We start from the raw sequence: 57,671 nt of genomic DNA, 5'->3' as shown, positions 1-57,671 counted from the left end.
ATATCTTTGATGGGTCGAGAGGTAGATGTTTTTTCTTTTTGTCCAAAAATAGCATCTAGCTTCATTTTAAATTTTGCTCCTTGTTCGGGTTTTATCATACTTACAAAGTTGACATATCCTCTCATAGAAGCTTCTAGGTTTTTACTATTATTCCAAGTTTTACCTTGTACGCCTGATTGCTCAATATGATGAATGAGTGCGCGGAATTTACGTAACATTTGTCGATCTATACCCACTTTCTCATTTACAATAATGCCTGTTACTCGTTGTTGAGTACCTTTACGCATGACTGCTATTTTTTCAGGATGAACGACAAAACCCTCATCTTTGACAATTTTATGAATACTCCACAGTAATTGCCCTACTAACTTTGAGCCTTCACTAGCCCCCGAAAAAGATAGGTCATCGGCGTAGCGGCTGTAATTAAAGCCTAACTTTTGGGCTAATCCTTGAAAACGAAGGTCGAGTCGGTGACAGATAAGATTCGTAATAGCCGGGCTGGTAGGGGCTCCTTGCGGAAGTTTTCGGATACTTTTGGCGGTATAATAAATTTGGCTATCAATCTTTACAATATCGACTTCAGGCTCTGTACAAATTAATGCCAGAATGGTAGCTATTTGTTCGGAATAGCCTAATTTATGGTACAAACCTTTGACACGATGATAGGTAATAGTGGGAAAAAAATCTTTTAAATCGATATTGACCACTATATCTTGGCCAGTGTGGTTTTGGGCATTAGAAAGAATAGATTTTTTAGGTACAAACCCGTGAGCCGCTTCTGAGGAAGGTATTTTATAGAGTATATTTTCTAATATCCAGTATTGCGCCTTTTTCAGTAAAGGCATTGGGGCAGATATTAATCGCTTTCCGCCAGACTTCTTGGGAAGATAAAAACGCTTATAATGAGAAATTTTAGAGACGGTCCTGTTGAAAGCCAAAAATCGAAGGTGACCTAGAGAAACTCCCATAGCTTGAGCTAGTTGAAAAGGACTCCTAAAATCGGGTAAGCCTAGGAGTGCAAGCTGTTGGGGATTGCTTTGTGTTTGATTCAAGCCTCCAGAGACCCCTTCACCCAAATAACCAATAGAATATTGTTGGTGAACTTTCCACGCCTCGGCTTTTTGTTGGCGGCGCTGCTCATTTTTAGCTTTTGTTTCCTGTCTTCTTTTTTTTGAAGCTTCTAAACGAGACTTGCGCATTTCGGCAAGCATCGCCTGTTTATTAGCATAGCGGCGCTGTTTCTGAGACAGCTCATTTAGTTCTTGATAGAGCTCTCTTTCTTTGTCGATAAGTGCTTCAGAGAGTTTGGGTTGATTGGCGTCAGTTTGCCAGAATCCGAGCCGCTTCATCTCCGATAAAATGAATTCATCGCGTGAGGTTTGGCGAATGCGGTCGTAGATTTGTTGACGGGTGAGGCGTTCGGACATAGTGCTTATTTAAATAAAACCCCTTTCTTTCAGTTAAGATAAGAAAGGGGGAGCAAATTCAAGAAATTTTCTTCGATCATACTCAGGACTAAATCAATCAACTCCAAGAGGGCGCACCCCCATAGGGGCTTTTGCTTCAAGGAAGCCATACTGTAAAAGCCCTATGGGGGTGCAGCCCTCACAGTAAAGATTGTATTTAGTGACGCATGTAAAGTCATATTTCACGAACGACGAAACATCGTTCTTTCCTTTCGGAATGCAAGATTTTGAATTTCTTGATTTGCTTCTGCAAATTAGAAGCTTGATTTGATTTTGCCAATCTTTTTTACAGATTTTTCTAGTCTTCACGAAAAAAGATTTTGTAAATCTTTATTGGTTTTAATGCCACGCAAATAATTCCAAGGAGTAGCGCTCATATGGCCTTTAAACTTTTCAAACTCTTTTTTTGCCAGTGCCTTTTCTTTCATCAAGTACAGTAAAAAGCAAAATTTGTTTTGAATGGGATAGATTATTTCTTTGGGTTCTTGAGTAGGAGAAAATTCGTTGTATAACTTGAAAAAATCAGCTCTGAAATCTTCATTTTTAAGGAAATTATCCAATTTTTCGCGTCCGTTTTCTTCTCGTAAGTACCCCAACGCATCTTCTATAAAGCATTCTAGCATTAGAGTTTTAAAGAAAGGATTTGGATTGGTGGTAATGATTTGATCCACAAATTCGTACATTTCTTGTTTTGACCCTAGCCATTTATCTTTTAGGGCATTGAGGGTAGCCGAATGCGCATAGAAATGATTAGGATCTAGCTGAATCGCATTTTGGAAATGACTTAAAACTGCTTCTTTGTCACTTAATCCCATGTACATCGGAATCGTACGGGCGTGAGTTTCAGCTTCATAAGGATTTAATTCGAGAGAGGTTTGAAAGTGTTCATCTGCTTTGTATAAATAGTTTAAAAAACCTTCCCATTGCTCTTCAGTGACATCTTCCGCCCATTTAGCGGTGCGGCTTTCCCAAGCTAAATGCACACAGTTTGCTCCTCTAAATAAATGAGATATGTACGAATCAGGTTGGGCAGATACCCACTCTAATATTTTAGTAGTGTACTGATCCTCAAAGGCTAGGTTTGCTACCAATAAACTTTTTTCCCAAGATTTGCTTCGCTGATACTGTTCGGTAAGATTGTCAAAGTCGCCCCTTAATAACAATGATGCTCCTTGGCTGACGTAAGGGCTACCAAAGGAGGGGTCAGGATCCCGAGAAGGAGGGGCTTGTGTGTTTGATTCTTTAGATTTTCCGAAGCCGAAAAGTTTTTTGAACATCTTAAAGTAAGCTTAAAATTGTGAGGGTGTTTTTTTTTCTATATATGCGATTCGAGTTGCTAAAACATGCTCGCAGGGGCCTTTGTAGAGTTTGTTGCTAATATAGAAGTCACAATCGCAACGAGCTTGTACGAGTCGTTCGTCATTGTCGATGAAGAGTGATGGTTTAAAAGTACGCCCTCCCGATTTAATTGTTGCCGACATTGATAATCCATCCGAAGAAGACTGGGCGTTTATGTGAATATTATTATTTTTTATCAGTAATCTTGCCGCCTCTTCGCGTGGATTGTCGAATCGTAACTTGTGAATGGGTAAAGGGTCGCGCGAAAGCTCCCGAATCCTGTATACCCCGAGGTTTAAATCAAAGATAGTTTTACCTGCTTGGGTAAATGTTCCTAAAGCGCCTAATACTGTTTTGGTATCAATATTAAGTCTTTTAGCCAAACTATCAGGTTTTTCGTACCAGTTTTCACGCAAAGCATTGTAAATAGTCTGAGAGAGAAAACCATCGACTTCTGCTCGCGGAGCCATTAAGTCAAAATTACCTACTCTTGACCAATCGTTGGCTGACCATCCCGAAAGACCCAATGTGAAAGTCATATCGCCCAAATCAGCTATAAAAAAAGAAGGAAGTCCGGAGCCGAGTAAGTGTACCGTAAATCTTTTAGTGATAGCAATTAATCTTTCTAAGATTAAGAGTCGTCGTCTTCCCCAGACTCTTATAGTTTGAGGGGTTGAGCCTTTAAAAATGGATCTATTGCATACGATTTCTTTATTGAATGGCTCAAAAAGCAATACAATAGGCTCGCCAGGCTTTAAAATAAATTTAATAGACCTGGGTCCTGTTTTTTCTTTAAATCGCCTCAATAATAAGCAAATATTATAAACATCCATCGGATGTAATTCAAAACTCGTAGTAGGTAGGGTCATGGCTGAACTGACTTGCAAAAAACCCCGCACCCAACTATCAGGGACATCAATTTTTACCTCTTTGAATTCGGTTTCGTTGGTGGTTTTGACAGCAAATCCGGTCGGGTCTATTTTAAAATCAGTTTCTTTATAGTCTCTTATTTTCTGGAACTCATTATACAGCCCCGACGAATAATCAATGTTAGTAGTGCCACATTGAAATTCGTTGATTTCTTTGAAAACGTTATAACTTGATTCAAGTTTTCCGTAAGTAGACTCATCTTGGCTGAAACATTCAAAAAATACTTCATCGGGATGTACCGTAATGACAGGATCAAGCACCAGCCAAGTATCCCGATCTCGTTGATAAAGATAGTCAAAATAGCGGCGTTGAGCTCTGTAAAAAGGACTTAGAATTCTGTCTCGCTCTTGGCTTAAACCTCGCAATTCTTGGCGGATTGCTTCTATGCGTGCCTTGACAGCTTCGACATCATAGGTTTCTAAAAATTCGGCTAAAAATATGCCTTCTTGTTGAGCTACCCATTCTTTATAGGCAGTTTTGTCTTTGGGTTTAAATCTCATGTCAGACACTACCACGTCATGTAAAGCAGAAATAGCTTCCCGAAACGCTATTTTTTTGTTGAGTTTACCCACAAAATAGGTAGGCTCTCTTAAAGTATCAGGGGCAAAAGATACCCCTACCGAGCTGGTATTGCTCACTATTGAGCTGCTTCCGCCATATTTATAATTAAAAAGCATATAGATGTCTCATTTAGAATGTTTTCTAATATACAATTCAAATCCCAACCCTAACAAAAACATAGATAGAAATTGACCCGCTAAAATTAGAAGTAGGGTTGTTAGAAAATTTTCGAGGGCCCATAACATTCGAAGTACAAAAAACAAACTACCTAAATATTTTATGAAAGCATATAGCATGTAAAAAAAACCTCCAACAGTCAGTAAATGAGTAATGAAATTGGCGGGCGTTTTGTCGGAACTGAGTATCTCTACAAAATGTACCGCAAAAGTCGGAGCCGCTACTAAGAGAACTAGATTGGTAGCAATGATTCCGCAAACATTTATATTAGTTCCTAGCTTATTGATTAGATTTAATATATCTGTAGGTGGGGCATCAAAAAAAATAACATCGTGAAATAGATTTGATAAACGACTATAATCAGGCTTGTTGTCTGTAAAAAAATGTAAAAATATTAGAGGAATAATTAACTTTAAGGATACTAAAAGCAACCTTCTAAAAAGAGGTAGGCTACTAAATGTTGAAGCAGTTTCTTTTCTCTCCTCTCCCAAATAATAAACCCCCTCTACTTTTAATCCCATCCAGTAAGGAATCAAATTTAGAAAAATGGGCACCTGATTAAAGACTTTGAAATAGAGTGTATAACCCCAGCCCGCCTTAAATCTTATAAAGTCACAATTGTTGCTTCGATACAACAAAAACTCAAATAGGCATTTGAGTGACAATACCAAGTTGAATAGGATGATAACCCAAAACGCCATCTGATGCTAGTTTTGTAGTTTTAGAATATTTCCAAAAACACGGTAAAAACCTCCCTGTGAAGCTTCCCTTACTTCATCCACTACATATATGGCCCCTTCTTGCCGTAGGTTTTTGGGAAACTGCACATGCCAATTTTTATTATAACCCTCCGAAAGCACTTTTACTCGTAGCTGCCCATTTTCTAGCTGACATTGGAGTTGTACGCCGGCATTTGGGTTTTGAGTGGTTTCTAATACCAATGTATCATTGATGGTAATAGAGGGTGAAAGCTGGGAGGCTACAACTTTGATGTCTTTATAAACAGGCACAATGCCAGCTTGTGCATTGAGGATAGCATCTTCGGAGGCATCAATGCACAATAATGCTCCATCGGTGGTGACTGTATAAAGTTTTTCTTGAAAATACTGCATTGATAGAGCCGAACCACAGCCAGTAGCTAATTTCCAGAGACGTTGGCCACTGGCGTTGAAACAGTAGATAGAAGAATAGTTGTCGCCAGCAAAAACATATTCACCATCTTTTGAAGCTGCGCAAGAATACACAGTGGCATCGGTTTTGTAATCTCTTAAATGTATGCCATTTTTTGAGAAAACTTGTACCAAAGAATGGCTAGTGGCAACATAGAGGGCATTGTCTTCCATCCATCCAAACAATACCGCTCCGGTAGAATAGTGCTCCCATTCAAATCTACCATCGGGGCCATTAAAGGCCGTAATACCGGCGGAGTCTCCATAAAAAACTTTCCCTCGGTCATCACAACGCATCATCCACGCAGCACGACCTCTTTGCTGTTTGCTCCATTGCTCTTCATCTTCGTAGTTGATAATAGTGGCGCGGCCACTAGCATCCGACACCCCAAGCAAGCCATCGTTGATGTCAAGCCAATAGATGTCGATTTTTTCGTTTATTTCATATGACAAACGAGGTCTTTTACCTGTTAGGTCATACACATTGCCGTCGTCGCATCCCACATAAATCCAATCACTATCTGCCACAATACACTTTACACTGTCAGGTAAGCGTTGATGTAAAGTAAGCTCCCCTTGGTGATTAAGTCTAAAAACGTCACCTTTTTCATTGCCTACCCAGCAGTTGTTATCGTCAATATATATCCCAAATGCAGCCGCCTCAGTTTGAAATTTCCAAAGAATAGGGAGTTTTTGTTTGATAAGTGAAGGCTTACTTTCGGTGGTTCTGCGGGTGATTGCTCTTTTTGAACGAACCCCCATCACGGCGGGAGCATATCCTTTTTTTACTTTTTCTTGAACTTTCTTATTCGCAAATTTGAGGGCTTCTTCGGGTGTACTATGAGTGGCAATTTGGGTTTGGCCTTTGTCGCCGATGCGCCCATATCGAATCGTGACGGTTGTCAAATCAATGGTGACTTCATAAAATTTATGTGAAGCCCCTTGCTCCTCCGAAAGCTCTAAATAATGTTTAATCATGGCTTAATGTTGTGTTTAAATTCTATCTTCAAAATCTAGTACTGTTATGGGGAGACATAATTGGTCAAATTTAGCTTGTAAATCTCGCATGATGCGAATGCACGTTGCTTTGTCTTCAATAGACGCTGTCGCAGAAATATCTCTAAAAATATCGGAAATTATGATAGCGGCATCTTCTGATTTTAAAGCTTCTTGATGCAAAAACCGAAACACTCTAGCCTTAGAACTTCGGCCTTTGTTGACTCTCGTAAGAACAGATTTAAAATAAAAATTCAAATTTTGGAGTTTATTAATATCATCAGCTGCAAAACGTTCTAAATAGTTAGTAGCAAATAATTGGACATTTATGCTGGGGTGCTGGCTCAATTTAAGCAAATATTCTGTGCCTTGTTCTTCTTCAAAAAAATGGCTAATAAGCTCTTTTCCCAAAGCTTCTATGTCTGACTTTGTAGAATCAGTGATGCCTATCAATACTTCAGGAGACCAGTCGTCTGCTTCAAATTTCTGACGGAAAAACTGAATCGCAAAAAGCCTGGTATCTTCCCACTTAGAATCTAAAAGTTGGATGGCTTCATCGCGTTCAAATTTTATTCGATTGAGATTTTGCTCGTAATATTGGCAGCACCATTTCCGAAAAACCACTAGCTCATGATTACCCAAATCGACGATTTGCTTCATTCTTAGCTGATTTGGATTGACATATTTTTCTAGCAATAGCGCGCCTAATTCTTGGGCAGGACGATAGTTAGAATGAATCAATCGAAGAGTTGAAACTAAATTTACTTCGCCAAGATATCGGACTAGTTGAGTGCTCAATATCGTATAAATATCGTGGTGAAGAGCTTCGTCCGATTGTTTACTCATCAGTATAGGAACTAGGTAATTGACCAAAGAAGAGCTATAAGCTGGGGCAGCTTGTAGATGGGGTTCTAATTGGGGCAATAGCTCGACACCTACTTTACGAACGGAAGGATAAGGACTTATCAACAATGAACAAAGAATAACAGCAGAAGGATAAGTATTTTTAAGAATGATAGTTTTGACCACAAAGAGTTGAGTGGCTTCTACTTTGATTGCCAATAAATCACCCAGAATTTGATTATTTAGTTCGATAAGGGCTTCTCTACAAATTTGTAATAAAATAGAAGAGGCATCTTTGATAATGCTGTTGTTTTTGTCGTTTTGCTCTGTCAGCTCAGATAATTCTGCAATGGCTCTACCTAGCAATAGTTGTTGTTTTGATATATCAATGGGTGTTTGGATGAGTATCTTTTTAATCCAAATTCTAACGTCAACGTATTTAGAAAACAATAAGTTTTTAACAAAAATACTTTCTTCAAAATAATGATCAAGGTCTTTTTCGATGATTTTGAATCCTAATTCTCTGGCTTCAGACAAGGGACTTTCGACTAAAGAAAGAACAAGAGAACGATCTGGATCGATACCTAAATGTTGAGTGGCTAGCCCTAACCCAAACCGAGCAGGTATTAAATACTCAGAAGCTAAAAATAATCGTATCAATTTTAAGTCAATTTTCTTTCTTATGTTTTCATAATCTGGATGTTGTGAAAGATTTTGGAGGGCAAATTGATGGATTTTGTCCACTTTGGCTTGTAGCAATAGCTGAATATAAGCTTGGGGAGTCTTGTCCCATAGTTCGGGATATAGTTCCTCTCTAATTATAGCTATTTTTTGAGGACTAATATTTGGGGGCTCACTTGAGGGTGTCGAAGTAGCGTTTGGTATAGAAAAGGGTTTTTGAGCAAACAACCCAAAAATAGACTCAAAAACGCGATTTAAAATACCTCCTGAATCTGCGGAGGGTGATGGCGGTGATGCTTTTGTACTCGGTGAAGGCTCATATCGATTCCAATTCTGTTGCCGATTTATGGTTTCTACTTGTGTATTTACCCACACTTTGCCTGTAAAAGTGAGTCGATTTCCGCCGCCGTACAAAATTAAATTCATCAAAACAGCGTCATAATAATCAGGATAATTTTTATGGAGGGTCTCCCACCTCTGAAGTTTGTTAGAATATTGGCTCATTGTATTTGAATAAGCCGCTTTATAATCGATTTTTGGGTCGTAGGAAACCAAAATGGAGATAGCAAGCTTGATATATTCTGCTTGTTTTCCCTCTCCGAATTCTTTTAACTGCCGCAGGGATTTACGAATTAAATAAGCTTTGGTTTTATCTGAATAAGCGAGTTTGCTTTCTTTTTTTTGTAATTCGGCTTTTACTCGATAAATTTCTTCATAGCCATGAGCAGCACTTACACTTGGACTTTTATAAATATAAGCTGAACGCTCGAATCTGTATGAAAGTAATCCTAATATTTCAAAATCATCCCTTAATTCAGCAATTTTTAGAATATGACGCACCGCTCGGAAATAACCGCTCTCTAAAGGTATTTTTTGTAAAATAGAAACTATGAGTTTTTTTAATAATTTATCTTCAATGGATAATAAATACAAAGTTTCTAAAAAATCATAGTTTGTATGCTTTTTATCGGATAGTTTTTCTTCCAATAAATTACTCAAATCTGTGTAAGAAGTTAATAAATTTCTTACATCTTCTGGCAGCTGTTGAATATAATGGTTGAGATGTTCTTCGCGCTCTTTCCCTTCCAATAGTTGTAATAATCCCGCTCCAGCAATACGTCTTATTTTTGTAGAAGATTTTGGATGATGGAAATAAGTGGTAAGGGATGCCAATGCTACTTTTTCACCACATCGGCCTAATGCCCATAGCGCTGAATAAAGCTGCATTTCGTCGCCTTTGTCCAATAATCTCAAAACAAAAGGAACCGTTTTTTTGAGGCGCAACTCACCTGCTCTCCAAATAACACGCGCGGGTTTCCATTGTGTTTTGTATGGATTTTGATTTTCAATAAATCCTTTTAGACGCTTCAAAATAGCTGCTTCAAGAGGATTTTTGGAATAGGTATTATAGGGTAAGTCGGGAAGGGAAGCTGTAGCAATAGAAATTGACTCAAATTGGGATAATTCTTGTTGAGTTTGGTAGCCTTTACGTTTTTTTTCTGATTCCAGAGATAAAAAAACTTGCTCAGCGGAATTCAAACTTATTGGTGCATCGGTTTTGGTTCCTTCTTTTAAAGGATTACCTCGGCGCCCAAAACGAAAATTAACCACATATAAACCATTGCTGATTTCACATAAGTCTATTTCGTAAATTTTGTCAGAATTACCTTCTTTAAAAAAGAGTTTTGATTGTTTGATAAGCTTCATGCGCTGTGAACACTGGGTGTAAGGATTTGAAATGGCAAAATATCAAATCAATTTATAATCGACAAGAGTCTTTATTGTTGTATTTTAAAAAAAAAAAAAGAAAATAATGAGCTCTTATCTACTTCAAATCTTTTTTTGGGCGGCTTATGGGGTGTTGCATAGTGTATTGGCAGGCACTAGGACAAAGCACTTCTTTCAGCAAAAAATGGGGAAGAGCTTCCGTTATTATCGCCTTATTTACAACGGAATCGCTTTTACATTGCTCGGTGCTTTGTGGTGGTATCAGCGTAGTCTTCCCGCTGAAAGGCTTTGGAGTGGGTATTTTTGGGTGGATGTATTGGGCAATTTCAGTCTTTTTGTAGGGTTGATAGTGGCCTTCTTGGCCCTCAAAGAATATGACTTGGGCGAATTTTTGGGGTTGTTATTTTTGAAAAAACAAGCCCCCAATCAATTAAAAACCTCAGGGATGCTGCATTATGTAAGGCATCCACTTTATACAGGTACGTTTCTGGTAGTGTGGGGATTGTTTTTAAAGGATGCTACTTTAAAAACCCTCATTATGGCTATCTGCCTAACCATTTATACCCTCATAGGCATCTATTTTGAAGAAAAAAAACTCATCAGCAGCTTTGGCGACGACTATCTTGCGTATCGTCGCCGTGTGCCAATGCTGTTTCCTAAGATTTTTTAGAGCCAACTTAGTCCAGGCCAGTTAGCTACTTGGGTATAGGGTTGGGGGCGGCCTTTGGTACTACGTCCTTCTTGGATATATTTTTTGAGAAGCGTTTTGAGTTGTGTCACTTTTTCGGGGTGTTGGGCATAAATATTGTTTTTTTCTTGCGGGTCTTTTTCCAAATCATATAGCTGAATGGCAGGAAGACCCTCGTAGTCTTTACCCGGTTTGGGAAAACTCCAACCACCCGAACCCGGCTCTAAAATAAGTTTCCATTGGCCTTGTCTAATCGCAAAGGCTCCTTCTACTGCGTGGTGGACGGTAGCTTCGCGGAGATTTTTGACTGAAGTTTTTCCGTACAAAATAGGCGTCAGATCATAGCTATCTTCGGCGGTATTATCGGCCAATTTTTGACCTTGAATACTAGCACAAGTAGCAAAAAAATCGGTGAGGCAGATGGTTTCTTCGCTTTTGGTGTTGGCTTTGATGCGAGAGGGCCATTTCGCAATAAAAGGTACTCGATGACCTCCTTCGTAGATGTCGGCTTTGTAGCCTCGGCGGCCATTGCTCGAAAAATGCCCCGCTTTTTCCATAAAAGTTGTACCAGCATAGGGGGCGCATCCATTGTCGGCAGTAAAGATGATGAGTGTGTTTTGGTCTAAGCCATTGTCGATGAGTGCTTTTTGGATTTGTCCTACGGCATGGTCTACCATCAATACAAAGTCGCCATATTCGTTGAGTCCCGACTTGCCACGCCATTCCTCAGTAGGCAATATAGGGGTGTGTGGAGCTGCCAAAGGAAGATATAAGAAAAAAGGCTTTGATTGGTGGGTTTGGATATATTGGATTGATTTCTGAATAAAAGTCCCCAGCACTTCTTCATGTTTGAAATCGGCACCAGTGGGGCCTTTGCGCCACCATCCAAATTCGGTTTTGCTTTCTGTGTCACGATTGGGCTGGGCGGTGACGTGGTCGTTTTCTACATATACATAAGGAGGAATATCTAAAGAAGCTGGAATGATAAACGAATAGTCAAAACCATAATAATTGGGCGTTTTTTTGACGGGCTTAGTGAAATCTACGGGTACGGTGGCATCGTCTTTTCGAGCCCAATTGAGGCCTAAATGCCATTTGCCGATACAAGCGGTTTGATAACCATTCTGTTTTAAAAAAGAGGCTACTGTAGGGCGTTTGTCTTCTATAATGGCCGAGTCGTAGCTCCACGTAACGCCCTTTTTGAGGGTACTACGCCACGAGTATCGGCCTGTTAAAATCCCGTATCTTGTAGGTGTACATACTGCGGAGCCAGAGTGAGCATCCGTAAAACGGATTCCTTCCGTGGCTAATTTGTCCAAATGAGGCGTTTTAAATTTTGAGTTGGGATTGTAAGCCGATACATCGCCTGCTCCCATATCATCTGCCAAAATATAAATGATGTTAGGTTTTGTAGGTGCTTTTTGAATAAACCACTGAGGTAATGTGCCTACTACTAACGCTAAAATTATGATGTATCGGGATTTCATTTGGGTTGGGGTTTGTTGTACTACCAAAATATTTATTACACAATCTTAAAAGAATAAATCATGTCAGAAATACTAAAAACGGCTCTTATCACGGGTGGTACAAAGGGGATTGGCTACGGAATCGCAGAAATGCTTATCAAAGATGGTATCAGAGTAGCCATAACAGGCCGAAATGAGGAATCAGTGCAAGAAGCTATAGGGGCATTAAATCAAATCAAAGAGGGATACGCTTTGGGAGTAGTGGCCGATGTACGTAGTCTGGAATCTCAACAAGAGGCTGTAAATCAAGTGCTTGTACAGTGGGGGCGATTGGACGTATTGGTGGCTAATGCGGGCGTGGGGCATTTTGCATCTATCGACTCTATGACCCTTGAGCAGTGGCACGAAACTATTGACATCAATTTGACAGGCGTGTTTTATAGTGTTAAAGCTGCTTTGGCTGCTTTAAAAGAATCCAAAGGCTATCTGATTACGATAGCAAGCTTGGCGGGCGCCAACTTTTTTGCCAATGGCGCTGCTTATAATGCTAGCAAATTTGGTTTGGTAGGATTTACGCAGGCGGTCATGCTTGATGTGCGAAATGAAGGTATCAAAGCCACTACTATCATGCCTGGGTCGGTGGCTACACATTTTAATAATCATCAGCCTTCTGAAAAAGATGCATGGAAGATTCAGCCCGAAGATATTGGACAAATGGTGGTTGATTTATTAAAAATGAACCCTCGCACTCTCCCTAGCAAAATTGAAGTTCGGCCTACAAGTCCACAATGATAGCTGGCAATTTGCCTAAAACCCACAAGGTGTGGGGAATTTTTTGCCCAAAAAGGGTGAATTTTCTATGAGTTGTGAAAGGAATAACTTTTTTGGTATATCTACTACCATCTCAATTGTTTCACTTTCTATCACATATGAAAAAGGTTCTTTTAGGCTTATCAATCGTGTGTGCGGCTGTGTATAGCCGCCAAGCCCAAGCGCAAGAAAATGTATCTATCGGTCCTGTAGTAGGGGTTAATTTTTCTCGGCTTACCGGAAACGTACTCTATAATGATTGGAAAACAGGCAATAACGCGGGGATTTTTATCAATTACAGTGGCGAAAGTCGGCTCGGTGTAAACGGACAAATCCTTTATTCTAGACTGGGTGGGCAATCTTCTACGGGAGTGTCAAAAGCTCACTTAGACTATATTAGTATTCCAATCATGGGGACTTATTACTTGAATGGCCGTGGCAACAAACTACGTCCTAAGTTGATGCTAGGGCCCTATGTGGGTTTTTTGGTAAAAGCAGTCAATGAAAGCAACGTCAGCATCAACCCTGAGGGTAATCCTCGCGCCTACAAAGGTGTAGATGCAGGTGCGGCTATGGGCGCAGGACTCAACTACTCAATAGGTAGAAAAGTATGGCTCAATCTTGATGCTCGTTACAACCTTGGTTTGACCCAAGTAATGAACACCATACCCGATGTCCGTAATCGCTCATGGGGCATCAATCTTGGTGTTAGTTTTCCGTTGGGAATCTATAGCCCGAGTACAGGTACATTAAGATAATACAGTGCTGATTCACCCAAATAGGGGGAGTTGTCCACATGTCAATGTGGATAACTCCCTTTTTAGTTGATAGGATGCTCAATCTTCTTTTTTAGCGAGGTTAGTATCCAAGGATTGAGAGAGTTTGACCAGTCTAACAAATTCAGCACGATAACCTTCTCCGTCATGTGAAAGAGCTTTTTGGGCTATCTCAATGATTTGTTCGTGATTGGCATTTCCTTTAAAGTCTGAGTTTCGTAGGAGTAAGCCCCATTCGGCTACTGCCGCTGCAAAACGAAAATCGGCAGAAGCTTTTTGAAAAGCGATGGGTCTGTTTGAGACACCAGTTTGGAACAGCCGACTCACTTCGCTTTCGGGTTTTTTGTAGCGGAGTTTTATCGTTAGTACTTCGTCCGAATTGTTTTGGGTTGGACTGGTTTTTTGGTATTTCAATTCATCTACTTGTTTCAAATATTTACTTTCTACTCCATTGGGAATGATTTCGTAGAGTGCTGTTACACTATGCCCGCTGCCCATTTCGCCCGCGTCTTTTTTATCGTCATGAAAATCTTCGTTTTGAAGCATTCGATTTTCATAGCCGATGAGGCGATAGCCTTTTACAAATTTTGGATTAAACTCTAATTGCAATTTTACGTCTTTGGCAACGGTAAACAAAGTCCCGCCAAACTCATGTACAAATACCTTTTGAGCTTCTTGTAGATTGTCGATATAGGCGTAGTTTCCATTTCCTTTATCGGCTAGGGTTTCCATTTTGTTGTCTTTATAATTGCCCATTCCAAAGCCCAGTACGCTCAAAAATATACCACTTTTTCGCTTTTCTTCGATGAGTTTTTGAAGCTCTCCTTCGCTTGATACGCCTACGTTAAAATCGCCGTCGGTGGCTAAAATCACTCGATTGTTTCCGTCTTTGATAAAATGCTCTTGAGCTATCTGATAGGCTAGTTTGATACCTTCTCCACCTGCCGTAGAGCCGCCCGCCGATAGCTTGTCGAGGGCATCTTTGATTGTGGCTTTTTGCTGACCTGAAGTGGAAGGCAACACCGCGCCTGCCGCTCCCGCATATACCACAATCGCCACATGGTCTTGAGGGCGAAGTTGATTGACCAACAATTTAAAGGCTTCTTTGACCAGTGGAAGTTTGTTGGCGGTATTCATAGAACCCGAAACATCAATTAAGAATACCAGATTAGATGCCGGAAGATTATCGGCGGGAATTGTTTGGGCTTGAAGACCAATCTGCAAAAGTTGCAAGCCAGGGTTCCAAGGCGACTCGGAGAGTTCGGTTTTGAGAGCCACGGGATGCTCTCCCTTAGGTTGAGGGTATTGATAATCGAAATAATTAATCATTTCTTCGATACGCACAGCATCTCTTTGGGGAAATTGGCCAAGGTTGAGCATACGACGCACATTGCTGTAGGAAGCCCTATCTACATCAATAGAGAAGGTGGTAAGGGGATTTTGTTGGGTATTATGAAATACATTTTCACCGATAGAGCGATACTCTTCGGCAGAAGGCTCCGAACTAAGCCTCATAAGTGGGGCGGCATAAGCGGCTCTATCTATCGACATATTGGGAGCGGGATAGCCTTGGGGGCGCGTCGCTATTTCCTCGTGTTTTGTAAACGCTCGATTGAGTTGGACATTGACGATAGAATCCTTAGTGATGGTTTTTGCTAATACCTGATAATTTTTCAATGAAAAAATCAATTTGTCTCCTACGTGGGCATTGATTTTATAAACGCCTTGGAGGTCGGTGTAAGCAAAGGTAGATTTACCTTTGATAGCGACCTTCACTCCCAACAAAGGAGTATGAGTGCTCACTTCTGATACAGTACCTGTGATAGTGATAGGGCTACGCTGCGCACAAGCATACACTGAGGAAAGACTAACTAGGAAGATAAAAAGCGATGGTTTCATGGTTGTAAAGATTTAGTTACAAGCATGAGATGCATTGATACAGGAAATTCCATAAAATATTTTTAAAAACTTTTGAATCAGGTATGCCAAATCGTTTTTTAAGAGAAAAAAAATGGCACAATATTTGTCTTATAAGTTTCATATTCCTTCTTTTTGAGGTAAAATCATTCCTATAAGGTTAAAATGTACCTTTAAATAGTATTGTAATGGTTTTGTTGGCGAAACGGTATAGTTTTTGCTAGTCTTCATCTTGATCCCCTACTTCGAAGCCGGTTTTTCCAAAACCACACTGTTAAGATTTTTTTCTCACGGTATCGAATAACTTTTTTTATTCATTATGAAGCTATATTTTACTTGGCTAAACTTCCTTTGTTTGCTGTTGGGGATGTACGGCGTGACTCAAGGACAAGTATCGGGAGTGGTCTTTCGGGATTTTAATGCTAACGGAACACGCGATAGCAGTGCTACTTTCTACGAAGTAGGGGTAGCCAATATTACCGTCAAAGCCTTCAATACCTTGGGAGTACAAATAGGTGGGACTCAAACCACCGATGCTAATGGAGCGTATGCTTTTAGTGGTCTTACTTTTCCGGTAAAAATAGAATTTTCGGGCTTACAAGAAGGGGATAGCCCGGGCCCGCAAGGAAGCAGTAATGCGACAAGTGTACAATTCCTGACCGCTCCTTCGTCTACTTCAAATTTAGGTATTAATTATGCGGGGGATTATTGCGAAACTTCAAGCCCACGCGTTGCGATTCCGTGCTATATCAATGGAGATGGACAAGCTCCCGGAAATTCTGGAGTGTTGGAGACGTTGGTAAGTTTTCCTTATGAAAATGGTACTATCAACAAACTCGGCAACGGAGGTAATACGGGGTCGTTATGGAGTGTATCTTTTCATCGCCAATCGGGAAACTTGTTTTCGGCGGCTTTCGGAAAAAGACACGTCAACTGGGGACCCCTAGGGCCTAATGGGTTGTATGTGACCTCCAATGCCAAAACGGCAAATGATGCAAATTCTAGTGCCAATTTTGTGAATCTCAATGCCGTCAATCCTGCTTTTGATGCAGGGTCTGTTATTCGAAATTTCAACGCAGGTCAAGGAAATCCCCTTTTACCAAGCTATGATGAAAACATGTTTGAGGCGATAGGCAAAGTGGGGCTTGGAGGGATAGAGTGCTCCGACGATGGGCAGTATTTGTATGTTGTCAATCTAAACGACCGTCAGCTTTGGAGGGTAGAAGTAGGAAAAGACGCTATCCCTCCTTCTACGGCAGCTCAAATTCAAAGTTATCCGGCTTTCCCAACGACCTGCAACAATAGCACCTTTCGGCCTTTTGCGGTAAAAGTATATAAAGGTTTTGTGTACGTAGGAGGGATATGTGACGCGGTAAATGGCTCAACCGTTGACCGTAACAATTTAAGTGCTACTATTTATCGGGCTAGTATTAATGATGCTCCTGGACTAGCTAGTTGGACAAATGTGTTGTCATTTCCTCTGACATTCAACCGAAAGGCAAACATGAATGTAGGTGAAGGTGTAACAGATAGCACTCCTTATGTAGATCAAAATGGCACAGATATTAATTTGATACAAGGCTCTTGGCACCCTTGGGTGAGCAACTTTGGCGATTTGTACGGTACAAATCACAAATCACATCCCCAACCTATGCTATCTGACATTGAATTTGATGTAGATGGTAGCATGATTATGGGCTTTATGGATCGCACAGGGCATCAAGTGGGCGTTCAAAACTACAGTACCGATACTACAGATAATATATCGCTTTTTACCGCTACGGGCAATGGTGACATCATGCGGGCCTATAACAACAATGGAGTCTTTGAATTAGAGGACAATGGGAAAGAAGGGGTCAGTAGTCCCAAAGTAGCTACGGCAGGAGCAGGGAATGAAGACGGCCCTGGCGGTGGCGAGTTTTATCATGAAGACCGCTATGCTGCGCCTATTGACCCAAACACCGACCCATTGGGACTGCTTGCTAATCCCGGGATTCATGATGAAACCAGCATTGGGGGGATTTCCCTACTGGCAGGAAAGGGGACTGTCCTGAATTCTGTATTTGACCCTCGGCACAGTTTCGACGCTGCGGGCTATTCAAGTGGAGGGGCAAGATGGTATAGCAACAATACCGGAAATGCTACAGATGCTATCACGCTTTATACTGCTAGCTCACAAGGAGGATTTGGAAAAGCATCGGGATTGGGGGATGTAGAGGTAATGTGCGACGCTGCTCCTATCGAAATCGGAAACCGAGTATGGTTGGATACCAACAACAACGGAATTCAGGAGGCAGGAGAGCCTGCTTTGGCCGGGGTTACGGTTTCTTTGTTCAAAAATTGTACAGGTACGGCGATTGCTACCGCTACTACAGATGCCAACGGCAGTTTCTATTTTTCGTCGGCAGTGGGTACTTCATCTGGGAGCGTGATTTATAATTTAAGCCTCGAAAATGACAGTACATATTGTCTCAAAATTACGAGTTTGGGCAATGACCCCTCGGTCGCAGGTTTGGTGTTGACTAATATTCCTCCTGCTCCCGGAGAAACAAACGGAAATCTTAATACAGGGACTACTATTAGTAACAACGACGCTTTTATTGAGTCGGGGCTGCCTACTATTTCGTTCCAACTAGGGGGCGTGGGGCAAAACAACCATACCTATGATTTTGGAATAAGCCCTTGCATTAGCCCTATTCTGACCCCTTTAGTGGCCAATAACAGTCTATGTGAAGGAGATACTATCGCACCTTTAGAAGTAAATACTACCACCGGAGGCTTGACCTATCAGTGGTATGGGCCATTGGCCGATACTACTACCGATTTTAGTAGTGGGCTTATTGTAGGTGCAGATTCATCAGTATATGCCTTAGCCTCCAATCAACTGGCAGTAGGTACCTATTATTATGCAGTAGTTGCACAAAATGGCGTATCTACTTGTGCTGATACGGCATTTGTTCAAGTTGTCGTTAATCTAAAGCCCAATGCTGGAAATGACGTAAGTGTGTGTCTGCCCGCTACTACCGCCCAATTAACGGCAGTCACTCCTAGTGGCACTTGGGCTCCTGAGGCTGCAAATCCTACTGCGGCGACTATCGACAATGCGGGCAATGTGTCGGGACTTACTGTGGCGGGTACTTACAAATTTATTTATACACTCAATAGTTGTTCTGATACGGCTCAAGTAATAGTAAAAACCAAGCCCAATGCAGGGGCAGACATCATAGGTGCCAATGCCCTTTGTATTTCTACTGATACTACCACACTTGCAGGCTTGCCCTCCGGGGGTAGTTGGAGTTTAGGTAATGCACCCTTGGGAAATACAGCTATAGTTACTACCAATGGCGCGGTCAGTGGGCTTAATATAGCCGGAATCTATGAATTGATTTATGAAGTTGATGGCTGTACGGATACCCTTCAGCTCGAAGTAAAAGATTGCTGTGTGAAGCCTCAGTTTGTGGTATCAGCCGAACCTGTATGTGCTATCGACAATCTTACATACTCGGTCAGTTTTACGGTAGTAGGACAGCTTGGTACGGTGAAAGTCAGCGCGGGTACCTTGTCTGGAAATAATCCCTATACAGTGTCTGGTGTGCCAAATGGCGTATCTATCACATTAATAGACAGTTTGAGTGCTATTTGTAAATTTGATACGTTGATTTCAGGCCCCAATTGCAACTGCTCGCCCCGTTTACCCATTGCCCTTACGCCAAGCCAGATAGTATGTATAGGAGATACTTTCCCTACACTACAGACTACTATAGTAGGATTGGCCACGGCTGAGTGGTTTGATACCCCTACGGGCGGTAGCCCCTTATTTACTGGACTTAATTATAAGCCCAACGGCACAGTAGCCGCTTCGGATACCTTCTACGTACAAGCGAGAAGTCTTGATGCTGCATGTCCAGTAGCCATAAGTAGCGAACGCTTAGCCGTATATATTGTGGCCCAAGATTGTAGAATCGATTTGGCGTTGAACAAACTAATTGATAAAAAAATAGCTCGCATCGGCGATACCCTTACGTATACAGTAAAGCTATGGAATGAAAGCTTAAATCTCGCTACCGGAGTGGAAGTGACTGATTCGATACCCAATACAGTAGAGCTACAAACCGCAAGTATATCGGTGAGTAGGGGAGGCGTGACGTTGGTCGGAAATACCATAAAATGGAATATAGACTCAGTAGCCGCTAGTGGAGATACGGTCATACTGACCTACAAAGTGAGAGCTATTAGTCAAGGCTTGCATTTTAACAAAGTAGAAATCACCAAAACCAACGAGCAAGATGTTGATTCTACTCCCAACAACAATGACAACACGGAGGATGATTTAGATGTTCAGTGCTTTACGGTTCCGTTTACGCTCTGTACAGGTGAGGCTGTTGAGGTCAACGTGCCAGCCCAATACACCAACGTACAATGGTTCAAAGATGGAAATTTAGTGAATTCGGGCAATGTTATTTTACTTACTGATTCTGGCGAATACACCTTTACGGCCAGCAACAATGCTTGCCCCACCGAAGGCTGTTGTCCTGTTATCATCGAAGCGGGCCAAAATTGCTGTCCCACTGATGTATGTATCCCTGTGACGCTCACTCGTACCAAAAAAGGCTTTAATTAGACATTACCCCATAAACCAAAAGAGAGATGTCCCATTCATTTTGGGTTCATCTCTTTTTTTGTATATAAGCAATCACAAATGACGCTTTTAAGGAAGCTACAGCTGAGGTGAGAGGTGGATTTTTAGAAAAAATAAAATAAATTTATGGAAATCTTGCCTTGTTAGCATCTATTATTCAAAAGCTAAAGACTAATCATTTACAAAGGTTGTTTCTGAAATTATTTCGTCGTAAAGAAGCCCAAACTGATGCTGATTTTGTGTCAGATTATCGCCGCACGGGTGAGGTAGCGGGGCTGGGTGAACTCTATGAACGGCATATTGATATGGTGTTTGCGGTGAGTTTCAAATATTTGAGAGATGAAGAGGATGCCAAAGATGCGGTGATGCAAATATTTGAACAGTTGATAGAAGACTTAAAAACCCATGAAGTACACAATTTTAAGGCTTGGCTTCATACCCTTACTCGGAATTATTGCTTGATGCAGCTCCGTAACAAACGCCTGATAGTCGGTGATGAAAATATTTTTGAAAACGAATCTTATGAAAGTTTTGTGGCCGATACTACCATAAATGAGGCTTGGGAAGTAGAAAGTCGATGGAATGATTTAGGCGATTGCTTGGAAAATCTTGCGCTCGAACAACGTCGAAGTGTAGAGCTTTTTTATTATCAAAAGCTTTGCTATCAGCAGATTGCCGAACAGACAGGTTATGCAATCCAAAAAGTTAAGAGCTATCTCCAAAACGGAAAAAGAAACCTAAAACTGTGTATGGAGGGCAAACAACATGGCTAGGCAAAAAAAACAAATACAACCGTCTGTGGAGCAGTTACAAAAATATGTGGCTGGAAAGATGTCGTTTGAAGAGGAACATGAGATTGAAAAAGCTGCCTTACAAAATCAACAGGTAGACGATACGCTTGAGGGATTTTTGCTTCTTAAAAAAGCTAATATTGATAGTGAAGCAGTAGTAAATGAACTAAAAAAGGCCGTCAAACAGCGAACCCAAAAACGTAGCTCCAAAATAGTACCCTTTTATTATGTTTCGGCGGCAGCAGTAGTAGTAGCAATAGGGTTAGGATGGTGGTGGACTTTACGGCTCAATGAATCAGAGAATGCTATAAATTATGAAAAAATAGTAGCAGCTCCGCCTGAATCCAAAGCACAGCCTCTTCCCCAAACTTCTAAGTCCGAAGAAGAATTGGCGGCTGTGCCGCCTCCTGCGCCTTCTAAATCTGCACCAATACCACCTCGCTTACCTAAAATCTCGTCAAAAAAGGAAAGAATTGCGGACGCACATCAGTCGCTTAGTAGTGAGCCAGACGACCCCGTGGCACTTCCACAGGCAGCGCCTCCTATACCTTCGGCAGCAGCGCCTGCTCAGAGTCGTTTGTTGGCGGAAGAGTCGGTATCATTTACTCTAAAAGGAAATATCATAGATGCAGAGACCCAACAAAAAATAGCAGGCGCAATCATTACTCTGGGAGTGGCGGATACGTCCGTAAAAAGTAATAATCAAGGAGAATTTATCTTGTCAAATGTTCATAAAAATCAAAAGATAGAAGTTGCTTTTCCAGGATTTGAACCTCAACAATATGTGGTAGGAGATACGGAAGAGGTCACTGTTGCATTGTCTAAATCCAATTCGTTGGCAAAACGCTCTCTGCCAGCTGCTAGAGCGCAAGCGATGCAGCGTTCGCAAGAACCTATCCCGCCAAAACCTTGGAAAGAATATAAGGCTGATTTGAAAAAAGCAACGGAGACATTTATCCAACAAAACCCCCACCTCAAAGGAGGAAAAGTACTGGTAGGTTTTGTGGTTGAAAAGGATGGTAAACTGAGTCGATTTGAAAACCGTAATCAAGCTGATACAAGGCTTTTTGAGGAGGCAGTGCGGATTTTGGAAGCAGGTGGGCCATGGAAATCTACTGCGGCATTTGCATATAAGACGCAAATAGAAATTGATTTTGACTAAAACAAGTAGAAACACCTAGTAGTAACCCGTATTATTGCGGTAAAAAAATCTTAGTAAAGAATCGAATTTTGTATTCAAAATCTCGTTCTTTACAAAAGCTACTCTAAAACTTGTCAATAATTATGAATAAATTCTTTTCTCTAACAGCCCTTGTTACTGTGTGTTTAGTGAGTGTAAGTCAGGCGCAAAATACGCCTCAACCTACCCAAAGTATGCAGGAGCAGTATGATAAGCTTCATGGTAATACACCTAAAAAGACAACAACACAACCTGCTAAATCAAAAACCGAAACGCCGCAAAAGCCCATTTCTAAATCAGCTCCCCAAAAAGAAGTAGCTCAAAAACCCAAGGCGTCGAGTAGTGGTGAAAGTGGAGGATTTAAGTTTAGTGTAGGAGTGAGAGGAGGGGCCAATTACTCTACCATAAGTGATGTAGCAGGTATAAATCCCAAATCCATCATTGGATACCACGGAGGGCTTATTTTTAATTTAGGAACAGAAACTTTTTCTGTTCAGCCAGAGGTATTGTACTCACAAGTCGGCTTTAAGTCTGAAACCAATAATTTAGGAGTCTCGGCTTCTGGTACTACTACTTTCAACACAATTACCGTCCCAGTGCTTTTGAAAGTTGGTTTTGGCCCCGAAAACCTAAAAGTGTTTGTCAATGCAGGGGGATATGGAAGCTATGCGTTGAATGCCAATGCCAAAATTAAGATTGGCGCAAACACAATCAACGAAAAAATAGACTTTGCCAACAATGAGGGAGGCCGTATCGAATACGGTGCTGTAGGTGGCTTAGGTGTGTCATTTGGCTTGGGTGCCGCTAAGTTACTTATTGAAGGGCGGTATTTTTATGGTTTGGGCAACAATTCAAAAAGTATCCCTGGCGTAGACAAGTCGTATTTTAGAAATATTCAAGGATCAGTAGGACTTTTATTCCCTTTAGGAGGAAAATAAATTTATCTCATTATCTTTTTACAAATGCTTGATGCTGTTGGGTATCAAGCATTTGTTTTATTGTACTAGGGAGGTGTCGTGGATTGCTTACGGTCACATTGATTAAATAAAACGCTCGCCCACCACTCAACATGCGCCATCGAAAATCTAATTGGCTACTTGTGTGGGTATCGCCGTCCGAAAACCACCATGCGCTATAAAGTACGTTTTGGCCCTTCGTCATTTTTGCCTCATAGCAGCGGATACCTGCAATGTTTGTTTCTTTGATCATTATAATTTTATACCCACTACCGCGCCAACATATATAAGGGCTATGCTCTACACTATAAAAACTAGGAATAGATTTGAGGTATATCAGTGATGTGGAGTTGCGTAGCTGCGTGATACCATGCTGAAGTGGGGTGTGGGTGTATCCTACAGGAGCCGAAAAAGTAGGATAAAAAACGGAAGAGGCTGAATAAGGTTTCCACAAAAGGTAGATGACCCACGACAAACTGCCGATATATACCAACCCTTTTTTCCAAGAAATACTGATTTTTCCCCAAGAAATTGTAGAAGAAAGGGAGGTTGAGGGGGAAGGGTGTAAATGATAGAAGCCCTTAATAATGAGTGCCAACGGAAGCCAAACATATACTAAAACGCACACCAGACCTGCCAGTTCGTGCAATGGGTGCTCAGGAGGCCAACCTCCCAAAACTAGCACAATAATACGAACCAAATTGGCCGCAATATTAAGCCCTAATATGAGCATTAATAGCGCTAATATCGCCCCCCAGGGAAGTCTGTAGTTGTGCTTTTTTGAGGCTTGGCTTATCAAAAATACCCCTGCCAAATAAGAAAACCCCAATAAATGCAAACCTATACAAGCCGCATCGACGCTGAAGTCATGCCCGTCTAGAGTGAGCAGGTTGCCAGATATTTTGACTTGGTAGCCTATTAGCTTAAGAAGATACCCAGCCCAATAGCTGATTTGAAGTCGAATCGGAAAACTAAAAACCTCAGACAAGTATCTAAACAGAGGGGATATTACGATGCCAATTACTGCCCAAAGCCATAGCCTTTGGCGCGATATACTACTTTCGACTATCCAAAGCAAGGTTAGAAATACCAACAGAAACTTAATGGTTTGCATAGGCACTAGCCATGCCCATACCGATACCAATACCACAAAGCCTGTAAGTCGCCAACTAATCGGACGACGCTGACGAGTGAGACTTGCCACTAATACCACTCCTCCCGCCGCGAAAGTAAGAGGCTCAGAAAAGATTGCCATTGGGTCGAATCCAAGCATAAACAATCAGACAAATCAACAAAATCACCAGAGCCCACTCATGAGGCTCTGGTATAGCCCCCGATTTTTTGAGGGCGGCGTTATCGAGGCTGTTAATTGATTTTTTAAGGTCAAATCGCGCATAATCGGCTTGCGTTTCTAACACCACCAAGCTTGAAATAGGAGATACGATATGAGCCTGTGCAGCTTCCGCAATCAAGGTATCTGCTAAATTTTCTTTTTGGAAATATTTGCCTCCAATCTGCTGTAAAAGATGATTATAAGCGTATAAGCGCAGTAAATGGTCGGGTGCTTGCAGTGTTTTAGAAGCGCTGCTGTGGGCTAGATACGGTTCTTCTTTAATAATCATCTGCGCCGATTCGACCAGTGCCACCAATGGAGTTTCGGATGTTTTTGGTATCCTAAATTGACGTTTTTTTATCAAAACCTCTAGCTTGTTTGTTGAAGAATGTACGACTGTTAATAAGCGCAATTCATGTAATGTCTTTACGTAAGGCGAGAGAATATTGTTCAAACAAACCGTCGGGATTGAGGGCAAATGAGCTGCTTTTTTAGTAAGATTTTGGGCAAATACACTTCCCTTTATATCTTGTAAAGTCGGAGCATTGGGTGTGCCCGCAGTAATTAGCAACGATTGGGTGGGATTAGTGATTCGGTAAATAGGAAATAGACTGAAGCGGTACTGGGATAGCCTCTTAAAAACCTCTCCGGCGTTTTGCGGGCTAATGCTTATCATTTCGTTGTCATACACCCACAGGTTTTTATAATTGAAAAGCTGACATATCTTTTCAAAGTCTGATTGTTGCCATGCTTCATTAATGTCTAGATAAATATTGTTTGGTAAAAAAAGAGCTAGACTAGGACGATAAGGCGCTAATTGATAGGCTTTTTGTTGGAAAATAAACTTGTTGGGTGAAAGCGAGGGAGCAATAAATTTCAAGACCCAAGCAGGGGTATAATTGCCTTGGTACGATACCATAAGATGCTGATTTAAGGGCCAAAGGCCCTGCCATCCTTCTACTTTTTCGGTTAATTCTACCCTTATGGTTTCGGTAGTATGGAGCGTAGACGGGCCTTTGAAATGGATATTATGGTATACCAAATTGTTTCCTTCTATTTTTAGAGGAGACGTAATCCCAATCTTAAAGCGTCTATTTTCACGAGGAGTACATGGAAAAACCCTTACTTTGACCGTATTTCCTTCCTGCCAATGCACCACCGAGGGGTCGCGACGCTCCACTCCAACGACAGTTTTATAAGCCGAATCTGCCTTAGTGGTGGTGGTAAGATAGCCTTTCTCTTCACGTTCGCCAATCCACAAAGATAAGGCACTCACCACAGAGCCTTCTGGTAAATAAAAAGTATAAATAGCTTCTTCTTGTTGCCAAGAGTTAGGCGATACATTCTGGATAGACAGGGTTTTTTCGGTATAAGCCAGCCGATATGAAGGATAGATTCGTGTATTCGTGATCACTTGATTAGTTTGGAGGTCAGAACCGGTCCAGATTCGCTCTTGAGCATCATGCCGCGCATCGTAAAGCGTTTCCAAAATCTTAATTCGTTCGTTTGAAGAAACTTCTAACGACGTCCACCATGCTCCCAATACTACGATAGGGTCATGATAGCGAATGCCTTCAAATCGATTGGAAGAAGGTGTAAAGTCAAAATTGTTGGTAGGAGTATGATACACTAGGCCACTTTTGAGGATGCGCTCAGTGATCCAGCTCTTATCGATTTGCTGCGCCAATTTTGTCCAATTAGGGAGTTCATCCGAGGTGTTTAATTCAGTAGTGGTGTAGAGATTGTTGAGACGATAGGTCGTCAAACTCCATTGAAAAATCATTAGCCCTATGCAAAAAATCGGAGCCATAAGTCCCCATACAATAGGCTGAGGCCGGTAGCTGAGAAAACCTTGGTAGATGATTTTGAGATGGGAAGCCAGTAAAAACAAAGGGACAAAAGAGTGGAAGCCCAAGCCTAAAAAAAGAATTCCTAAGGTACTAAGAGGGTATGTTGGTAATAAATACACCGCAAAGTATAACCACAGGAAAAACGAACTACCCCAACCTACATAAAATGCCCATTTGAGACGATTGGGTAGCAAAGGTAAAGTACTATAAACAATAGAAAGAGCCGCCGAAGCCACTAAAACTATTTCTAGCCAAGTTGTTGCTTGCTGAAAAGCAGGCAAATAACGATTAAGTGCAAAGCAGCTTATGATCCAAAGCCACCAATTCAGAAGGCGATGGGGGATTGAATGAGAAGGTTGTCGCTTCCAAAAGACCTTCATGTCTTTAACGCTGAAGAGGTAAAAGCTGTAAGAAATGGCAATGGCATAATTAAGGAAAAACGCTGAAAAGTACCCTTCTTTGTTAGTTTTCCAGCTATCTACTATCAAAAACCATCCTGTACTGACGCATAGGCAAGCGAGTCCTAGGAGATAATTAGGCCCTACCAAAGACCACCATTTTTGCAAGCATTGAAGCAATGAGGGCTTTTCTTCAAGGCTAAAAGAATTCGAAAAGAGTTTCATTTTTTTAAAAGTACTTTGTTTTTCAAAGTTAAATACCAAAAAATAAAAGGCAATCAATATTGCCCTGTACGGATAAATGCTTCTAAGGCATTGAGGTGATTGGTGAATGCCTGTTTGCCTTCAGGTGTAGCGCCATAGGTAGTGTTTGGCTTACGTCCTATAAATTGCTTCTGGACAATCAAATAGCCTTGTTCTTCGAGAGCACGCAAATGAGTAGCAAGATTGCCATCGGTTAGGTTGAGAAGTTCTTTAAGAGAATTGAAACTCAACGACTCATTGACCATCAAAACTGACATAATACCAAGTCGCGCTTTACTTTCAAAGGCTTTGTTGAAATGTTCGAGCATTCGTTTAAATTAGTCTTTCTTTATGAGCAGTTGTAGACTGCAAGTTGATTATATAAATAAAAGATTAAAAATAAAATTTTAGATATGTATAGTCCAATGTAGGGTTTTTGGGAACGAACATGAAAACTATACAAAAAATAAAAAATTGAGGTTAAAACTTTTACACTTTTTGTACTAGCAAATGTAAGCTTATGGATGAGAAGAAGAGCGATCGTATTTAAAATACATCACTGCTCCGTATATAATATGCAATACGCCAAACCCAAAAGCCCATATCAATAAGTTATATCCTGTTAGGAATAGTGAAAAGAGCCCCAAAACTACTTCTGATATTCCTAAATATTCTAAATCGCGTACGGTATATTTACTAGCATTGAGTAAAGCAAGTCCATAAAAAATCAACGTAGCTGGAAAACTTACCCATAAAATACCCCGATAAAACATCGCCAAACAGAAAATTCCGCCTGTTACGAGGGGAATCAGTAAACTAATAACGACGCGTTTAGAGGTACTGTTCCATATGGGTTGTCCTGCTTTTTTTGCTTTACGTACCGTAAAAAATATACCAAATCCTATAGCTAAAATCAAGACGATGGCACCATCCAATAGCACAAACTCCATCATTTGGCGACGTGTGAAACCCGCTAACTGAGCGCTTTGTTCGTCATAAAGGGTATCGGTTTTGAGGCGTAGATACGCAACAGTCGCCCCAATAAGAGCCACTATTCCGGCCGAAATCCCCGATAGTCCACTTAAAGAAAGGAACTTAGAGGAACGCTGCATCAAATCCCGGATTTCGTTAAGGGTTTCTAGAGGTTGGTTTGAAGAGTTCATGCTTTGATTTAATGATTGAGCGAATTGACGGTTAGATAAATTTTAGGCCCAAAAACAGCTATTCCGACTACCACAGCGGCTAAAGTCATGATTAAAACTCCCGCAGCGGCAAGGTCTTTGATTGCCTTAATTTGTGGATGTATCTCAGGAGACACCATATCGCACAATTTTTCTAGCGAAGTATTAAAAGCTTCAGCAGAGCATACTCCTCCAATAGCAAACGCCACACATGCCCATTCTATATTATTAATCCGAAACCATACACCCGCCCAAACCACCACTATAGCGGCTATGAGATGAAAGCGAGCGTTGTTTTCATATTGAAATAGAGCTTTGGTCCCTTCTATAGCGAAGCCGAAGCTTCGAAACATTTTGCGTAAATTGACCATTGGTTTTACAAAAAATAACGGCTAATTTTTAACTTCCTTAGGTTTGTAGGTGTACAACCAAAAAGCAGAGTATATAATTAGCATAGCAAACGAAAATGCTACAGTTAATTTGATCGCAACAGGATTTTGTAAACTACTTGCGGTATACCTTACCAGTGAAAAAGGGTTTGTAATAATATCCCAACTATTCCAACGCCCAAAACGCCCTAAATAAACGCCATAACTTGATACAATGAGGCTGCCTACCATTATCGTCCACGCCCAAATTCGATTGCTTACTTGATCGATAAGACGATGAATAAGCAGGGCAGAGTATAAGCCCGCAAGAAGCCCTGCTAATGCAAAAGAGAAACTTAGTAGCGAATCATACCATAGCAAATAATCAGGCACTTCTTTGAGGTGAATAAGGTCGGTAATAAGATAGGGTGCATTGGGGAAAAACAATAACCACAACATCACTCCCATGCCAATCCCTACACGAGAAATTATTTTTTGTTGCCAAAGTACTCGCGTCAAATAAGCCACTAGCAAAGGAATCCATGCTAAAAACAAATTCCAAAATAAACCAAAGTGCCCTAAAGAATCCGTAATAAGGATTCTCCCGGTAAGCATAGCTACGCCAACCCCCGAAATCAGTGCCAATTGTAGTAATTTGTTTTGCATTTTACGGAAAGAACTTTGTTTTGCAAAGTAATAAAAAAATAAACTCACTATCTAATTAAATGAAGAGAAATTTTAGTTGGGGCCTAAGTATATGTCAAGACCTATAAGAGAAAAGAAGTCCAAAAGCCAACAAAATCTTACTTTGAGCTGATTAAGGTCATTTTTAATCCATTTTTAACCTTCAAAATTGCCGTTTTAAGGAGGATAAAGTTTTATTGCTTCTTAAGCTAAGTAGAAACATAATTTGGCATATTGTTATGCAAGCAGCATAATTTTAATGTAACTTTTGTTTTGACAATTAATTTATTTGTTATTTTTGGCACAGTTATCTTAATCTAAACTAAATTTTAAAGGATGAAAAACAGGTTTACACTGCTAGCTGCAGTAGCTATGCTATTGTGCAGCTTATCGATGTTTGCCCAAGATCGCACCATTACGGGTAAAGTAACCGCCGACGATGGTTCGGTGTTGCCAGGTGTAAGTGTGACGGTACGCGGTACGACCCGCGGAGCTACTACCGACGCAGACGGAAGCTACAAAGTATCAGTTCCAAACGGTGCTCAATTGGTATTTAGCTTTATTGGTTTTGCCAATCAAGAAGTGACGGTAGGTAGTCAGAGTGTGATTGACATTAAGCTTATTCCTGATGTTTCGCAGCTTCAAGAGGTGGTGGTAACTGCCTTGGGTATTTCTCGTGACAAACGAGCAATCAACACCTCCGTCCAAGAAATCAAGGCTGATAAACTGACCGCTGCTCGTGATGCAAACGTAGCAAACGCCCTTGCTGGTAAAATCGCTGGGGTACAAGTACTTGGGCAGTCGGGGGCTAAGTTTGGTACGCCTGATATTCGAGTGCGCGGGGTCAATACCCTCACAGGTGGTAGCCCTCTTTACATTGTTGATGGAACTCCTACCGACATCAACGCTGTAAACATGGACGATGTAGAAAACCTTTCGGTATTGAAAGGACCTGCGGCAACGGCTCTATATGGAAACCGTGCTGCGGGCGGAGTGATTTTGATTACCACAAAGCGCGCCAAATCTGGTGAATCTCGCTTAGATATCAATCACAGTACTACATTGGATATGGTAGGTCTTCTTCCTAAGTATCAAAATGAGTATGGTGGTGGATATTCGCAAGATTGGGAAATTTTTAAGTTTAACCCTGCCATTCACCCTGCTTCTTGGTCGTCATTTGACGGGCATAAGATGCTAGATTATTCAGCTGATGAAAGCTGGGGACCCAAAATAGACGGTTCTCTGCACCGTTCGGCGTGGTCGTGGCAGTCTGGTCCTGAGTTTGGACAACTCACTCCTTTTGTAGCTAATCCTAACAATGTTCGGGATTTCTTCGAAAAGCCAATAAGTCATAACTCTAACATTTCCTTTTCAAAAGGAGGTGACAATTACCAAACGCGCATCTCTTATACCCACATTATTAATAACGGTATTGTCCCTAATAGTAGTCAAACACGTGACTTTGTGAGTGCTAAAAACTCGCTAAATGTATTTAAAGGGCTAACGGCTGATTTGAACATCAATTATTCTGCTACTAGAGGGGTAAACATCCCTGCCGATAACTATGGGTCAAGTGGGGGTAGTAACTCAACAGGATTGGGAGGCGCTATTTTGAATGGATTTAACCAGACAATCGGTTCATTTAATCAATGGTTCCAACGCCAATTGAGCATTGAAGATTTGAAAAACTATAAGAATGCTGACGGAACTTTTCGGAGTTGGAATATCGGTGGACCATTAGACGCTAAGCCTAAATATTGGGATAGCCCTTATACTCAAGTGTATGAAAATACCAATAGCCGTCGTGATACTCGTATTTTTGGTGATTTTGGTCTTAACTACAAATTTACAGATTACTTAAAACTAGCTTTAGTGGCTCGTCGCGACCAACGTCAATACTTCCAAGAGGGACGTATTGCGGCAGGTACTTTGAACGAAGGGGGTAAAGGTGGATACTCAAACTTAGTACTTAATTCTCGCGAAAATAACTATGAGGCTCTTTTAAGCTTTAACAAAAATTATGGAAAACTTTCGGTAGTTGCCAATGCGGGTGGTAATATTCGTTATAACCTTTCTGAATATTTTATTCAAGCAACCGTGGGTGGACTTACTACGCCAGGTTTCTATAACATTGCAGCTTCTAAAGATCGCCCAAGCGTATCTAATGTAAAAGGAGAACGTCGTATCAACAGCTTGTACGGAAATGTGAGCTTAGGATACAATAACATTTTCTTCTTAGAAGGTTCGTTGCGTAACGACTGGTCATCTACATTACCTAAAAACAATAACTCGTATTTATACCCCTCACTCTCTGGAAGTATTGTTTTCTCGGATTTGTTGCCTCATAGCGGTTTCTTGTCCTATGGTAAGATTCGTGGAGGTTATGCACAAGTGGGTACAGATATTGGACCTTACAACACTATGTTGACCTATGGTACTGGAAACCCTTTTGGTTCAAATCCTACCATGTATCTACCAACTACGTTGCCTAACGAAAACTTGAAACCAGGCTTGTCTTCTTCGTATGAAGGAGGTATTGACTTGAAGTTTTTCCGTAATCGTGTTGGTTTAGAGTTTACTATGTATCAAAACAACAACAAAGATCAGATCATTCCTTTGGCAGTAGCCCCTACGAGCGGTTATAGCAATGCCATTATCAACGCAGGTTTGATTCGTACTAAAGGTTGGGAGGTGCATATCAATGCCGTTCCAGTAAAAGGAACTAAATTCCAGTGGGAAACTGATTTGAACTTTGATCGTAGTACTTCAAAAGTAATAGAGTTGGCTCCTGGTTTGACGAATTACCAACTAGGCTCTACATGGAGAGGTCTTACGATCAACGCGCGTGAAGGCGAAGAATGGGGATTGTTCTCCGGAAGTAAAATACGCCGTAACGAAGCAGGTCAGCCTATTTTGGATGCAAAAGGGCTTTATCAATTTGATTTGAATCAACCTCTGGGATCTGTGTTGCCGAAATTTAAGGGTGGTTTCTTAAATAACTTTACGTACGGAAACTGGAACATGAGAGTCAATACTGACTTTATTGTAGGTGGTAAATTCTTCTCTGTTACCAAAATGTTTAATGCGTATGCCGGCTTGGCTGCCGAAACGGCTGGACTTAACGAATTGGGTAAACCAAAGCGCGATCCTGCGTCTGAAGGAGGTGGTATTTTGATTGATGGAGTAGGGCCTGACGGAAAAACGCCTAATACTGTTCGTGCAGAGACGCAAACACTGTACGAAGACCGTTTGTTTGCATTACATGACTATTGGATTTTTGATCAAACATTCGTGAAGTTGCGTGAAGTATCAATTGGTTACAACTTCCCTAAAGCTATTTTGGGAAAAGTGATTAAGTCTGCTAATGTGTCGCTGATTGCGCGTAACCCTCTATTGATTTACAGTGCTGTAGGTGGTGGTATTGATATTTCAGAAGCAGAGAGCTACTGGACTGAAGGTGGTCAGTTGCCTCCTGTACGTTCATTTGGTATCAATCTCCGTTTGGGCTTGTAATACCCCGGAGTAGTTTGAACTTCAGTACAATTTTCAAAAAGAAACATTTTATGAAAAATACAATTTTAAAATCAATTCTTGGGGTGGGGTTGCTATTCTCGGTGACTTCATGTAGTGATTTTGGGGACATGAATGTGAGTCCCAATAGTCCCGCCAATCCAAATACGGCTAGTTTGTTGACGGGTGTTTTACGAAATGTAGGAAGCACCAGTACAAATATTATGCCTGCCTTGTATGCACAGCAGTTTGGCGATGTCACTTACATTGAAGAGTCACGTTATAAAACTGTACAGGTAGATTATAATGCATTGTACACAGGACCCCTAAGCAACTTGCAGTATATCATCAAACTCAATACCGATGAAGCTACCAAAAGTACTGCAGCTGCCAATGGCTCTAACGCCAACCAAATTGCAACGGCTCGTATTTTGAAAGCTTACTTTTTACAGTACATCACTGACCGCTGGGGCGATATTCCTTACTCTGAGGCATTGAAAGGAGTTGATAATTTTAGTCCTGCTTTTGATACACAGCAAGCTATTTACAATGATTTGTTTAAGGAACTAAAAGAAGCACAATCGCAATTTGATGCTGGTAAAACTGTAGTGGGAGATATCCTGTTGAGTGGAAATGTAACCAAGTGGAAAAAGTTTGCTAACTCTTTACGTCTTATTGCTGCTCTTCGCTTGTCAAAAGTAGACCCTGCAAAAGGTAAAACGGAATTTGCCGCAGCCTTGGCAGATGGGGTTATTGCTGCCAATGCTGATAACATAAAATATACGTATTTGTCGGAAGCAAATAATGAACATCCACTTTACAATAATTACATCACCACCAATCGTAAGGATTATGCGGTGAGTAGTACTTTTGTGAATACCTTAGTAAAGCTGAAAGACCCTCGCCTACCAGCAATGGCCGAGAAAAACATTAACGGCGAATATCGCGGTGTGCCTTATGGGGTGTTTCCAGTGACTTGGAAAGCGCAAGATGTATCTTTAGCGGCGCCTTCTATGCGTCAACAAAACTCCTCTGTCAACGTAATTACGTATGCGCAAGTGTTGTTGGCTCAGGCCGAAGCGGCAGCTTTAGGGTGGACTTCTGGAAACGCCAAAGACTTGTATGAAGCAGCCATTAAGGCTTCTTTAGAACAATGGGGCGTGTACAATGAAGCAGATTATAAGGCTTACATTGCACAGCCTGACGTAGCTTTTACTTCTGCTAAGGCAATTGAGCAAATCAGCGTACAGCGTTGGATTGCATTGTTTTATCAAGGAAGTGAAGCGTGGGCAGAATGGCGTCGTACTGGCTTTCCAGTATTAACTCCAGCGGCTAACCCATTAAATGGAGGAAAAGATATTCCGCGTAGAATGGCCTATCCTGCTACGGAGTCAAACCTTAATAAAACCAACTACAATGCAGTAGTAACCAGGCAAGGTAAAGATGACCAATATACTCGTGTATGGTGGGATAAATAAATTTTTAAAATTAGTACCATAGAAAAAGGGAGCCGAGAGGCTCCCTTTTTCTATGGTACTATTACTAGTTTGCCCATTGCTCGTCTTTGGGTCAAATCATACAAAGCTTGAGATGCTTCCGACAAGGCGTAGGTTTTTTGGATATGAGGTTTTAGAATTCCTCTCTGATAAAAATCAAATAATTCTTGAATATTTTGAAAGTTGGCTTTGGGTTCTTTTTCTACAAACGCTCCCCAAAAAACACCCATAATAGAGCAACCTTTTAGCAAGGCTAAATTGAGAGCAATAGAAGGGATTGGGCCGGCCGCAAAACCTACTACTAAGTGGCGGCCTTTCCAGTTGAGTGATCGAAGGGCCGGTTCAGTAAACGCTCCTCCTACGGGATCATAGACTACATCTACTCCGCTACTTTCTGGCAGATTTTTAAGGGCTTCTCTCAAATCTTGCGTTTGATAGTTGATACATTCATCTGCCCCATAAGCTTTACAGAGGGCAAGCTTTTCATCACTTGAAGCAGCAGCTATTACTTTTGCGCCCATGATTTTGCCGAGATTGACCGCCGCCAATCCGACACCCCCTGCTGCGCCCAATACGAGCAATGTTTCGCCCGCTTGGAGCTGTGCACGATTCTTAAGCGCATGGTACGAGGTGCCGTAGGTGTACATAAACGACGCTGCTACGGTATAATCCATGCCCGCAGGCATCCGAAAAACCCGATTCGCATCTACTGCTGTTTCTTCGGCAAAGCCTCCCCAGCCTGGCATTGCAAATACACTATCTCCTATCTTTAAGTGAGATACTTCTTCGCCTAGTGCTTTGACGATTCCTGCAAGCTCTCCGCCTGGCGAAAAAGGAAACGCTGGTTTAAATTGATATTTTCCTTGGATAATCAGAGTATCGGGAAAGTTGACGCCACAGGCTTTTATTGAAATCAAGACTTGCTTGTTGGAGATAGAAGGCGTAGGCACGTCATCCAACACTAAGCTTTCAGGAGAACCATATTGCTTACACAAAAGCGCTTTCATAGAGGATTACTTTAAAATTTCAACTTCGATTCCACTGGCAGAGTTGGCTTGATGATATACTCGATGAGTTGCTTTAATAAAATCCTTTTCATCAGCTAAGTATATATTAGGAACATACTTCTGCGGATTGCGGTCAAACAGCGGAAACGCAGTGCTTTGTACTTGAACTTGGATACGATGCCCTTTTTTGAAAGTATGCAGTACATCTTGCAAACGGAATTGGATGTCTGTGACTTTATTGGAGGTAAGTGGTTCGGGTTTTTCAAATGAATTACGAAAACGCGCCCGCATGATTTCGCTTCTTACCATTTGATGATAATTGCTCAAAATCACGTTTTTGTGAGGCATATAGGCATGATTGGGTTCCTCGCCAGGATATACATCAATAAGCTTTACAAAAAAATCGGCATCGCTACCGGTAGTGCTGGCTTTGAGTTTGACGGTTATTTCGCCCCCCAGTGTCATGTCTTCTGTCAAAGGTTCCGTCTCAAACACAAGTACATCCGTACGTCGGGCCGCAAATCGTTGGTCGTCCGACATATAATTGAACGGGGTGAATCCCAAGGTTTGGGTATTGTCTTCTACGTAAGGGACTGGCTTGAGAGGATCGCTGATGTATTCGCTAAAAGAAGCATTGGCTTTGGGAGCTTCGAAAGCTAATTTTCTATTAGGCTGAAAATAAAGCGTCTTTTTCGCACTTTTGTTGGTAGGCCACTGCTCAAATTTTTCCCATACTTTTTTGCCAGTATCAAATAGGTATGCATCCGGCAGGCCCGTTTTGCCATCAGCAGCTCCTTTTAAGAAATGATGAAAAAAAGTAGTTTCTATTTCGCGCTGATAAAAAGTAGCGACACTATCCCCAAAATAAACGTTGCTGTGGAGGGTATGCCCTGTTTCTTGTGACCAACGACCGTGTCCGAAAGGCCCCATCACAAGGGTATTGTAAGTGCCGGGATTGTTGCGCTCAAGGGTTTTGTAAACAGTGAGTGGGCCATACAAATCTTCCGCATCAAACCACCCACCCACAGTCATGATAGCATGTTTGACATTTTTGAGATGAGGGACAATGCTTCTTTTTTGCCAGAATTCATCATAGTTTGGATGGTCTTTGTGTTCTTGCCAAAAAAAATTGTCTTTATAATACTTGTCAAAATTTTTGAGAGGCCCTAAGTCTAGGTTAAATTGGTAACCGTCCTTGGTTTTGGGCTGTATCATTCCTGAGAGCCACCAATTGTCGGTCGTGGGCTTGGGATGTTGGATACCAAAAACCGGAAATGTCATAAAATAACCTTGCGTAAAAGCACCATTGTGGTGAAAATCGTCAAAAAAGAAATCAGAAACAGGCGCTTGCGGAGAAGACGCCTTCAAGGCGGGGTGTTGACTTAATGCTCCTGCTACTGTATAAAAACCAGGGTAACTAATGCCCCATTGACCTACTCTTCCGTTGTTGTTAGGGATATTTTTCAACAGCCACTCAATCGTATCGTAGGTATCAGACGATTCGTCTACTTGTGTTTTGCTAGTTTTGTTAGGGATTTGGGGCGTCATATTGGTCCAAGTACCCTCACTCATGTAGCGGCCTCGCACATCTTGATACACAAAAATGTATTTGTCTTCCATCAAAAATTTGTTGGGGCCTAGTCTGCCTGCATATTTATCTACTCCATAAGGTGCCACGCTGTAGCAAGTGCGTTGCATCAAAAAAGGATAAGATTTGGAAGCGTCTTTGGGCGAATACACAATCGTATGAAGCTTAACGCCATCACGCATCGGAATGTCATATTCGGCTTTTTGATAATTTTCTTTGACCCATTCTACCTGTGAAAAAGCGTTTAAAGAGCAAAAAATAAGTCCGTAGATGAAGAGAAGAGATTTCATAAAACTGTTTTTTTGATAAGTAAATAATCCCCTTCTGAATTGGTTTTAAGCTTGGTGAAACCCTCAGCGGAGTGATTCTTTAAAAATGTTTGAAAGCCTTCGTCTTTCTCGAAATAGGCTTGCATATCGTGAGTCATCAGGATAAAATTGACATCCTTTTCCTTCACAAAGTTTGAGAAGTTTTTGGAGGTATATTCTTCCACATGTATCCAGTCAGAACTTTCTTTCAAAAACACCCGATACCAATCGCGTTCTAGTACCCGAAGACGGGTTTTAGGGGCGATTTTAGTAACAAAACGTACATTGTCGGCAGAAGGGGTGGATTTTGGCTGATGATATTCCCACACTTTTATTCCTAAAAACAATACCAGTGCACTTGTCAAAAAGATGGTTTGGGCATTGACAGGCCAAAGGGCTATTTTTCTAAACGAAAGAGTATTAAGAAGATAGGTCAGTAGCCATAAAATTAAAATCAAATGGAAAACTAAATAATGTGTACGAGGATAAATAAGCAAAGTGGCAATAAGAGTGGGTAAAATAAGAACAATCAAGGCGATAAATCCCCATAAGTCAAAGGGCGACTTTTGGAGGTTTTGCCACGTATTACGATAGTTGATGAAACTCAAACCTAAAATCACAAAAATGCCCGCCAATACGGTTCGCCAAGGAGAGTACCAACCCCTAAAAAGTGTATGATAAAAAGTATCAACCACATTGTGAAGGTTGGCGGTAAGGGTATGAACGAGATTAGTAAATACATGCTTGAAAGCCCATGAAGGCTGATGCACAAGCGCATCGGTGAAGGTATTGACATCCTCGCCTAGTACTTGATGAAACAACTTGAGCTGAGCTTCTATCGTACTTGGTTCGGGTTGGTGCTGCCAAGCTGAGTAGTTTACAATGAAATGTTGCTGAAAAGCTACGGCACTACGGCTACTATCTCCACTAAAAAGAGGATTTTCAAATAACACATGCAGCAAAACAACAAGTACACCAAATGTAACTATAATGCCCCAAAATGCTTTGTGTACGAGCATTCTTTCTTTCCATATCCAAAAAATGCTTAGTATCAGGCCTAAAAGAAATGACACATAAAACTCAGGGCGGATATATGCACATACCAGCCCTATCAACGAAACCAAAAGAAACTGGAAAGATTTGGGCCAAAACTGGGCGTTGAAGTAAATAGCTGCCAAAGTACCTACAATCAAGCAAAAGGGAGCGATGGAGATTTTGGGGTTGAGAGGTAGATTTTGGGTAGAATACAAAAACAGAATTGCCAACCAAAGGCTCGCCCAGAAAGGGAGCGCTTGGGAGCGAAAAAATAAAAAGACCACAAGCCCCGCCAAAATGCTCAATAAGCCCCAATTAAAATAATATAAATCTAGGGCATTGGGAATGAACAGATGCCACAAAGCATACCATGCTGCATAAAGCGGCCCCCATTGTGCCCCCCCTTTGAAAGGGATAGAGAAGGCTAGCCCCGAACCTAAATAGGTAGTTTCATCGCCAAATTCAACATCTTTCCAAGCACTTAGATTATGTACGAGAATAACCCCCGCAATAAGTATAATAAGGAAACCGAGCCAATTAATACGCATAATATTCAAAACACAGCCAATAAAAAAGAGCTAAAAATTTTAGATTGAGTTATCGCTATCAGGTTGTACGGGTTGGGGACGAGGGGTGGGTATGATAGGTTGAACTTGCTGAGGTATCAATTCTACGCTCACCACAAAGTACTTAGTATCGCCATTCCAAGGAAGTTGGAAAAATTTTTCTTCATAATGGACAGACACCCGTTGTCCTGTTCGTTGTGATTGGTTGAGTGCTTCCAGTGCTTCTTTATTATCATCATCTACCGAAAAATCCCAGGTGGTAGAATTAAAGGTACCAGTACCATCCGACATACCTCCTACCATCAATTGCCCTTCGTGAGTTTTGAAAATATAACCGCGTCGGCTGATTTTTACCAACGACCCTACACGGGTACCATCACTAAAAGACCCAAATGAAACATAGTACAAAATACCACCTACAATGAGCAGAAAAATCGTTAAGAAAACCCACTTACGCATGATTTTAAAAGTTTGATGATTGATGGTTTGATTTGAAATATAGAGAAAACAATGGGAAAGTTTGATTTGAAAAATAATGTTGCTTTTCAAAAATGAAAAAAGTAATAAATCGCTAGGGTAGCTACTACTTTGTAGAGCGAACTTCGTAAAAGTACGGCGATTTTGCAACAGTCGTCTATTTGTCTTTAAAAATTACTACTTTTGAGCCTGTCATTAATCCATCATAAAGCAGATTTTAAAAGTGGCCTTAATCAAATCTATTTCTGGTATTCGTGGTACAATCGGGGGCAAAACAGGCGATTCGCTAACACCCATTGATGTAGTGAAGTTTTCTGCCGCCTTTGGGACTTGGCTCAAACGCAAAAATCCCACGAGTCATACAATTGTTGTTGGACGAGACGCTCGCCTTTCGGGAGATATGGTAAGCAAATTGGTAGTTTCTACTCTACAAGGTGTAGGGCTGAATGTGATCGATTTGGGCCTTTCTACTACCCCTACTGTCGAAATCGCCGTTCCTCTTGAAGGGGCGGTAGGAGGTATTATTCTTACAGCGAGCCATAATCCTATCCAATGGAATGCCCTCAAACTTCTGAATGGTCAAGGTGAGTTTATTTCGGGTGAAGATGGTGCCGAAGTATTGGCGTTGGCAGAAGCCGAGGATTTTGATTTTGTAGAAGTACGCAAGCTAGGAAAATATGTCGTTGATCATTCTTATTTCCAAAAGCATATAGACATGATTTTGGCGCTTCCTTTGGTAGACAAAGAAGCGATTACGGCCAAAAATTTCAAAATAGCCGTTGATGCCGTCAATTCTACGGGAGGAATTGCGATTCCGTTGTTATTGGAAGCATTGGGCGTAAAAAAAGAAAACATCAAGCTCATCAATTGTGACCCTACTGGCGACTTTGCGCATAATCCCGAACCTCTTCCCGAAAATCTGATTGAAATTAGCCATGAACTCAAGCGCGGCGATTATGATTTAGGAATTGTTGTAGACCCTGACGTAGATCGCTTGGCGTTAATTTGCGAAGATGGTACGGCTTTTGGCGAAGAATATACCCTTGTATCAGTGGCCGATTATGTACTCAAACATACCCTAGGCAATACCGTTTCTAATCTTTCTTCTACCGGCGCACTGCGAGATGTGACACTCAAAGCGGGAGCGCAGTACTTTGCGTCGGCGGTAGGTGAAGTCAATGTAGTCGAAATGATGAAGGCTCAAAATGCGGTCATTGGAGGTGAAGGCAATGGGGGGATTATTTATCCCGCTTTGCATTATGGTAGAGATGCACTCGTGGGAATCGCTTTGTTTTTGAGTCATTTAGCCAAATTTGGAAAATCTATCTCAATCCTGCGAAGAATCTATCCCAATTATCATATTTCAAAAAACAAAATAGAGCTTACTCCTGATATAGATGTAGATCTTGTTTTAGAGAAAATCAAACAGAAATACGCCAAAAACCCTGTCAATAGCATTGACGGAGTGAAGATTGAGTTTGATAAAGAATGGGTTCATCTTCGTAAATCTAATACCGAACCCATTATTCGGATTTATTCGGAATCTGAAACAGCGGCCACTGCCGACTATCTGGCCCAAAAAATAATCTCAGATATTAAGGAAGTAATTCATTAGCTTGTTTTTGAATGAAAAAACACAAAGCCGTCTTTATTGCACCCACTGCCTCAGTGATGGGGGAGGTTACGTTGGGCGAAAGTAGTTCGGTGTGGTATGGAGCAGTAATACGGGCAGATGTCGAAAAAATAATAATAGGTGACCGCACCAATATTCAAGACACGGCCGTTCTGCATGCTGATTTAGGATCTCCCACTATCATTGGAGATGATGTTACGGTAGGGCATGGAGCTATTGTTCACGGTGCCGTAGTAGGTAATGGCTCTTTAGTAGGAATGAGAGCCACGATTCTCAACAATGCGCAGATCGGTAAGTTTTGTATCATTGGAGCTCATGCGCTGGTGACTGAAGGGATGCAAGTGCCAGACTATTCGATGGTATTAGGTGTGCCAGCCAAAATAGTAAAACAGATTCCTGAACACCATGCGCACAAACTTCTTGAAAGCGCGGCTCATTACGTAGAAATGGGCCGTAAACATGCCAATGGAGAATATCCACTAATAGACTGATAATTTAATACTTAGAGATACAAATAGCCCAGTTCAAAAACAAATTGGCATTGTTTTTGAACTGGGCTATTTGTATTCATGATACTTCCCAAAAGTTTGTTTTACGACATTAAGGTATGAAAAAACTATACTTTTTTTTCCCGTTCCAAAACCAAACGAAACTCCTCGTATTGGTGATTTTATTTATCTATGGATGTCGTACTTCTAACGACCCTACCACTCCAGACAATGTTTCTAAAAGTGCCGATACTTATAATGCTGACGTAGCTCTTAAATGGGCAGAGATGAGCTTGAAGCTTACTCGACTTACGCCAGGTTTCACGCCTCCCGTGGCATCGAGGGCTTTTGGGTATGCTGGTGTAGCCATGTATGAGTCAGTGGTGCCCGGTATTAAGGCGCATCGTTCGTTGGCAGGACAACTCAACGGCTTGAAAGCCCTGCCTATACCCGAAGCAGGGAAAGAATACCACTGGGCTGCAAGTGCCAATGCCGGGCAGTGGTATATGGCCAAAAACCTATGGCCCAATGCAAGCGAAGCTGCTAAAAAATCGGTTGATTCATTGGCTCAGGCTTTCCGGACAGCTTTTGAAGCTGAAAGTAGCAAGGAGATTATAGCTCGCTCGGAGGCTTTTGGCGAATCGGTAGCAAAAGCCATTTTTGAATGGTCAAAAACAGACGGAGGGCATGAAGGGTATAATCGTAATTTCCCTGCCGATTTTAAAGTACCGATTGCTCCGGGGGCATGGCAGCCTACCGAAAACGGCCGGTTGATTCCGATGCAACCTTATTGGGGACGAAATCGCACTTTTATTACTGCTAATTCTAATCTGCCCATGCCTTTGCCTTTGGAAGTTTCGACCAAGCCAGAGTCGCCCTATTTTCAGCAATATTATGATGTTTATAAGAAAAATATCAGTCTTACTCAGCTCGAAAAAGAAATTTCAGTTTGGTGGGCAGACGACCCAAGTGAAACCTTTACGCCGCCAGGGCACTCTTATAATATCGCTCGCATTGCGGTCAAAACTAGCAATGCCAAACTAGATAAGGCCGTTGAAGCTTTTGCCCGGACGGGTATAGCTGTAGCCGATGCTTTTGTGCTGTGCTGGAAATGTAAATATGCTTTTAACAATGAGCGTCCCTATACTTTTATACGCCGCGCGGTAGATCCTCGGTGGGTTCCTTTCTGGCCTGCACCGCCTTTTCCAGGCTATTCGTCAGGACATTCTACGCAGTCTTCTGCTTCAGCAGTGGCGATGGAAGGTTTGTTTGGCACTGATTTTGCTTTTGTAGATGATTCGCATGTAGGTCGTGTGCGTGATACCAAACGAAACGTAGATTTCAAGGCACGTTCGTTTAAGTCGTTGTGGGCGGCAGCCGAAGAATCAGCCTATTCTCGGTTTTTAGGAGGGATTCATACTTTCCAAGACAATGACACTGGTTTGAAAGAAGGCCGTAAAATGGGACAAAATATTAATGCGCTTCGCTGGACAGAGTGATATTTTAGCCAAATACATACATTAGAATTCGTCTGTTGTTTAGCTTTTACGAGTCAACAGACGAATTTTTTTTTAAGGTAAGCTATTATTTATAACTTTGCCGCTGTGTTGTCATTGTTCCCAAAAAAGGGTCACTTTGTTGATTATCACTGCTTTATCAATAATTTTTTAATGGCTAACCAACATTCATTAAATTTCATAAAACTTAAAAACAATTTTTACGGTGAAAAACGGACTACTTATTTGGAATGCAGTTTTGACCTTGGCAGTAGCTTTTTTAGGATATCAACACTTTTCACATCACTCGTCGGATAGTGGGAGTAGTAGTGTGAGTGAGGCTTCAAAAGGTAAAAAAATCGTCTATGTACAAGCAGATAGTTTGCTCAAAAACTATGACTACTACAAAGACTTTCAGAAAGAATTTGAAAGTAAAGGCTTTCAATTAGAAAATGATTTGGCAAATAAAGGCCGTACTTTTCAAAACAAAATAGCCTTTTTTCAGCAACGTGCTCAACAAGGAGCCTTGTCGCAAGACCAAGCTCAGGCAGCCCAAGCTCAGCTGGGAAAGGAAGAACAAGAAATTGCTAAGTACCGCGACGACCAATTGCGTAAATTGGACGAAGAGCGTATCAAAAAAACAGAAGAATTTTACACCAATATCTTTGATTATATCAAGCGTTACAACAAAGACAATGGATATGAGTTTGTATTAGGATATAGCAAAGGTGGTGGAATTTTGTTTGCGGATGCCAGCTTAGACGTGACCAAAAAAATTGTGGAAGGACTTAACAAAGAGTATAAAGATAAAGCTGCTGCTCCTGCTAAGAAATAAATTTTGGCAATAGTCTTTTGCTAAGTAGCCGTTGGGATTTATCCAACGGCTACTTTTTTGTTTTTTAATAAACAATTTTCGCTAAATCATGGGCGTTAACAAACAAACTCCTTCGCCCTATTATTTGCTGTATGATACTTGTTTTACCTGTTTTTTCTTACCACCTAACTGATGATTTTAATGAACAAGGTAAAACTTATCCTAGCACTCGTATGCTTAGCTGCTTGCCATCAAGAGAGTGAAGACCCTGAACCAACAGCGGATTGTCTGGTGGCGGCTTCGGCGGTAAATGGGCAAATTATTGAAGGAGAATACATCATAAGTCTTTCAGAGGCAGCTACTTCTTCAGTCTCTTCCAATGCCCGTTTGCAAAGTTTAACCGAAAGTATTCTGAATAAATACCAAGTCGATACCAAATCCCTCAAAACAACTTTTGTGGGGGTGAGGAGAGGGTTTGTCGCTAAACTTAGCTTGGATGAAGTGGCTTCTTTGCAGAAAGAAGCGGCGGTAGAGACTATCGAACCCGACCGGAGAGTAAGCATATGCTCATGTGTCGATGTAGTAGCACCCGCTTCGGTATCTTGGAGTGTGAAAAAAACAGGCTATGGCAATGGCCTTAATTTTAGTGATAAAACCGTATGGGTAATTGATACGGGTGTAGACCTTGATCACCCCGACTTAAATGTAGATACCCAACGCAGCCTCTCGTTTATTAATGGACAAACCTCCGCCGACGACAACAACGGACATGGTACGCACGTAGCAGGGATTATCGGGGCAATCAACAACACCATCGGAATCGTAGGAGTAGCCTCAGGGGCTAAGATTGTAGCGCTCAAAGTACTTGATCAGTTGGGTGAAGGTAGACTGTCGAGTGTGATTGCGGCGGTGGCGCATGTTAGCCAAAATGCTACAGCGGGAGATGTCGTCAATATGAGTTTGGGACTAGATGGTACCTCCGCTGCACTAGACAGGGAAGTTCAAGCAGCCGCTAATAAAGGCATTCTTTTTGCAATAGCGGCGGGCAACGATGCCAAGCAAGCCAACGGATACTCGCCAGCAAGGGTCAATCATGCCAATATATTTACGGTGTCGGCGGTAGATAGCACAGGGCGATTTGCTAGTTTCTCCAATTACGGTAACGATGTAGTAGATGTAGCAGCCTATGGCGTCAGGGTACGTTCGACTTATTCAAACGGACGCTATGCTATTTTGTCAGGGACTTCTATGGCTGCCCCTCATGTGGCGGGTTTGTTGTTTATTAGAGGAGCAAATATCCCTACTTTTGGAAGTGCTTTAAACGATCCCGACGGTACCGCTGACCCTATTGCACGCGAAAAAAATGCCCAAGCTGTGGCAAGTATTACTAGTCTTCTAAAACATTCGCAATAAAAACTACCTTCAAAAATAACATAAACAAGAAGAAGGAAATGGCCCAGTTGAGGTATATTCTATAATAATCTTTGACTTCCTGAAACCGCCGATTTTTTACTTTTACCCTTTCCAAACGGTCTATTAACGTAAATATGCCTCGCAGGGTAGAGTTGTCGGCGGCTCTAAAAAATTGCCCATTAGTAGATTTAGCAATGGTTTTTAGAGTGCCTTCATCGGTAGAACCTAAATTAAGAGCTACATTGAGGGTATCTTTGAGGGCAGGAGCGGCCGTAAACTTGCCCACTGCAATCGTGTATACTTTAATGCCAAAAGCTTTGGCAAGTTTGGCAGCGGTAATAGGATCTAAGTTGCCTGCCGTATTTTCGCCGTCACTGAGTAAAATGACTACTTTCGATTTGGTCTGGCTTTCTCGTAATCGGTTGATACATACTGCTAAAGCACTACCAATGGCTGTTCCAGAAGTAGCAATCATTTTGCTGTTGATTTCTTCCAAAAAACCATATAACAAGTCATAATCGTTGGTAAGAGGACAGTAAGTAACAGCCTCACCCGCAAAGACTACCAAACCGATACGGTCTTGAAGACGCCCACTAATGAATGATTTGGCGACTGATTGGGCCGCGGCCAAGCGGTTTGGGAGAAGGTCTTTTTCTAGCATCGAACTAGAAATATCGAGTGCCAACATAATGTCGATGACTTCGGCGTCGCGTTCGGTAACATTTCGGATGAGTTGGGGGCGAGCCAAGGCAATGAGTATACAGCTCAAAGATAAAAATGCCGAAATCGGAAAAAGCCACCTCAACCATACCGACCAACTACGAGAAGGGTCGTGGCGGACGAATGTAAAGCTTAACCTTTGAAATGCTCCTGCGTGGAAAGCGTTGCGCAGCCAAAACAAAATTGGAATGGCTAAAATCCCGTACAAGAAGTAAGGATATACCCAAGTAAAAGCTCTAAACTTAGAGAGTGAAAACCATTCAATAGAAAGCCAATCCCACATGTGTGTTTAAACGCAGATCGCTGATTTAGGCCAAATTTGGCATTATTCTCAAAAATGGGAATTTCTCAGCGAAAAAGCGCTTTTGCTAGTCTTTTATTTCTTCATAATCTACATATTCTCCGCCTTTGAAGCGAGAGGAGTCGTCTTTGGAAGTGGGGCGTTCAACCCTAACATCTCCTTCGCGTCTTTCGGGTTGGCGATTGGCTTTCTTTTGTTCTTTTATCAATTGCCGACCTACCAAAAGCCAAAACATAAACCTGCGAAACGCTGGTACAAAGGCAATTAAGAACACAAAAACCAAGAGTATATTGAATAGTATTTTCATCGTTTTTTCAAAAATTTAGATGCTTTCTATTAAAAGACCGTAAGAGGGGAGTTTCTTTAGTATCACAGAAACTATAATCTTCTAAAGGACAATTTTTTTATGATTTATCCAAAATAAAAACGCTGGGAGCAAAATTAAATTGGATATTACTCCCATCAACAAAGTTATTGCCACCAAAATTCCTAAGTAAACAGTGCCCTGAAACGTGGATGCAGTAAAAGTAATAAATCCTGCAAAGAGAACAATGGCAGTTTGTAGCATACTGATGCCCGTAAGCCGAATCGTGTCAGTGATATGTTGGCCTCTATTGTGATGAGGGGAGTTTCTTATTTCGTCTTTGTATTTTGTGAGGAAATAAATGGTCGCATCGGTCGAAAGCCCAAACGCAATACTGAAAATAAGAATCGTGGAAGGTTTGAGGGGTATCCCAGCTAGGCCCATAATCCCCGCCGTGATAATCAGCGGAACTAAGCTCGGAACAACCGCTACTAAAATCATGCGCCAACTACCAAAAAGCACCATCATCAGTACCGAAATCATCACCACCGCTAGCAGCGTGCTTTGGATTAGATTTTGGAGTAGGTATTCATTGCCTTTCGTAAAAACCACGCTATTGCCCGTGATTTTGGCTTGATAAGCCTCTTCTTTATCGACCCAAGTGCCAGTATTTGGGTCAATGTTGAAAATACTGTCGATTTTTGGCTGAAGACGGTTGTAAAGACTCAAAATTCGAGGGGTACCTATATCGCCTATTTGAAAACTTATGCGAGTGTATCGGTGAGTTTTGTCCAAAAAAATATTGGTTTGGAAGAAACTTTTCTGAGTGGTGTCTAGGTATTGTGACAGTTTTTTTAGCTCAAGGGCATCGGGCAATACAAAGTACTTGGGCTGCCCACCCCGATAGGCTTGATAAACAAATTTCAAAGCTTCTACCAACGAAATAGGCTTGGTAAATTCGGGATGTTTGGCTATTTCTTTTTGTAAAATTTTGATTTTGGTTAAAGTTTGAGGGTTCAAAACCCTGCCAGGACGCCCCGTATCTATGTTAATCTCAAAAGGCAAGACTCCTTTAAAATGTTTTTCAAAAAATTTGAGATCAGTATAAAGCACATCTTCTTTGGGTATATCGTCCACTACATATCCTATGGCTTTGATTTGGGTAAATCCAATGATAGAAATCCCCACCAAAACGACCACACCAACATAGATTTGTTGGCGTTTAAACTGCACCCATTCGGTGATTTTACCCAAAAATTTTTGAAGAAAAACATTTTCTGTATGCGCCAATTGAGCAGTTTTGGGGGGAGAGAAATAGGAGTACAAAATTGAAATCAAAATCAAACAAAGTACATAGGTACTCAATACTCCCAAGGCTGCTACTATTCCAAACTCCAGAAGCATTTTGCTTCCCGTAAGGCACAGTACCCCAAAACCAATGGCAGTGGTGATATTTGCCCAAAATGTTGTTTCTCCAATTTTTTCTGCGGCAACTGCGATTGCATTGGTTTGAGTTTGGGCTAAGCGGAGATATTCGTAATATTTATTGGTTAAAAAAATCGCATTGGGTACACCTATTACTACTATAAGGGGTGGTATGAGGGAGGTCAAGATGGATATTTGGAAGCCCAATAAGACCATATAGCTCATACTCCATACTACGCCTATTAGTACAACGTTTAAAGAAACAGCCACTACGCGCCATGATCTAAAAAGGAGTAGTAGGATAAGGCCTGTTACGAAGAGCGACAAAGCTGTAAATAATACCACTTCCTGAGCTACACGGGTGGCAAAGGCGGTACGAATGTAGGGCAATCCAGAAAAGTGTACAGGTATGCGATGCTTTTGCCCAAACTGTTCTACTTCTTGTTTTATTTTCTGATTGATTTTAATCAAACTTGGTGCATTGAGTTCACTAGGCTCAATGATGATACCCATTAAATGTGCCTTTTGGGAAGGGCTTATCAGGAGGTCTTGATAAAAGGGAAGATGATTAATGATGACTTGCAATGAATCTAACTCTTGTTGGGAATTAGGCACCTGAGTCAATAGCTTCTTGGCTTGCATACGCTTGAGGCTATCATTTCGCACGAGGGTGACAATAGTCGCATTTGAAATCACCTCTTTTACTCCTTTGAGCAGTTTGAGCCGCTGATTGAGGTCATACCAATCTTTAAAAACAGGAATGCTGAACAATTGGCTGGTTTCAATCCCGACTATAGTGAGGTTGCCGTCTTCGCCGTATCGTGCTTTGAAAGCTTCATAAAGCTGGTGGTCGGGGTTGTTTTCGGGCAGAATCTTAGGTAATTCGTAAGAAAACTGGATTTTTGAAACTTGATAACCCATCAAAACCGTTAGCCCTATCAGAAGGCTGAAAAGCCGTAAGCGATTTTTGAGAATAAAGGAAGAAACTTTTTTCCAAAACATTAGGGGTACTCAATAAATGAAAGTGCGCAAATCTAAACAATATCAACCTAGAATCATTTTCCATTAACGAAGTTATGTCTATTGTAGTTTAAAAAGGCTTAATTTGACTCAAAAATAGTCGGGGTCTGAAGGAGAAAGTATTTTAAAACATCAAACTATCAATCAAAAAAACATGGCCGAAACGCTCTATCTTCCCGATACTAAAAACAGGGAAGTTTTGTATGAAAGTCTACTGCCGCAGATTGCGGCGCTAGTGGAAGGCGAAAATGATCTTATTGCCAACTTGGCCAATATTGCAGCCGCATTACGTGAAGCATTTGGCTTTTTTTGGGTAGGATTTTATCTAAAAAAAGAAAATCAACTTGTGTTGGGCCCCTTCCAAGGACCGATTGCGTGTACTCGTATCCATTTTGATAAGGGAGTATGCGGCGCAAGTTATACACAGCAGAAAACCCTCATTGTGCCTGATGTAGAGCTGTTTCCGGGACATATTGCTTGCAGCTCAGCGTCCAAATCAGAGATTGTGGTTCCGGTATTTGCTCCCGACGGAAGTGTGGCGATGGTATTGGATGTAGACAGTGATGTACTTGATGATTTTAGCGAAATCGATGCAGAGTGGTTGAAAAAAGTGGTAGGGCTGATAGAACAAAAATTGTAAACTGTCATTGGCTTTTATTGCCACCGTTGATGCTTCAGTTCTTTGATTTCAAACTGAAAAGACAATTCATTCATGCACTTAAAATGTCCTTTAGGGCAGCGTTTTGCTCCGATTTTGGAACATGGACGGCAAGAAAGCTGACGATTTTCGAGCAGTACAAAATGGGTGTTGTAGGGGTACATTCCAAACTCTGGAATAGTATTGCCCCAGATAGAATATACTTTCTTTTTGAAGGCAGCAGCTACGTGCATCAAGCCAGTGTCGTGGCTAAATACCAACTTGGATTGCTGGATCAAGGAAGCGGACTGATTGAAGTTACATTTGCCGCAAGCATTGTAAATCAGCTTACTACCGATTGCTTTTTCAATGATTTCACCGTTGACTGCGTCTTCTTTTCCGCCTAATAGTACAATAGGGAAATTGATTTTTTCGCAAAGCTCTATCATCCGATTGAGGGGGAGCTTTTTTGTTTCGTGTTGGCCTCCTATGGCATAGGCTACATATCCTTTTTGATGGCTTTCGGGTAGCCAATCACGTTCGATAATATCGCGATAAGGGATAAAATAATCGAGCCCTCGGTCGTCGTTGACTACTCCTAATGAATGTAAGGTATGGAGATAACGATCTACAATATGGACATTGGGTAGAGCGTTGATTTTAAAATTGACGAGTAGCCATTTTTCCCAGTTTAGTTTGTTGAAACTAATGGCCTGAACTCCGAGCCCTAATTTGATTTGAAGGGTACGGAGATTATGGTGTAAATCAATGATTAAATCAAATTTTTCTTCACGTAGAGGTTTGATAAGCTTCCAAAGACTACTTTCAAGGGTGTGTATGCGGTCGATGTAAGGATTGTCGACGAGGAGGTATTGATACGAAGCTTTGGTGAGGTAGTGAATCTCTACATCGGGGCGTTGGGTTTTGAGGCAGCGCACCACTGGAGTCGTTAAAATAATGTCCCCGATTGAGGAAAAGCGAATCACCAAAACTTTTAAAGGCATGAAACGTATAAGGGTTGTGAAAGGTATTTGACTTTGATTACAAAAATATATAATTTTACTGAAAATCAGCCTTCTACCGATATGGACGATAAACTTTTTGATATAAAAAATGACCGACGCTTGAGTGTGTATTTATACCGAATGGGATTTGGTATGTGGTTGGTATATATTTTGTTGGGTGCAAGTTTTTTACATCCATATGTTATGTATCGCACTCATTGCGCTATTATGTGTGCTATTTTGATGGTCTTTGGTTTGTCAGCTTCTATGTATTATGATTACTATCATCATCATCAAGAGTTTGAACAAAAGAAAAAATGGCTTATTTTGAGTTATATTGTGTTGGCGGGATTGATTTATTTTTTCATTCTTAAAGACAAGGCTTTGCCATTGGATTTGTTTTGAGACGGGGGTCATTTCATGACTTTTGTGATTTCATTCAATTTTTCAAGTTTCTCTTGAAAATCGCCTTTTAACTTGTTTCTTATTAGTTGGAGATTATCCAAAATTTCTTGTAAGGTATCTGGCAATATCTCCTCCAAAACTTCCCTAAAACGCTTGGCAAAGGTAGGAGATTTGCCATTGGTCGAAATGGCAATCTTTAAATCTCCTTTTTTGACGACCGAGCTGAGGTAAAAATCGCATAAGTCGGGGGTGTCGGCTACATTGACCAGTATCCCTTTGGTTTTACAATCTTGCTGTACTTGTTTGTTTACTTCTTTATCGTTGGTACCCACAATCACCAAGTCCTTATGGTCGAGGTAGGAGGGGGCATAAGTATCCAAAATCAGTCGAACATTTGGGTACTCAGCCGCTATTTCTTTGATTTCTGTCCTGATTTCGGGTGCTACCAAATATACCTCAGTAGCGGGAGAATTTGCCAAAACTGCCGTGAGTTTTTCGAGTCCTACATAGCCACCTCCTACAATCAAAACACGGAGCTGTTCGAGCTTCAAAAAAATCGGGAAGAGAGTATTCATGATAAATTAAATTTTTTGAGTGTATCAAGTTTCAAAATAGCGTTTAACAAAGCTTGGCCTATTTGTAGGCATTGAGATTTGACTACAAATAGGCCAAGTATTTATTTGATTCTTGTCCAGCTATCTGTACGTCCCATCAAAGATACGCCAATATATCCTCTTACATCCAAATGATTGGCATCTACTAGCTTCATTTTGCAACTGTATTCTTTGCCATTTTCGGGGTCGTAAATTTTTCCGTCATTCCAAGTATTGGATCCGTCGTATTTAAAATCGCGAAGATTCACTAATCCCAACAAAGGACGGGTCTTTTTCTGGGCATCGCTATTGTTGATGTCGGTGCGGGGTTGTCCGGTTGTGGGGTTATTGGGCTCTTTGAGCCAGACAATTTTCCCAAAATACTTATCGCCTTGTTTGTAGATTTGAACGTGCCCTTTTTTAGAGCCAGTAAGCCAAGTACCTACGCAAGCATCTGGGTTGTTTTGGGTTTTGGCATTCATCCATAATAACATGCTGAAGAGAAATAACCATGATGTTTTCATCTGAAATATTGGTTTTTGGTTTATGAAAAAACGTAAACAAGTAATCGTAAAATTTTAATTTGATAATATTTTTTTTGCCTGAAGGTGCACCGAGTATCAGAAACCCCAAGTGGTTTTATTATTTTCCCTGAAACTCTGTGTAAATTTCCTTTTACGCTGTTATTCAAAAGGGCAAAAAAAAAGCCGACAAAGCCGGCTTTATATCTATTTACCCAAAATAAGGGGGTTAAATTTCTTTGTGAAGGGAGTTGTGATAACCCGCAAAAATCAAAGCTTGAATAAGAGTACCTACAATGGCCACAAGTGTATCGCCAAAGGCAAATAATAAAGTAACAATAATCAAAAAGTAGGCTAGTAGCCAGCCCCAGTGAACTTCCTGTTCTTTGTGCGCTTCCATGTGAAAACGGTGTTTATTGAATGATTATCTAAAAATACGCCGCAAGTTAGGGATAAATCATCCTTTGTCAAAGGGCTGAGGCATTGATTTTTTCAAGTTTGCTTCCCACTTGGCATAGTTTTCGGCATATTGTGGTTGGAGGCTGGCATTAGGCTCAAAGGTGGCGATTTGGGAAAGACCTTCAAATGCTGATTTAAAATCATACACACCTACGCCTACTCCTGCCGCACGGGCGGCTCCTTGTGCGCCGTCGGTATCGTATAGCTCAATAGTAGCTCCAGTGGTATTGGCAAATGCTTCGCGGAAAAGTGGACTTAAAAACAAATTGGCATGTCCTGCTCTTACAGTTTGGGTCTGAACCCCCATTTCTTGCATTACTTGTAAGCCATATTGGAGGGCAAATACAATCCCTTCTTGTGCCGCTCTGAATACATGCGAAGCTGAGTGGATATTGAAATTGAGTCCTTGAAGTTGGCCGCCTACCAATTGATTTTCTAGTACGCGTTCTGCTCCATTTCCAAATGGCAAAAAGGTAAGCCCTTCTGCTCCAATAGGAGTTTGGGCAGCGAGCTGATTCATTTCGTCGTAGCTGATGCCGCCCGCCAGTTTTCGTACCCAGCTATTGAGGATTCCTGTGCCATTGATACAAAGTAATACCCCATTGCGTGGTGCTTCAGAGGTACTGTTGACATGAGCAAAAGTATTGACTCTCGAAAGAGGGTCGGAAGTGGCTTGTGCATTGATACCATATACCACCCCAGAAGTACCCGCAGTAGTAGCTACTTCGCCCGGGTTGAGTACATTGAGTGAGAAGGCATTGTTGGGCTGATCACCCGCACGGTAGGCTATAGGTGTACCTGCTTTAAGGCCTAAGTCAGCGGCTGCCGAAGCAGAAAGCTGGCTTTGTGGAGAAAATGTATCTACCACTTGTGGAATCATTGAGGAGTCGAGACCGTAAAGTTGTAGGAGTTTTCGCGAAATTTTTTGTTCGGCAAAATCCCAAAATATTCCCTCAGACAAACCAGAAACGGTGGTTTGAGGAGTGCCTGTCATGCGTAAAGCAAGGTAGTCGCCAGGGAGCATAAAATACTTAATTTGCTCAAATATCTGCGGCTCATTGTCTTTGACCCATTTGAGTTTGGAGGCAGTAAAATTTCCGGGCGAGTTGAGCAAATGCTTTAGGCTGTAATCTGCCCCAAGCTCAGCAAATGCTTTGTTGCCGATTTCGACGGCACGGCTATCACACCAAATAATCGACGGACGGAGAGGTTGCAAATTTTTGTCAACCACCACAAGCCCGTGCATTTGGTAGGAAATCCCAATGCCTGCCACAAGCGAGGCGTCAAAAGAATACTTTGTACGTAATTTGTGAGTGGCGGTGATTGCTTCTTGCCACCAGCTATCGGGGTGCTGCTCGGCCCAGCCAGCTTCGTGAGCAATCATCCCCATTTCTTGGTCGGGAGAGGTGGCAGTTGCGAGTGCTTTGCCAGTTTCGATGTCTAATAAAGCAACTTTGATGGACGAGCTGCCTACGTCATAGCCTAACAGATATTTCACAGGTGGAGTTGAGATTGGTGGTTAATGTACTTCAAAATAAGGGTAAAAATAAGATATTTTATTGTAAATAAAGACAATCATCGTTATAGCTCTTGTAAGTAGGCTTAAGACAGATTTAAAATGAGCATCTGATTTCTATCTTCTTTGATTATTGTTATTTTCGTAGAAAAAATAGTTTTAAACAAATGTTGGAGTTTTTTACGACTGAGCGGCTTATCTGGATTGGCGGTATTTATGTACTACTGTGTATAGTTGCTTATTTGATTCAGGGGAAGTTTATCTTTAAGCCAGAGAAATTACCACAAGATTTTGAATATAGATATGATGACTTGTTTGAGGAATTGTTTTTTGAGCCAGAGCCTAATGTCCGTATCAACGCTTTGCGTTTTTATCAGGAAGAGGATTCGCGGGGGCTAGTGATATATTTTCACGGAAATACCCGTAGTATCAAGGGATGGTCTAAATATGCTAAAGATTTTACCCAATATGGCTACGACGTGCTGATGATTGACTATCGGGGTTTTGGCAAAAGCGTAGGTAAGCAGACGGAAGAAGGAATCAAAAATGATGCGCAGTATATCTACAACAAAATGCGGTCTAAATATGGCTATCCAGAAGATAAGATGGTAGTGTATGGGCGGTCTTTAGGCTCGGGTTTTGCGACTAAGCTAGCCTCGGTCAATCACCCCAAATTGTTGATTTTAGACGCGCCTTATTATAGCTTTACTCGTCTTACTACAAGATTTTTGCCTTTTTTACCCGTATCATATATCCTCAAGTTTTCGATTCGGACAGACGTGTGGATCAAGTATGTCAAGTGTCCGATTTATATCATTCATGGAACCAAAGATTTATTGATTCCTTTTAGATCAAGTGTGAGATTGGCCAATTTGGTACCGCAGTCAGCCCGTTTGATTCCAATCTATGGAGGGGGACACAACAACCTGCCTGATTTTGTAGAATATCACAAGCACATAGAAGATATTCTCAACGATCGTTTTGACTTGATTTTTGATAAGTACGAGAAGAAGCGGGAGTAGCTTGGGCAATTTCGATACGGCGGTGGCGATAACTTTGAAGGGCCACTTCTCTTAGAATATTGAGCGAATCGGCAGTGTTGAAAGAGGCTAGTCCACCATATATCAAACTATCAATGGATTTTAGTGCTTCGGCCAATTGGTTATTAGATAGATTGTCGGTGATTTCTTTTGTAGTGTAGGTGGCATAGGGTTTTCGCTCCAATCTTTGTAAGTACTTTTTCCAAAGAATGACGGCTTTTTCGACATTATCAATTCCCTTAACTCCGCTGACATCCCGAGTAAGACGGGCGAAATTTTTTACAAATTCTTGATTGCGGCGAAACATCAAAAACAACTCCCATTGCTTAGTGATAGATTCTCCAAAAAGCAGATAAATGCCTGTCCCAATCATCAAAATCAACAGCGACACTAGCAACATAAAGGGGAAATTGGGCTGCCGACGCAACGGCACAATCTGCGTGTCTGTTTGAAGATGAAGGGTATCTAGGGCTTCTGGGCTAATCAGTTCGCGAAGCCTGATAGAGTCCATTTGGGAGTAAACGGCCGTACAATCTCTCCCTGTCAATGCCCATACCGGAACCTCTAAGGTTTGAGTCTTATTGAGATCAAAGGTTACCAATGTATAAATAGCACTATCTAAGCTGCCACTTGAAGTGGTTTCGGTAGGGAAATATTCTAACTTAATAACCTGAAATGGTTGAAAATCCGTACTTGTATCGGGGAAAAAAACATCGACTTGTGAAGAATGCCGAAAACTTAGGGCGTATTGAAAAGGCTTACCTACCTCAATGCTATCGGTCAAAAACCGACCTTGGGGCTGTTGAGCAGTAGCTTCTAAAAAGCAGCAAAAAAAAGAAAAAAGTAATAAGGAAAGTAAGCGCTGCACATTGAAAGAAAAATAACCCCCTTCTCTCTTTTAGGGAAAGAAGGGGTTGGGGAGATTTATTTAGCCAATTTTGCTTGCAAATTAGCATCAAGAGCATCCAAAAACTCTTCGGTATAGAGGTAATGCTCACCGTGATTTACTTTGTTGCCGTGGATACATACGGCCAAGTCTTTGGTCATTTTGCCGCTTTCTACGGTTTCTACGCATACTTGCTCCAAAGCTTCACAAAAATCAATCAAAGGCTGATTGCCGTCTAGTTTGCCACGGAAGGCAAGGCCGCGTGTCCACGCAAAAATAGAAGCGATAGGGTTAGTAGAAGTCGGCTTACCTTTTTGGTGCTCGCGATAGTGGCGAGTTACGGTTCCGTGAGCTGCTTCGGCTTCCATTACTTGTCCGCTAGGGGTAAGAAGTACCGAAGTCATAAGTCCTAATGAACCAAATCCTTGAGCTACGGTATCAGATTGTACGTCGCCGTCGTAGTTTTTACAAGCCCATACGAAGTTTCCGTTCCATTTCAAGGCCGATGCCACCATATCGTCGATGAGGCGGTGCTCATAATGAACGCCTTGTGATTTGAACTCAGCTTCGTAAATTTCCTGAAAAATATCTTTGAAACGCCCGTCGTATTTTTTCAAGATGGTATTTTTGGTAGAAAGATACACCGGCCATCCTTTTTGCAAACCTACTTGGAAGCAAGAGCGCGCAAATCCACGGATTGACTCATCGGTGTTGTACATGGCCAATGCGACTCCATCACCTTTGAAGTTGTATACTTCATGCTCGATGATAGTTCCGTCTTCGCCTTCAAACTTGATGGTAAGTTTTCCTTTGCCTTTGGTTACGAAATCCGTAGCGCGGTATTGGTCCCCAAACGCATGACGACCCACGATGATAGGAGAGTCCCAGTTGGTCACAAGACGAGGTACATTTTGGCATACGATAGGCTCACGAAAAACAGTACCGTCCAAAATGTTACGAATCGTTCCGTTGGGAGATTTCCACATTTGTTTGAGATTAAACTCTTTCACGCGGTCTTCGTCAGGCGTGATAGTTGCACATTTGATACCTACACCGTATTCTTTGATGGCGTTGGCAGCATCTATGGTTACTTGGTCGTTGGTCTCGTCGCGATACTCAATGCCAAGGTCATAATATTTAATATCAACGTCTAAGTAAGGAAGGATGAGTTTATCTTTGATAAAACGCCAGATGATACGCGTCATTTCGTCGCCGTCTAGTTCGACTACGGGGTTTGCAACTTTGATTTTTTCCATGTTAACGACATAAAATTGGGATAGTGAAGACTAAATTAAGGATGCAAATATAACCAACTAAGTTTAGGATGCCTTACGTATTTGCAACCAATTTATGCCAATAATCAATAAAGCAGGTAAAGCGTTGTACAGTAAAAATTGTACCAAGACCGATAAACTAAGTAGTAGAGTAGCACTAAAAAGCAACATCAAATAGAAAAAACAAGCCGCAACGACGACATTATTGTGAACAGTTTGTTTAAAAACAACATCGAACCAGCGATAGATGACTCCAAACACAAAATGCCCTATAAAAACTAAAATATAGCCTCCATTGAAAAAAAGCTCTCCAGCTACTGGAATCACTTTGTCTTGGGAAACAAAGGGGTTGTCGTGAAAAGCTTGATTATAAATAGAAGGGCCACTGTATTCTCTAAAATCTTTACCTAGTATAGGAACAGGGTCTAGCAATGAAGCTATTAAGGTAAAAGAGGGGCTTTCGATGTTTAATAAAGGACTAAGTTGATAAGGGCTACCTAAATAAAGTTGGTGAGCACTCCAGATATAGTCGTTGTTCTGGAGATATTCGTCAAAAAGCATTTCGA

46 protein-coding genes (2 of these 46 only partly in view) are annotated in these 57,671 nt (G+C 41.4%); 17 read left to right on the top strand and 29 right to left on the bottom strand.

Annotation, left to right across the window (positions count from 1 at the left end):
• The 6 genes from G563_RS0103600 to G563_RS0103575 all read right to left on the bottom strand — a co-directional run.
• A protein-coding gene (locus tag G563_RS0103600) for a reverse transcriptase family protein (RefSeq protein ID WP_028664099.1) crosses the window boundary here: on the bottom strand, positions 1–1,427 show its 5' portion. The gene continues 67 nt to the left of window position 1, outside the view; the window shows 1,427 of its 1,494 coding nt (coding positions 1–1,427); the start codon lies at positions 1,425–1,427; its stop codon lies beyond the left edge, outside the window.
• Positions 1,428–1,771: 344 nt separating this feature from the next.
• Entirely contained in the window at positions 1,772–2,743 is a 972-nt protein-coding gene (locus tag G563_RS0103595; RefSeq protein WP_028664098.1) for a DUF4034 domain-containing protein, read from the bottom strand.
• Between the two features lie 12 nt (positions 2,744–2,755).
• Positions 2,756–4,411, bottom strand: a complete 1,656-nt coding sequence (locus tag G563_RS0103590) for an SWIM zinc finger family protein (protein WP_028664097.1) — start codon at positions 4,409–4,411, stop codon at positions 2,756–2,758.
• Positions 4,412–4,420: 9 nt separating this feature from the next.
• On the bottom strand, positions 4,421–5,008 hold the full coding sequence (locus tag G563_RS0103585; RefSeq protein ID WP_157585044.1) for a hypothetical protein: 588 nt from the start codon (positions 5,006–5,008) through the stop codon (positions 4,421–4,423).
• Between the two features lie 171 nt (positions 5,009–5,179).
• Positions 5,180–6,619: a WGR domain-containing protein gene (locus G563_RS0103580; protein ID WP_028664095.1), complete on the bottom strand. Its 1,440-nt coding sequence runs from the start codon at positions 6,617–6,619 to the stop codon at positions 5,180–5,182.
• A gap of 15 nt (positions 6,620–6,634) precedes the next feature.
• Positions 6,635–9,868: a WGR domain-containing protein gene (locus tag G563_RS0103575; protein WP_028664094.1), complete on the bottom strand. Its 3,234-nt coding sequence runs from the start codon at positions 9,866–9,868 to the stop codon at positions 6,635–6,637.
• A 106-nt stretch (positions 9,869–9,974) separates the two neighbouring features.
• On the opposite strand from G563_RS0103575, the gene G563_RS36710 reads away from it, so the two are divergent.
• Positions 9,975–10,559: a methyltransferase family protein gene (locus G563_RS36710; protein ID WP_051210735.1), complete on the top strand. Its 585-nt coding sequence runs from the start codon at positions 9,975–9,977 to the stop codon at positions 10,557–10,559.
• Here G563_RS36710 and G563_RS33645 read toward each other — a convergent pair.
• A complete protein-coding gene (locus tag G563_RS33645) occupies positions 10,556–12,064 on the bottom strand; it encodes a sulfatase family protein (RefSeq protein ID WP_051210734.1) in 1,509 nt (502 codons plus the stop codon). The genes G563_RS36710 and G563_RS33645 overlap by 4 nt on opposite strands.
• Before the next feature lie 60 nt (positions 12,065–12,124).
• Between G563_RS33645 and G563_RS0103560 the strand changes: the two genes are divergently transcribed.
• On the top strand, positions 12,125–12,835 hold the full coding sequence (locus G563_RS0103560) for an SDR family oxidoreductase (protein ID WP_028664093.1): 711 nt from the start codon (positions 12,125–12,127) through the stop codon (positions 12,833–12,835).
• A gap of 137 nt (positions 12,836–12,972) precedes the next feature.
• Entirely contained in the window at positions 12,973–13,611 is a 639-nt protein-coding gene (locus G563_RS0103555; RefSeq protein ID WP_028664092.1) for a porin family protein, read from the top strand.
• Positions 13,612–13,689: 78 nt separating this feature from the next.
• On the opposite strand, the gene G563_RS0103550 is transcribed toward G563_RS0103555, so the two are convergent.
• Positions 13,690–15,528: a YfbK domain-containing protein gene (locus G563_RS0103550; protein WP_028664091.1), complete on the bottom strand. Its 1,839-nt coding sequence runs from the start codon at positions 15,526–15,528 to the stop codon at positions 13,690–13,692.
• Positions 15,529–15,865: 337 nt separating this feature from the next.
• Between G563_RS0103550 and G563_RS0103545 the strand changes: the two genes are divergently transcribed.
• The 4 genes from G563_RS0103545 to G563_RS0103530 all read left to right on the top strand — a co-directional run bounded on the left by G563_RS0103545 (position 15,866) and on the right by G563_RS0103530 (position 23,094).
• Positions 15,866–20,167 carry an SdrD B-like domain-containing protein gene (locus G563_RS0103545; RefSeq protein WP_028664090.1) on the top strand — a complete coding sequence of 1,434 codons (4,302 nt, stop codon included), beginning with the start codon at positions 15,866–15,868 and terminating at the stop codon, positions 20,165–20,167.
• 206 nt (positions 20,168–20,373) lie between these two features.
• Positions 20,374–20,958, top strand: coding sequence for an RNA polymerase sigma factor (locus G563_RS0103540; protein WP_028664089.1), 585 nt, complete (start codon positions 20,374–20,376; stop codon positions 20,956–20,958).
• A complete protein-coding gene (locus G563_RS0103535; RefSeq protein WP_028664088.1) occupies positions 20,951–22,138 on the top strand; it encodes a carboxypeptidase-like regulatory domain-containing protein in 1,188 nt (395 codons plus the stop codon). Before G563_RS0103540 ends, G563_RS0103535 begins: the two co-directional genes overlap by 8 nt.
• 122 nt (positions 22,139–22,260) lie before the next feature.
• Positions 22,261–23,094 carry a porin family protein gene (locus G563_RS0103530; protein ID WP_084650746.1) on the top strand — a complete coding sequence of 278 codons (834 nt, stop codon included), beginning with the start codon at positions 22,261–22,263 and terminating at the stop codon, positions 23,092–23,094.
• A 10-nt stretch (positions 23,095–23,104) separates the two neighbouring features.
• Here G563_RS0103530 and xrtN read toward each other — a convergent pair whose 3' ends face one another.
• The 6 genes from xrtN to G563_RS0103500 all read right to left on the bottom strand — a co-directional run bounded on the left by xrtN (position 23,105) and on the right by G563_RS0103500 (position 29,151).
• Positions 23,105–24,367: an exosortase N gene (gene xrtN, locus G563_RS0103525; protein ID WP_028664086.1), complete on the bottom strand. Its 1,263-nt coding sequence runs from the start codon at positions 24,365–24,367 to the stop codon at positions 23,105–23,107.
• Positions 24,351–26,918, bottom strand: a complete 2,568-nt coding sequence (locus G563_RS0103520) for an XrtN-dependent VIT domain-containing protein (RefSeq protein WP_157585042.1) — start codon at positions 26,916–26,918, stop codon at positions 24,351–24,353. Before G563_RS0103520 ends, xrtN begins: the two co-directional genes overlap by 17 nt.
• A gap of 53 nt (positions 26,919–26,971) precedes the next feature.
• Positions 26,972–27,265: a winged helix-turn-helix domain-containing protein gene (locus tag G563_RS0103515; protein ID WP_028664084.1), complete on the bottom strand. Its 294-nt coding sequence runs from the start codon at positions 27,263–27,265 to the stop codon at positions 26,972–26,974.
• Between the two features lie 189 nt (positions 27,266–27,454).
• Entirely contained in the window at positions 27,455–28,099 is a 645-nt protein-coding gene (locus G563_RS0103510; RefSeq protein WP_028664083.1) for a hypothetical protein, read from the bottom strand.
• An 8-nt stretch (positions 28,100–28,107) separates the two neighbouring features.
• Entirely contained in the window at positions 28,108–28,488 is a 381-nt protein-coding gene (locus tag G563_RS33640; protein ID WP_037325833.1) for a diacylglycerol kinase family protein, read from the bottom strand.
• A 21-nt stretch (positions 28,489–28,509) separates the two neighbouring features.
• Positions 28,510–29,151, bottom strand: coding sequence for a DUF1361 domain-containing protein (locus G563_RS0103500; RefSeq protein WP_037325832.1), 642 nt, complete (start codon positions 29,149–29,151; stop codon positions 28,510–28,512).
• A 354-nt stretch (positions 29,152–29,505) separates the two neighbouring features.
• Between G563_RS0103500 and G563_RS0103495 the strand changes: the two genes are divergently transcribed.
• The gene (locus tag G563_RS0103495; RefSeq protein ID WP_028664081.1) at positions 29,506–32,682 is read left to right on the top strand and encodes a SusC/RagA family TonB-linked outer membrane protein; all 3,177 of its coding nucleotides are present in this window, start codon (positions 29,506–29,508) and stop codon (positions 32,680–32,682) included.
• A 50-nt stretch (positions 32,683–32,732) separates the two neighbouring features.
• A complete protein-coding gene (locus G563_RS0103490) occupies positions 32,733–34,157 on the top strand; it encodes a SusD/RagB family nutrient-binding outer membrane lipoprotein (protein WP_028664080.1) in 1,425 nt (474 codons plus the stop codon).
• A gap of 50 nt (positions 34,158–34,207) precedes the next feature.
• Here G563_RS0103490 and G563_RS0103485 read toward each other — a convergent pair whose 3' ends face one another.
• From G563_RS0103485 to G563_RS0103470, 4 genes are read right to left on the bottom strand one after another with little or no spacing between them, the layout of a single operon-like run.
• Entirely contained in the window at positions 34,208–35,182 is a 975-nt protein-coding gene (locus G563_RS0103485) for an NADPH:quinone oxidoreductase family protein (RefSeq protein ID WP_028664079.1), read from the bottom strand.
• Between the two features lie 6 nt (positions 35,183–35,188).
• A complete protein-coding gene (locus tag G563_RS0103480) occupies positions 35,189–37,060 on the bottom strand; it encodes a CocE/NonD family hydrolase (protein WP_028664078.1) in 1,872 nt (623 codons plus the stop codon).
• A complete protein-coding gene (locus tag G563_RS0103475) occupies positions 37,057–38,661 on the bottom strand; it encodes a hypothetical protein (protein ID WP_028664077.1) in 1,605 nt (534 codons plus the stop codon). Before G563_RS0103475 ends, G563_RS0103480 begins: the two co-directional genes overlap by 4 nt.
• Before the next feature lie 39 nt (positions 38,662–38,700).
• Positions 38,701–39,138 carry a DUF8785 domain-containing protein gene (locus G563_RS0103470; RefSeq protein ID WP_028664076.1) on the bottom strand — a complete coding sequence of 146 codons (438 nt, stop codon included), beginning with the start codon at positions 39,136–39,138 and terminating at the stop codon, positions 38,701–38,703.
• A gap of 241 nt (positions 39,139–39,379) precedes the next feature.
• Between G563_RS0103470 and glmM the strand changes: the two genes are divergently transcribed.
• The 5 genes from glmM to G563_RS0103445 all read left to right on the top strand — a co-directional run bounded on the left by glmM (position 39,380) and on the right by G563_RS0103445 (position 45,000).
• Positions 39,380–40,771 carry a phosphoglucosamine mutase gene (gene glmM, locus G563_RS0103465; RefSeq protein ID WP_028664075.1) on the top strand — a complete coding sequence of 464 codons (1,392 nt, stop codon included), beginning with the start codon at positions 39,380–39,382 and terminating at the stop codon, positions 40,769–40,771.
• 11 nt (positions 40,772–40,782) lie between these two features.
• Positions 40,783–41,280: a gamma carbonic anhydrase family protein gene (locus G563_RS0103460; protein WP_028664074.1), complete on the top strand. Its 498-nt coding sequence runs from the start codon at positions 40,783–40,785 to the stop codon at positions 41,278–41,280.
• A gap of 116 nt (positions 41,281–41,396) precedes the next feature.
• Positions 41,397–42,776, top strand: a complete 1,380-nt coding sequence (locus G563_RS0103455; RefSeq protein WP_051210733.1) for a vanadium-dependent haloperoxidase — start codon at positions 41,397–41,399, stop codon at positions 42,774–42,776.
• A gap of 223 nt (positions 42,777–42,999) precedes the next feature.
• Positions 43,000–43,608 (top strand): OmpH/Skp family outer membrane protein, encoded by a 609-nt coding sequence (locus tag G563_RS0103450; protein WP_028664072.1) that lies wholly within the window; start codon positions 43,000–43,002, stop codon positions 43,606–43,608.
• Between the two features lie 180 nt (positions 43,609–43,788).
• A complete protein-coding gene (locus G563_RS0103445) occupies positions 43,789–45,000 on the top strand; it encodes a S8 family peptidase (protein ID WP_028664071.1) in 1,212 nt (403 codons plus the stop codon).
• Here the strand turns inward: G563_RS0103445 and G563_RS0103440 are convergent.
• From G563_RS0103440 to G563_RS0103430, 3 genes are all read right to left on the bottom strand, one after another.
• Positions 44,975–46,003 (bottom strand): vWA domain-containing protein, encoded by a 1,029-nt coding sequence (locus G563_RS0103440; RefSeq protein ID WP_028664070.1) that lies wholly within the window; start codon positions 46,001–46,003, stop codon positions 44,975–44,977. The genes G563_RS0103445 and G563_RS0103440 overlap by 26 nt on opposite strands.
• An 85-nt stretch (positions 46,004–46,088) precedes the next feature.
• Positions 46,089–46,328: a hypothetical protein gene (locus G563_RS0103435; RefSeq protein WP_051210732.1), complete on the bottom strand. Its 240-nt coding sequence runs from the start codon at positions 46,326–46,328 to the stop codon at positions 46,089–46,091.
• 81 nt (positions 46,329–46,409) lie between these two features.
• The gene (locus tag G563_RS0103430; RefSeq protein ID WP_028664068.1) at positions 46,410–48,752 is read right to left on the bottom strand and encodes an efflux RND transporter permease subunit; all 2,343 of its coding nucleotides are present in this window, start codon (positions 48,750–48,752) and stop codon (positions 46,410–46,412) included.
• A gap of 172 nt (positions 48,753–48,924) precedes the next feature.
• Between G563_RS0103430 and msrC the strand changes: the two genes are divergently transcribed.
• On the top strand, positions 48,925–49,410 hold the full coding sequence (gene msrC, locus G563_RS0103425; protein ID WP_028664067.1) for a free L-methionine (R)-S-oxide reductase MsrC: 486 nt from the start codon (positions 48,925–48,927) through the stop codon (positions 49,408–49,410).
• A gap of 14 nt (positions 49,411–49,424) precedes the next feature.
• Here msrC and G563_RS0103420 read toward each other — a convergent pair whose 3' ends face one another.
• Positions 49,425–50,411, bottom strand: a complete 987-nt coding sequence (locus G563_RS0103420) for a glycosyltransferase family 9 protein (RefSeq protein ID WP_028664066.1) — start codon at positions 50,409–50,411, stop codon at positions 49,425–49,427.
• Positions 50,412–50,492: 81 nt separating this feature from the next.
• Between G563_RS0103420 and G563_RS0103415 the strand changes: the two genes are divergently transcribed.
• Positions 50,493–50,816, top strand: a complete 324-nt coding sequence (locus G563_RS0103415; RefSeq protein ID WP_028664065.1) for a hypothetical protein — start codon at positions 50,493–50,495, stop codon at positions 50,814–50,816.
• An 8-nt stretch (positions 50,817–50,824) separates the two neighbouring features.
• On the opposite strand, the gene G563_RS0103410 is transcribed toward G563_RS0103415, so the two are convergent.
• The 4 genes from G563_RS0103410 to G563_RS0103395 form a co-directional block, all read right to left on the bottom strand.
• Positions 50,825–51,391 carry a precorrin-2 dehydrogenase/sirohydrochlorin ferrochelatase family protein gene (locus G563_RS0103410; protein WP_028664064.1) on the bottom strand — a complete coding sequence of 189 codons (567 nt, stop codon included), beginning with the start codon at positions 51,389–51,391 and terminating at the stop codon, positions 50,825–50,827.
• A 101-nt stretch (positions 51,392–51,492) separates the two neighbouring features.
• The gene (locus G563_RS0103405; protein ID WP_028664063.1) at positions 51,493–51,933 is read right to left on the bottom strand and encodes a DUF2147 domain-containing protein; all 441 of its coding nucleotides are present in this window, start codon (positions 51,931–51,933) and stop codon (positions 51,493–51,495) included.
• Positions 51,934–52,159: 226 nt separating this feature from the next.
• The gene (locus G563_RS37880; RefSeq protein ID WP_157585040.1) at positions 52,160–52,330 is read right to left on the bottom strand and encodes a hypothetical protein; all 171 of its coding nucleotides are present in this window, start codon (positions 52,328–52,330) and stop codon (positions 52,160–52,162) included.
• Positions 52,331–52,387: 57 nt separating this feature from the next.
• Positions 52,388–53,887: a xylulokinase gene (locus G563_RS0103395; protein WP_028664062.1), complete on the bottom strand. Its 1,500-nt coding sequence runs from the start codon at positions 53,885–53,887 to the stop codon at positions 52,388–52,390.
• A gap of 185 nt (positions 53,888–54,072) precedes the next feature.
• Between G563_RS0103395 and G563_RS0103390 the strand changes: the two genes are divergently transcribed.
• Positions 54,073–54,927, top strand: a complete 855-nt coding sequence (locus G563_RS0103390; protein WP_028664061.1) for an alpha/beta hydrolase — start codon at positions 54,073–54,075, stop codon at positions 54,925–54,927.
• Here G563_RS0103390 and G563_RS33635 read toward each other — a convergent pair.
• The 3 genes from G563_RS33635 to G563_RS0103375 form a co-directional block, all read right to left on the bottom strand.
• Positions 54,875–55,813, bottom strand: a complete 939-nt coding sequence (locus tag G563_RS33635) for a hypothetical protein (protein WP_051210731.1) — start codon at positions 55,811–55,813, stop codon at positions 54,875–54,877. The two genes, G563_RS0103390 and G563_RS33635, sit on opposite strands and share 53 nt — an antisense overlap.
• A gap of 56 nt (positions 55,814–55,869) precedes the next feature.
• Positions 55,870–57,087, bottom strand: coding sequence for an NADP-dependent isocitrate dehydrogenase (locus G563_RS0103380; protein ID WP_028664060.1), 1,218 nt, complete (start codon positions 57,085–57,087; stop codon positions 55,870–55,872).
• Between the two features lie 63 nt (positions 57,088–57,150).
• A protein-coding gene (locus G563_RS0103375; protein WP_157585038.1) for a hypothetical protein crosses the window boundary here: on the bottom strand, positions 57,151–57,671 show its 3' end. It continues 871 nt past the right edge of the window; only the last 521 of its 1,392 coding nucleotides appear in the window; the start codon falls outside the window, past its right edge — the gene reads right to left on this strand; the stop codon is at positions 57,151–57,153.

This window comes from Runella zeae DSM 19591 (genome assembly GCF_000423565.1).
Taxonomy (GTDB): Bacteria; Bacteroidota; Bacteroidia; order Cytophagales; family Spirosomataceae; genus Runella; species Runella zeae.
The sequence above is the reverse complement of the archived record's forward strand: the minus strand, read 5'-3'. Positions and strand labels throughout refer to the sequence as shown.

Excerpts from the sequence above, each read along its gene's own strand:
- G563_RS0103550 (WP_028664091.1), bottom strand. The coding sequence starts at position 15,528 with ATGAAACCATCGCTTTTTATCTTCCTAGTTAGTCTTTCCTCAGTGTAT.
- G563_RS0103495 (WP_028664081.1), top strand. The coding sequence starts at position 29,506 with ATGAAAAACAGGTTTACACTGCTAGCTGCAGTAGCTATGCTATTGTGC.
- G563_RS0103535 (WP_028664088.1), top strand. The coding sequence starts at position 20,951 with ATGGCTAGGCAAAAAAAACAAATACAACCGTCTGTGGAGCAGTTACAA.
- G563_RS0103430 (WP_028664068.1), bottom strand. The coding sequence starts at position 48,752 with ATGTTTTGGAAAAAAGTTTCTTCCTTTATTCTCAAAAATCGCTTACGG.
- G563_RS0103440 (WP_028664070.1), bottom strand. The coding sequence starts at position 46,003 with ATGTGGGATTGGCTTTCTATTGAATGGTTTTCACTCTCTAAGTTTAGA.
- G563_RS0103415 (WP_028664065.1), top strand. The coding sequence starts at position 50,493 with ATGGACGATAAACTTTTTGATATAAAAAATGACCGACGCTTGAGTGTG.
- msrC (WP_028664067.1), top strand. The coding sequence starts at position 48,925 with ATGGCCGAAACGCTCTATCTTCCCGATACTAAAAACAGGGAAGTTTTG.
- G563_RS0103485 (WP_028664079.1), bottom strand. The coding sequence starts at position 35,182 with ATGAAAGCGCTTTTGTGTAAGCAATATGGTTCTCCTGAAAGCTTAGTG.
- G563_RS0103460 (WP_028664074.1), top strand. The coding sequence starts at position 40,783 with ATGAAAAAACACAAAGCCGTCTTTATTGCACCCACTGCCTCAGTGATG.
- G563_RS33640 (WP_037325833.1), bottom strand. The coding sequence starts at position 28,488 with ATGGTCAATTTACGCAAAATGTTTCGAAGCTTCGGCTTCGCTATAGAA.
- G563_RS0103515 (WP_028664084.1), bottom strand. The coding sequence starts at position 27,265 with ATGCTCGAACATTTCAACAAAGCCTTTGAAAGTAAAGCGCGACTTGGT.
- G563_RS0103490 (WP_028664080.1), top strand. The coding sequence starts at position 32,733 with ATGAAAAATACAATTTTAAAATCAATTCTTGGGGTGGGGTTGCTATTC.
- G563_RS0103580 (WP_028664095.1), bottom strand. The coding sequence starts at position 6,619 with ATGATTAAACATTATTTAGAGCTTTCGGAGGAGCAAGGGGCTTCACAT.
- G563_RS0103390 (WP_028664061.1), top strand. The coding sequence starts at position 54,073 with ATGTTGGAGTTTTTTACGACTGAGCGGCTTATCTGGATTGGCGGTATT.
- G563_RS0103480 (WP_028664078.1), bottom strand. The coding sequence starts at position 37,060 with ATGAAATCTCTTCTCTTCATCTACGGACTTATTTTTTGCTCTTTAAAC.
- G563_RS0103530 (WP_084650746.1), top strand. The coding sequence starts at position 22,261 with ATGAATAAATTCTTTTCTCTAACAGCCCTTGTTACTGTGTGTTTAGTG.
- G563_RS0103380 (WP_028664060.1), bottom strand. The coding sequence starts at position 57,087 with ATGGAAAAAATCAAAGTTGCAAACCCCGTAGTCGAACTAGACGGCGAC.
- G563_RS0103475 (WP_028664077.1), bottom strand. The coding sequence starts at position 38,661 with ATGCGTATTAATTGGCTCGGTTTCCTTATTATACTTATTGCGGGGGTT.
- G563_RS0103405 (WP_028664063.1), bottom strand. The coding sequence starts at position 51,933 with ATGAAAACATCATGGTTATTTCTCTTCAGCATGTTATTATGGATGAAT.
- G563_RS0103470 (WP_028664076.1), bottom strand. The coding sequence starts at position 39,138 with ATGCGTAAGTGGGTTTTCTTAACGATTTTTCTGCTCATTGTAGGTGGT.
- G563_RS0103435 (WP_051210732.1), bottom strand. The coding sequence starts at position 46,328 with ATGAAAATACTATTCAATATACTCTTGGTTTTTGTGTTCTTAATTGCC.
- G563_RS37880 (WP_157585040.1), bottom strand. The coding sequence starts at position 52,330 with ATGGAAGCGCACAAAGAACAGGAAGTTCACTGGGGCTGGCTACTAGCC.
- G563_RS0103595 (WP_028664098.1), bottom strand. The coding sequence starts at position 2,743 with ATGTTCAAAAAACTTTTCGGCTTCGGAAAATCTAAAGAATCAAACACA.
- G563_RS0103555 (WP_028664092.1), top strand. The coding sequence starts at position 12,973 with ATGAAAAAGGTTCTTTTAGGCTTATCAATCGTGTGTGCGGCTGTGTAT.
- G563_RS0103420 (WP_028664066.1), bottom strand. The coding sequence starts at position 50,411 with ATGCCTTTAAAAGTTTTGGTGATTCGCTTTTCCTCAATCGGGGACATT.
- G563_RS0103410 (WP_028664064.1), bottom strand. The coding sequence starts at position 51,391 with ATGAATACTCTCTTCCCGATTTTTTTGAAGCTCGAACAGCTCCGTGTT.
- G563_RS0103575 (WP_028664094.1), bottom strand. The coding sequence starts at position 9,868 with ATGAAGCTTATCAAACAATCAAAACTCTTTTTTAAAGAAGGTAATTCT.
- G563_RS0103445 (WP_028664071.1), top strand. The coding sequence starts at position 43,789 with ATGAACAAGGTAAAACTTATCCTAGCACTCGTATGCTTAGCTGCTTGC.
- G563_RS36710 (WP_051210735.1), top strand. The coding sequence starts at position 9,975 with ATGAGCTCTTATCTACTTCAAATCTTTTTTTGGGCGGCTTATGGGGTG.
- xrtN (WP_028664086.1), bottom strand. The coding sequence starts at position 24,367 with ATGGCAATCTTTTCTGAGCCTCTTACTTTCGCGGCGGGAGGAGTGGTA.
- G563_RS0103520 (WP_157585042.1), bottom strand. The coding sequence starts at position 26,918 with ATGAAACTCTTTTCGAATTCTTTTAGCCTTGAAGAAAAGCCCTCATTG.
- G563_RS0103545 (WP_028664090.1), top strand. The coding sequence starts at position 15,866 with ATGAAGCTATATTTTACTTGGCTAAACTTCCTTTGTTTGCTGTTGGGG.
- G563_RS0103455 (WP_051210733.1), top strand. The coding sequence starts at position 41,397 with ATGAAAAAACTATACTTTTTTTTCCCGTTCCAAAACCAAACGAAACTC.
- G563_RS0103500 (WP_037325832.1), bottom strand. The coding sequence starts at position 29,151 with ATGCAAAACAAATTACTACAATTGGCACTGATTTCGGGGGTTGGCGTA.
- G563_RS33645 (WP_051210734.1), bottom strand. The coding sequence starts at position 12,064 with ATGAAATCCCGATACATCATAATTTTAGCGTTAGTAGTAGGCACATTA.
- G563_RS0103510 (WP_028664083.1), bottom strand. The coding sequence starts at position 28,099 with ATGAACTCTTCAAACCAACCTCTAGAAACCCTTAACGAAATCCGGGAT.
- G563_RS0103590 (WP_028664097.1), bottom strand. The coding sequence starts at position 4,411 with ATGCTTTTTAATTATAAATATGGCGGAAGCAGCTCAATAGTGAGCAAT.
- G563_RS0103560 (WP_028664093.1), top strand. The coding sequence starts at position 12,125 with ATGTCAGAAATACTAAAAACGGCTCTTATCACGGGTGGTACAAAGGGG.